Raw genomic sequence first — 56224 nt, forward strand, 5'->3', positions numbered from 1 at the left:
ATGGATCAGAGATCCATCTCCAGGATTGCCATGGAGAAATTGTAGGAGAGCTCGCCTTCGTCCTCATCCTTGTAAATGAGGCCGAGAAATTCTTCACCGATGTAAAGCTCGGCGGAATCGTCCTTGCGCGGGCGTGCCTTGACAGTTAGGTCCATGTTCCGGAACGTGCGCTTGAAATAGCTGTCGAGTTTTTTCAGTTCTTCGGGTTTCACTGGGGTCTCCTGTCGTATTTGCTTGAGCGCTTTTGGCACGCAGAAGTCAGCCGTGTAAAGGGCCGATTGCTGCCACGTGCCGCGTGGAGACCTGTGTTTCCGCTTAGTCGAAGTTTGTTATGAGCTGGTCCATGGCGCGTGAAGGCTCGGCGCAACCGGTCTCGCCGACAACGCGTGCGGGCACGCCTGCGACGGTGACATTATGCGGAACCGGCTTCAGAACCACGGAACCCGCGGCAACCTTTGAGCAGTGACCAATCTCGATATTGCCGAGAATCTTGGCGCCGGCGCCGATCAGCACGCCGTTGCGGATCTTCGGATGGCGGTCGCCCGACTCCTTGCCCGTACCGCCTAGCGTCACGTTTTGCAGGATGGAGACATTATCCTCGATCACAGCCGTCATGCCGACGACAATGCCGGTTGCATGATCGAAGAACACGCCCTGGCCCATCGGCACCATCGGATGAATATCGGTCTGAAACACCGATGACGAGCGGCTTTGCAGATAAAGGGCAAAATCGATGCGCCCTTCCTTCCACAGCCAATGGGCGAGGCGATGCGTCTGAATGGCCTGGAAGCCCTTGAAATAGAGCACAGGCTCAATGAAGCGTGTGCAAGCAGGGTCACGATCATAGACGGCCTGGATATCGACGCGCAGCACTTGCGACCATGCCGGATTGGCCTCCAGCATGGTGGTGAAGGTCTGGCGCAGCAGTTCGGATTCCATATCGGGATGGTCGAGGCGCTGCGATATACGGTGGATAACCGCTTCTTCGAGCGACTGGTGATTCAAGATCGTCGAATAGAGGAACGTGGAAAGCAACGGCTCGTTACGGACGGTCTCTTCCGCTTCCGCCCGGATTGCATGCCAGATCGGGTCCATCTGCTGTACTGAACCGGTCATCTTTATCGGACTGCTTGATGGCATTTCCTAACTCCAGCATTCGGCCAATTTTTATGCTCGTTGGTGAAGCATAAGGCAAAAGTGTTTCCTTGACACGCCAATTTCCAGACCCAGCGACCAAGAAAAATTGAAGCCTTGATCGATTTGACTGAACCGACAATCCTCAAAATGATGGCGTTCCCATACTCCATACGGGGCGCTCTCGCAAGAAACGATCAGTGATCCTGAGGGTTCCGGTTTGCAAGCCTGGAGATTACAGAGGATTCCGTTTGAGAAATTCGATGACCGCCTGCTTGAAGACCTTGTCGCCGACAGCGAGCATATGGTCGCGGTTCGGTATATCGATGGCTTCGCCCCGGGGCATGAGCGCCGCGAGGCGATGCGGGTCCCCGCCGATATCATCCTTGGTCCCGACACCCACGAGCGTCGGCTGCGTTATCCGCGCCATGTTCGCTTCGCTGATTTCCTCCTTGGAGGTGATCACGCAGGCAGCCAGCGCGACCTTGTCGCTCTGGGTCTTGTCGGCGAACATGCGGAACATTTTGCCGCGCGGATGGCTGACGGAATCTGGATCGTCGGCCAAAAGTGCTTCCGCAATGGGCGACCAGTCGCCCGCACCCTCGACCATGCCAATGCCAAGTCCCCCGAAGATCAGGTCATGGACGCGTTCCGGATGATTGAGCGCCAGAAAGGCGCTGATGCGCGCGCCCATCGAATAGCCCATGACATGGGCTTGCGGAATATCGAGATGGTCGAGCAGCGCTGCGGCGTCGCCTGCCATCAAGGTGGGGGTATAAAGCGACCGGTCGTGCGGCTTGTCGGAATTGCCGTGGCCGCGATTATCGATGGCAATCGCCCGGTAGCCCGCTGCAGTGAGGGTCTGGATCCAGCCGGGCTGCACCCAATTGTAGAAGGAGGATGAAGCAAAGCCATGAATAAGCAGGATCGGTTCACCCTCGCCCTCGTCCAGAAAAGCGAGCTTCAGTCCGTCATTTTCGAAGAATTGCATCGGCTGGGTCCGTCAATGACCTATGGCATTTATAGCGGGATGCCGCACCTTGTCCCCAATTGTCAAGCCGAGGCGCTTTACGGTACCGGCTTTCACCTCAACGACAAAGCGAACCGGGCCGCCCGAAGATATGATGTCACGCGAAAAAGGCACCGCATGTTCGCGGATTGCCGAGATACGACCATTGGCGTCGAGAAACAGCATGTCGAGCGCAGACGGCGTGTTTTCCATCCACATTGTAACGAGCTGGGATTCGTCGAAGACGAAGAGCATGGCGCTGTCGTCCTTAAGATCCGTGCGGAACATCAGGCCGCGCTCGCGCTCCTCGTCCGTATCGGCAACTTCGACACGAAACGGCACGTCACCGCGCGCCGTATTGATCGTCAGCGGCTTGGCGTCGATTGGAAGGCGCATCGACCCCTGATCGAGGGCAAGGGCCGGAAGGACTGCAAATACGAGAAAAAGCAGGCTGACGAGAAACGATGCCGGGCGCGACATGGCTGGCGTCAGTGGGAAGCAGGCAACTGCGTGCCGATATCCGGGTGAATCTCGGAAGCCATCAGGCCCTTCTCGCCATGGCCGAAGCGGATCAGAACCACCTGCCCCGGCCGCAGTTCGGTCAGGCCAAAGTGGCGCAGCGTTTCCATGTGAATGAAGATGTCTTCGGTTCCTTCGCCGCGGGTCAGGAATCCGAAGCCCTTGGTGCGGTTGAACCACTTGACGAGAACGCGCTCGAGCCCGCTCGATGGCGTCACCGTCACATGCGTGCGGACCGGCGGCAATTCCGTCGGGTGGACCGCGGTTGAGTTATCCATGGATTTGACGTGAAAGCACTGCATGCCGCGCTCGCCCTGCTTGACTTCGCAAACGACGCGGGCGCCTTCGAGCGCGGTCTGGAAACCGTCGCGACGCAGGCAGGTCACATGAAGGAGTATGTCTGGAAGCTCGCTATTATCGGGAACAATGAAGCCGTAGCCCTTGGCAACATCAAACCACTTTATCGCGCCCGAAACCTCGATAAGGTCCAATCCGTCACTCAAACTTTCACTATCTTGGGATTGCCGGGCTGATACTGGTCTGTCAGACATGAAGCGAGCCCCTCCTCTCCTGCAAGAAACCACTGATTCTCTTCTTCAAGAATAGCACCTGACCGCGGCCAGAGAGCAAGTATGATCTGCCTGTTTTTACTGAAAACCACAGGCAAAACTGTTGAGCATTATCTACAACCCTTGCTCGAACCGCCACAAATTTGTCGAGCTAAATAGTAAGTGTTACGAAACATCCCCGGCCCTCAACCAAAGTTACGAGTATGGTTGCAGCGCCCATCCGATCCACCTGAAAGAAAGTCCGAGGCTAAAGATGCGTTATCTTCACACCATGGTCCGTGTCCGCGATATCGATGAATCGCTGGATTTCTACTGCAACAAGTTCGGACTTGAGGAAGTTCGCCGCATGGAAAACGAGAAGGGACGCTATACCTTGATCTTTCTCGCCGCACCGGAAGACAAGGGACGATCGGCCGCCGAACGCGCGCCTGAACTCGAACTCACCTATAATTGGGACCCTGAGGAATACGCCGGCGGGCGCAATTTCGGCCACCTTGCCTACGTCGTCGACAATATCTACGAGACCTGCCAGAAGCTCGCCGACGAGGGTGTCGTGATCAACCGGCCGCCGCGCGACGGGCATATGGCATTCGTGCGCTCGCCCGACGGCATCTCGATCGAAATCATTCAGAAGGGCCCCGACCTTCCCAAGCAGGAGCCCTGGGCCTCTATGCCGAATACCGGCGTCTGGTAAGCCGGGACTTTCAAAGTCCTGAGCAGTCAATGCGTCAGGCCAATGGAGCGCACGATGTTCCGGGCGTTCCGCGGCGCGATAGTGCCGCAAATACAAACAGCTTCCAAGCACCCTCCTCACCTGATATCAGATCGAAGAAAGTGAGGAGGATGCCATGAAGGACGTGCTGATCGAGCTTGAACGCCGCAGGAAAATTGCCCGGGAGGGTGGCGGTGCGGCACGGATCGAAGCGCAGCACAAACGTGGCAAGCTGACGGCGCGCGAGCGCATCGACATCTTTCTTGACGAAGGGTCGTTCGAAGAATTCGACATGTTCGTCGAGCATCGCTCGACCGATTTCGGCATGGAAGAAACCAAATTTGCGGGTGATGGCGTCGTCACCGGTTGGGGAACCATCAACGGCCGGACGGTCTTCGTCTTTGCCAAGGACTTCACTGTATTCGGCGGTTCGCTTTCCGAGGCTCACGCGGAGAAAGTGCAGAAAATCCAGGATATGGCGCTGCGCACCCGCGCCCCTGTGGTCGGCCTTTATGATGCGGGCGGCGCGCGTATTCAGGAGGGCGTCGCGGCGCTCGGCGGCTATGCCGAGATTTTCCAGCGCAATGTGCTCGCGTCCGGCGTCATTCCCCAAATCTCGGTGATCATGGGCCCCTGCGCGGGCGGCGATGTCTATTCGCCGGCGATGACCGATTTCATCTTCATGGTGCGCGATACGTCCTACATGTTCGTGACGGGACCGGATGTGGTGAAGACCGTTACCAACGAGACCGTGACCGCCGAACAGCTTGGCGGCGCTTCGATCCATACGACGAAATCCTCCATCGCCGACGGCGCATACGACAACGATGTGGTAGCGCTTTTGCAAATGCGCCGGCTGATCGACTTCCTGCCTGCCTCGAACACGGCCACGCTTCCCGAGATCGAATGTTTCCAGTCAACCGACGAGCCGGACCACTCGCTCGACCGGCTGGTCCCGGACAATGCCAACAAGCCCTATGACATCAAGGAACTGATCCGAAAAACCGTCGATGAAGCCGATTTCTTCGAGATTCAGGAAAGCTTCGCCAAGAATATCGTCATCGGCTTTGGCCGCGTCGAGGGCCGGACTGTGGGAATTGTCGGCAATCAGCCCATGGTGCTTGCTGGCGTCCTCGACAGCGATGCCTCACGTAAGGCGGCCCGGTTCGTGCGCTTTTGCGACTGCTTCAATATCCCGATCGTCACATTCGTTGATGTGCCGGGGTTCCTGCCCGGCACCGCGCAGGAATATGGCGGCTTGATCAAGCACGGGGCGAAGCTGCTCTTCGCTTATGCCGAGGCGACTGTCCCGAAGATCACCATCATTACGCGCAAGGCCTATGGCGGCGCCTATGACGTGATGGCGTCGAAGCACCTGCGCGGCGACATCAACTACGCCTGGCCCTCAGCCCAGATCGCCGTCATGGGTGCCAAGGGCGCCGTCGAGATCATCTATCGCAAGGATATCGGCGACGCCGAGAAGATCGCCGCACATACGAAGCGTTATGAAGACAGGTTCCTGTCACCATTCGTTGCCGCGGAACGCGGTTATGTCGATGAAGTGATCATGCCCCATTCCACGCGAAAGCGGGTCGCAAGGGCGCTACGCATGCTGCGCAACAAGAATTTGGAAAATCCATGGAAGAAGCACGATAATATTCCGCTGTAATCGTGCTTCTTCCAATTATGCAAGCGCAGGAAACTTAACGGCGGAAGCTAAAACCGCCGCTGGACTCGCGCAATATCTGCGAAATCGTCCGGCTTTCGCCAGGCTGGCTCAACTTCTTGGTCGCCTTGATCATGGTCGGCTTGGCTTTTGCAATGTTTGCAATCTTCAGTACATTTGTATCTGGCAATGATGATGTGTCTTTAGTTATTGTTATCATTCCGCAACATCTCCACTTCGAACTACTCCGTCAAACAGAGTACTCTTCCCTCAGCAGACGCATTTGTCCGCTACATGCTATACAAATAGGGGATCTAAACCGATTTAACAAATCACTCTTTGTATCGAATTTTGACCTATATTTGAATAAAACCAGTAAATTGCGAATAGTTTCCCCGCCGATGAATAAGCGTTATGTTCATTGCGTAAAAGCGGCCCCACGCGTAATAAAATTGCGCTCACGGGATCGTAGGGGCCTGGAAATGCAGGGATAAGGCGGTCAGGATAAGATGCTGGCCGTTACAGACAAAGTCGTTCAGGACCGTTCAGCTTGCGGTAATTCCAACCTTCTTCTGAATTTCGTCAGTAGTTTCCTTGACGAAGAAGGTCAACCCGGCCGTGATCGTTACAATATGCGTTCCGGCACCATAGGGATTGAATGAAACAACGTGATTGAAATTTACGGTAACGTGGTCGCCATTAACGTCAGTCAGATTGATCCACATGGCCTGCCTCCCAGTTTGACTGAAACATCGCCCCGGGGTCAGGGAAGCAGGATTCTCGACCGGAGGCAACGACTTACCAGAGATTTCTCCCGTCAACCGTTTTGACCGGCAGCGAGGCGATATCGAAATCGTCGAACAGCCGAACATTGACGCTGGTGCGCGGATGTTCGAAATCCGGCTTTAAGTCGACCCAGGTCGGCAGTACCGAGAACGTGCCGCAACCGCATACGAGGCAATGATGGTGTTTGCTGAAGCCTCTGCGCGAGTAAACGGCATCCGCTTCGGGCGTTATCGAGAGCTTGACCTGATCCGGCGTGTAATAGGCCCACAGCGCCCCGCGCTTGGTACAGAAGGTACACGTGCAGGCGGTTACGGATGCCGGCTTTTCACTGACCTCGAATTTGATGGCGCCGCAATGGCAGCTTGCATGAATGGTCATGATTGCCTCCCTCAGGCGAAATAGTCATCATCAGAATTTCAGCTTATGCAGGTTTATGCAACTTGACCCGCCGCCCAGCCCGACGACCAGGCCCACTGGAAATTATAGCCGCCGAGCCAACCGGTTACATCGACAACCTCACCGATGAAATAAAGTCCCCTGTGCGACTTTGCCTCCATCGTTTTCTGGTCGAGATGGTCTGTGTCGACGCCCCCGAGCGTGACCTCCGCCGTGCGATAGCCTTCCGAGCCGGCCGGCTTGACCTGCCAATCGTTCACGGCCTTTTCGACGGCCAGGAGTTGCTTGTCCGAAAGGTCGGCAAGGTGCGTATCGATCTTGCTGTTTTCCGCAATAAGCTGCGCAAGTCGCTTCGGCAGAAGCTCCGCCAGCGCAGTCTGCAGGGCTTGTTTGCCATTGCGCGAGCGCGCGCCGCGCAAGGCCTCGAAGACCTTGGTGCCAGGCAGCATCGCCACAGAGATCGTATCGCCTTCCCGCCAAAAAGACGAAATCTGCAGGATCGCCGGGCCGCTGAGGCCGCGATGCGTAAAGAGCATCGCCTCGGCAAAACTGGTGCGTCCATGCGTAACCACCGCATCGACCGAAACGCCAGAGAGGGGCTTGATCGGTGCAAGCGTCTTCTCGTCGAAGGTCAGCGGCACCAGCGCCGGCCGGGTCTCCGTGACAGGGATACCGAACTGGCGGGCGATATCGTAGCCAAATCCAGTCGCACCCATTTTCGGAATGGATTTTCCGCCGCAAGCGACAACAAGCGATGCACACCTGACCTTCTGCCCATCGAGGTCGATACTGTAGCCTTCGGAGATCGGTTCGATTGAACTTGCCGTTGTGCGTAGACGCATTTCCACGCCCGCACGCTTCATTTCCGTGACGAGCAAGTCGATGATCTGCCTGGACGAGCCATCACAGAACAGCTGTCCCAGCGTCTTTTCATGCCAGGCAATGGCGTGACGATCGACGAGGGCGATAAAATCCCGCTGCGTGTACCGGCGCAGGGCCGATATGCAAAAGTGGCGGTTCTTGCTGATGTAATTCTGCGGCGCGGCATTGAGATTGGTGAAGTTGCAGCGCCCACCCCCCGATATCCGGATTTTCTCGCCGGGCGCAGCGGCGTGATCGATGATCAGCACTGAACGTCCACGTTTTCCCGCTTCAATGGCGCACATCATGCCGGCAGCCCCGGCGCCGATGATAAGGACGTCCACCTTCATGGCGAGGGAACCAGTTGGTCGATACGTCCGGTCAGCCGATAGACAGCGAGACCAATCCATTCGCGCAGCGCCATAGAGAGGTTCTGCAGCGAATCCTGGGCATTGTCCTGGGCGATGCCGAGGTGCTCCTTGCCCGAAGTCCGGTAATCGGACGGCCACGGCAGGACATTGAAGCCAGCTTTGCGAAAGAGGCCCATCGAACGGGGCATATGAAACGCCGATGTAACCAGTAGCCAGGTTTGGTCGGGCTTCGCGTCAACCATGGCTTTGGTGAACATTGCATTCTCGTAGGTGTTGCGCGACTTGGATTCGAGCAGAAGGCGCTCGGGCGCGACGCCAAGAGCAGTCAGCAAGCGCGGCGCGGTCACGCCGTCCGCTTCTCCGTCGAGGATCAGGTCACCCGCACCACCGGTGACGACCACCTTTGCCTCTGGAAAACGCCGCGCGAGAATGGCCGCCTCGATGAAGCGATCGCCGCTGCCGTTGAGCTCATAGCCGCCACGGACGAGATTAATTCCGGCCTCGAAGCCGCCGCCGAGGACGATGATGCCGTCGATCCTGTCCGGCATGGTCACAGGGCGCTGGAAGCGGTCTTCAAGCGGATGCATCATCAGTGCGCCGACCGATGTCCAGGCGCCGACGCCGAGAATAAGAAACGACAGGCCAGCCGTTGCCAGTGCGAGGCGCCTGCGAGACAGGAGAATTGCCAGAAACGCCAGTCCCGCCAGCAAGATCGAGAAGTGGAGCGGCTGCGCAAAGAACCAGAAGATTTTCGAGGCGGCAAAGAACATCAGCCAAGCTCCGCCAGCATGTGCACCTTCTCGATTTCGCGCTCAAGGCTGGTCGACCATTCAAGGCCCTGTTCGAAGATCGCGAAACCCTCGCGCCGGTAAAGCCGAATGGCGCCGGAATTGCGGGCATGCGTGCTGATGCGGGCTTTCGCATATCCAGCATCTGCTATCGCTATCTTGAGAACCCGCAGGAGTTGCGAACCAATGCCCTGCCCCTGAACGGCAGGTTCGACCCAAAGGTCGGAAATATAGTCATTATCCTTTTCGCGAGCACCCCATCCGACGATGGTTGTATCGACTTCGGCAACCGTCACGTGCTGATAGGAACTTTCGGCAAAAGACTGAAACGCCCGTTCGACATGCGAACGCATGCCCGGCAATTCAGGCTCGAACGAGAAGATATTGGATGCCCAGGCGCGGGAGCCGACTGCGGCAATTGCCGCGATGTCGGCTTCTGTTGCGCGCCTGATTACCACCATTTCGGAGCGGTGAATTTTCCGGCTGCCTGCTCGATGACGTAGCCCGCCTGAAACAGCGTTTCCTCATCGAACGGCCGCCCAATGAGCTGCAATCCAAGCGGCAGACCCTTGGCGTCGAGACCCGCGGGTATGGCGATGCCGGGCAGGCCGGCCATGTTCACCGTGACGGTGAAGATGTCGTTGAGGTACATTTTCACCGGATCGGCCGCCATGTCCTGATCGGCGATGCCAAATGCCGCCGATGGCGTAGCCGGCGTCAGGATCGCATGGACGCCCGCATGGAAGGCATCCTCGAAATCCTTCTTGATCAGCGTGCGCACCTTCTGCGCCTTCAGGTAATAGGCGTCGTAATAGCCGGCGGACAGCACGTAGGTGCCAATCATTACGCGGCGCTTCACCTCTTCACCGAAGCCGGTGGCGCGCGTCTTCTCATACATATCGACGATGTCCTTGCCCGGCACGCGCAGGCCGTAGCGTACGCCGTCATAACGGGCGAGGTTCGACGATGCCTCCGCCGGCGCAACGATGTAGTACGCCGGGAGCGCATATTTCGTGTGCGGCAAGGATATGTCGACGATCGAAGCGCCTGCATCCTTCAGCCAGGCAATGCCCTGTTGCCAGAGCTTTTCGATCTCCTCCGGCATACCCTCGACGCGGTATTCCTTCGGAATGCCGATCTTGATGCCGGCGAGCGGCTTGCCGATGGCGGCTTCGTAGTCCGGAACCGCGATATCGACCGAAGTCGTGTCCTTCGGATCGACCGAAGCCATGGACTTCAGCAGAATCGCAGCGTCGCGCACGTCCCGTGCGATCGGCCCGGCCTGGTCCAGCGACGAGGCGAAGGCAACGATGCCCCAGCGCGAGCAGCGGCCATAGGTCGGCTTAATGCCGACGGTGCCGGTGAAGGCCGCGGGCTGGCGGATGGAACCGCCGGTATCGGTCGCCGTCGCGCCGGCGCAGAGGTGAGCCGCAACGGCAGCAGCCGAACCGCCGGACGATCCACCGGGTACGAGGTCCATGTTCGAGCCATTGGCACGCCACGGGTTCTTTACGGGGCCGTAAAAGGAGGTCTCGTTCGACGAGCCCATGGCGAACTCGTCCATGTTAAGCTTGCCGAGCATGACGGCGCCGTCAGCCCAGAGATTCGCCGTGACGGTCGATTCATAGTGCGGCTTGAAGCCGTCGAGAATGTGCGAACCTGCCTGGGTGTGCACGCCTTCGGTGCCGAACAGGTCCTTGATACCGAGCGGAATGCCTTCAAGCGCCCCAGCCTGCCCGGTTGCGAGCCGCGCGTCCGATGTCTTGGCCATTTCCAGCGCCTTTTCCGGCGTCTGAGCGACATAGATGTTCAGGGCATCGTTCGCGTTCTCGATCGCCTGAATATAGGCGCCAGTGAGTTCCGTGGCGGTGATCGCCTTCGCCTTCAACTGGTCGCGCGCCTCGGCAATGGTGAGAGCGGTCAAATCGGTCATATCAGAGACTGGTCCTGTCTATTGGGCCGGCGTCAGCGCCAGCCGCTTCTCGTAAAATGCACTGTGTTCGGAATCCGGATAGTCGAGCACGACGCCGCAACGGGTAAACCCCGCGCGCTGGTAGAGCCGCCACGCCGCGTCGAAGCCCGGCCCGACGCCGGTCTCAAGCACGAGGTGCGTGACGCCCCTTTCCACCGCAACGGCCGTAATCGCCTCGAGCAAAGCCGATCCCACGCGCTGGCCGCGAACGGTTGGCCGCGTAAACATGCGCTTGATCTCGCCAAGCCCGTCTGCATGCTCTTTAAGCGCGCCGCACCCGATGGCAAAGCCCGATTCATCGCGCGCGACGAAAACGGTCGTATCGGCGCCCGCCATTTCCTCGACGGTCATCTTGAACTGGAACTCGACCGGAGAAAGCGGCAACAAATGCGCATTAAGATCGGCAACAAGCGACCTTACATCATCCTGCAATGGAGTTTCGATGGCTATGGAGATGGCCATTGGTCTTACTCCACGACCTTCGGAACGACGAAGAAATTTTCCTCGTGGATCGGCGCGTTGGCGACGATATCGGCAGCCTTGCCACCGTCATCGACCTCGTCACGACGCTTCTTCATCGCGATGGGCGTTACCGACGTCATCGGCTCGACACCTTCGACGTTAACCTCGTCAAGTTGTTCCACGAAGCCGAGAATGGCGTTCAGCTGACCGGTCATGCGCTCAACATCGGCTTCGCTCACGGCAATCCGGGCGAGATGCGCGACGCGCTTGACGGTGGATACGTCGACAGACATGGGACTTCCTAAAGTTCGGGTTTTTCTTCCAGAGCTATAGTGTCCGTCGCGCCCGAGCGCAACGGACAAGACGCAGTGAAACGGGCCTATTGCTTCGGAGCATCCGCGTCATCGCTATCGCTCCCGGCATCCGGATCGATAATATTGTCGTCGAGCGTCGTTCCATCCAGCGCGTCATCATCGTCGGGTGTTGCGACCGGATCGGGTCCCTTGACAGGATTGCCATTGACGCTGACCGACCCATCCGCCTGTTGATCGACAATCCACTGCATATGCCCGTTCGGCAGTTGCGTGCCGAAATCCTTCGCAAGCTTGGCAAAGACGACGTAATTCTTGACCTCGGGCTCATGCTCGGCGGCGTTGTTCAGCCGATCGAGCGCGGCATCGAATCCGGCCATTTCCCAGGTGGTGCGGCTTGTCGGCTTCATGCCGGCAAAGGATACTTCGCCCTCCACGGTGATTTCACTTTCGGCGGTCCGAACCATGCTCTTGTCGATAACCACCTTGGGCGGATTGGTCACAAAGGCCGCAGCGGCATTTGATTCAAATGCATCGGAAAACGGCTCGTCGCGGCGCAAATCCATATCCGCAACAGCGGCCTTCACCAGCGTGTCCAGATCAACGCTTTCCGCACCAAAGGCAAGTTCGACATCGGTTGGCAATAACGGCTTGGCCCAATCGGGTATGGGCAAGGGTGGATAGGTGAGGCCGTTGGTGCGAAGCGCAACGTGATAGCCACCGTCCTTGCCGACACCGTCGAAATCCACTTCCTGCACGATGTTCTTGGCTGTGAATTTGCCGAGCGGCGTATCGATATCGAGCCCAGCGAACCGATATGTCCCCGTCAATTTCTCCCAGATCGGCAATACCGCAAGGATCTTGCCCTTCAGTTCCGCCTGCTGCGGGTCGGTCAGCGTCTTCGTGTCGGAATGGGCGACAAAATAAGCCCATAGGTCCAGAATTTCGAGATTGCGTGCGCCCTTGGCATCCGCTGAGTACGTCACTTCCCCGCTGCTGAAAACCACCTTCGACGGCGGTGCGGGAAGGGTCGGCGCCGGCGTAACAGCGCCATCATCCGGTGCCGCTGGAAGCGGGGATTTCAGCGAGATCGTTTCGACGAAGTTACCTGTGGTTTGAGTATAACCCATATCGACGCCGCCGGCAGGATTTGCCATCCCGTTCAATTGGCCTTTCACCGGGCCGGCAGTCACGTCGGCGGCTTGGGTACCGGCCGCCACCCTCATCTTCATGCCATCGTAGGAAAAATCGGACTTGCTGAATGTACCGAGTTTCGGGTCAAAAACACCGTTCATTTGGGCATTCTTGACCGACCAATACGTCGACCCCGTAAACGTTGACGTGTCGATCCAATCAGGAGGGGTTGCAGTCGATATGTTCCACGTTCCGTCGGCCAGCGGCCGGGCGAGCAGGTCAGAGCTAATAAAATCGCCATTAATGCCGCGACTGGGCATTCCTTTGAAAAGCTCCGCCAGGCTCAAGGTGATACGGTAGTTATCCCCGGCGGGCGCAACGTTCACGATCTTGCCCTCGATCGCGGACCGGCCGAAATATTTCGCCAGCGTATCGGCGAGCGCCTTCGCGCCATCCGCATCGACGGTTTGAGCGAATGCCGGCCAGGCCGATGTCATCAAGAGGGAAGCAAAAAGCAGTCTGCGCACGTCATTTCTCCAGGCGTCGATACGAGCCAGCGTTGATCTAGCAACTTCAATTCAAATGGTAAATTGCTGATTCGTTGTCGGAACTACGACTTTAGTTTCACCACCTTCCATTCCGGCCACGAATTTCTCCGGGGTCTGGTCGATTATGGGAAACGAGCCGTAATGACAGGGAATGGCGTGCTCGAACTTGAAATAGCGCCGCGCAGCAAGGGCCGCCACCGCACCACCCATGGTGAAACGGTCGCCAACCGGCAGAATGCCGATCTGCGGATTGTGCAGTTCGTTGATCAGCGCCATGTCCGAGAAGATATCGGTATCGCCCATGTGATAGAGCGTCGGATCGGCATCGAAATGCAGCACCACGCCGTTCGCGCTGCCGAGGGAATGCGACACGCCGTCTTCGGTCAACTGCGCCGACGAATGCAATGCGTTGACATAGGTGACGGTGAAGCCGTCATAGGAAACGGTACCGCCCGTATTGGTAGGATCGACCCGGGCGACGCCTTTTGAAGAGAGCCAGGACACAAGGTCGGCATTGCCAGTGACGAGTGCACCGGTTTCCTTGGCCAGCGCGATCGTGTCGCCCACGTGATCGCCATGGCCATGCGTCAGGATGATGTGATCGACGCCCTTGGTCGCTTCCTTGATGTCCACGCCCTTGGCGCCGGGGTTCCCGTTCAGGAACGGATCGATCAGAATCGTGTTCTTTGTGGTTTCGAGCCGGAAAGCCGAATGGCCAAGCCAGGTAATTTTCATGTCTTTATCCCTTCATTCACTGGATGCTCGCCACGCTGCCGTAGAAGCGGTATGTGTCAGGTGTGCCGGATTAAAGCGATCGATCGATCCGCATTGCAAGTGCAGGAAGCAATCAAATTGACGGTATTGGCAATTGAAGAACTTGAGACGCGCGTGGCGGAGGGCAAGACGCTCGCCGGTCTTGACCTTGGGACCAAGACGATCGGCATCGCTATATCAGATCGCGGCTTCTCGTTTGCCAACCCACGCCCTGTATTGAGGCGCAGCAAGTTCTCGCACGATGCTCAGGATTTGCTGAAAGCGCTCAATGCCGACAATGTCGGCGCTATTATCATCGGGCTGCCGGTAAATATGGATGGCAGCGAGGGACCGCGGGCTCAGGCGACCCGCGCCTTCGTGCGCAATATGGAAAAGCTGACGGAACTTCCATTTGTCTATTGGGACGAGCGGCTGTCGACGGTTGCGGCCGAGCGCGTTCTGATCGGAATGGATGTATCGCGCCAGAAGCGGGCCGACCGCATCGATTCAGCCGCTGCATCCTTTATCTTGCAGGGCGCGTTGGACCGCCTGCGGGCGCTGCGTCAGGAAACCGATATTGACGGAAGTTCCTTCCCGTAGCCAGCCCGCGCTGCGCGCCATTCCTTTACCCAGGCAATGATCTTGCGGCGACGGCGGAAAGCGATGAGGCCAAGGACCAGGCCGGTGTCGATGATACAAGCACGCGCAACCAGAGGTGGAATGCTTTCCGGCGCTATGCCGAGCGCCTGCCCGTAAATCTGAAACACCAGGTCATGCATCTCACGGCTGAAAAAATACATGCCCATGCTGAGATCGTAATATGACAGGAAATACCATCCCCAAAGGAAAGTCAGCGGTCCCGCCCAGAAAATCAGGAAGCTGCGCATTCAGTAACTCCTCCAAGGGAAGCTCATAATCACTTTATCTTAACCCTACGAATTTGCAGTGCAATTTCGAACGACAGTGTTATCGTTTAAGAAGTGAACCGCAATGTAAACCGTTTGTTAAGGTTAATTTACAAAAATTTAATTCAAATTGAAGCTATTAGCGAGCCCCCGTGCGCGCTCGGGATGCGTTTTTGTGCGTCACTATCCGATTTTTCTGACAATGAAGACGCTGCACGCGGTGCGTGCACTGCGCGGTCCGGTTCTGCGGCTTCCCCTGAGAATCAGGAAGCGCCCGGATAAAGCGAATTCACGATGTTCTTTGCGTTGTGGCGCGCGTCGAGCATGCCGTAGGTCGTGCGCCACTGGCCGCCGAGCCGCGTTTCGATAAAGGCGTCAGCTATATCTTCCGAATGGAGATAGCGCAGTTCCGCACCGGCCGCCGCCAGTGCAAGCTGCTCGGTCAGAATACGGGCCGCACCTTCATCGTTCTCGGTGACGCGCATGGCTGCGCGCAACACTTCGACGGTGCCCTGCCCGCCCCGTCCGAGTTGGGCCCCGATCCAGTTCAGCACTTCATCGAAAAGCTGCGGACCACGTTTTAGAACGCGAACAACATCCAGTGCCATAACATTGCCCGAGCCCTCCCAGATCGCATTGACCGGGGCCTCGCGATAGTAGCGTGCGAGATTGCCTTCCTCGATGTAACCGTTGCCGCCGAGGCACTCCATCGTCTCATAGAGCATCGCAGGTGCGATCTTTGCCACCCAGTATTTTACCACAGGGGTCATGACGCGGGCAAAGGCGGCTTCGCTGCGATCCTTGGCAGCATTATCGAATGCCCGCGCCAGGCGCATTGCAAGCGCCGTGGCAGCCGCGACATCGAGGGCCATATCGGCGAGCACACGCAGCATGAGCGGCTTCTCGATGAGCGTCGTCTCGAACGCAACGCGGTGGCGCGCATGGTGCACCGCTTCCGCAAGTCCGGCACGCATCAGGCCTGCCGAAGCGACGGCGCAATCAAGCCGGGTGAGCGTCACCATGTCGATGATCGTTTTGACGCCCTCTCCCGGATTGCCGATCATCTGCCCAAGGGCACTTTCGAATTCTACTTCCGACGAGGCATTCGAGCGATTGCCGAGCTTGTCCTTCAGCCGTTGAAAGCGGAACCCGTTCGAACTTCCGTCCGGAAGAATGCGCGGCACGAGAAAGCATGAAAGTCCCTCGCGGACCTGCGCGAGAACGAGGAAGGCATCGGACATCGGCGCTGACATGAACCATTTATGGCCGGTGATCCGATAAAAGCCGCTCCCATCCGGCTCGGCGCGCGTTGTGTTGGCCTGAACGTCGGTGCCGCCCTGCTTCTCGGTCATCCCCATACCGAGGGTGAGACCGGCCTTCTTTGCCGGCGACTTGTTGCTGGAATCATATTTGCGAGGCAGGATCAGCGGCGACCACTCGCGATAGAGCGTGGGCGATGCCATCAGGGCCGCGAGCGAAGCGCTCGTCATTGTCAGCGGACATAGATGGCCACACTCGAGTTGGGCCGTAAGGTAGAAGCGCGAGGCGCGCGCTTGATGGCGTACGCCTGATTCCGTCTTTCCGTCTTCCCATATCGAGGAATGCAGGCCCTGCGACACCGACCGGCGCATCAAGGCATGATAGGCAGGATGGTAATCGACGACGTCGATGCGCCGGCCCTGTCGGTCATGGGTGCGCAGCTTTGGCGTTTCCGCATTCGCCAGCCTCGCCAAATCCTGTGCATCGCTTGAAAGTACGAAGCGCCCGTTCTGTTCCAGTTCCTTGCGCACCTCCTGTGGGAAACGCTTGGTGATCTGCATCAGCAAGGGATCGCCGAGGTAGGCGTTAAGGCCGCTCATCGGCGGTGTCTGGTTGAGGACATCATGGGTTTTCAAGTAGCGGGTCCTGACTTGCTTTGGTAGTCGCACGCTCGGGTTCAATCGGCATGCGGGTGCGCACAGACTCTTTATCGTGCCAAGAATCTGACAAGCGGTTAACTCACTCAATATATGATGTGTCCGGCGTTAGTCGATATCGGCCGCGTGCGAGAAAACCGTCGTCTCAACCGACCTTGTGCAAAAGCACGACGGCGACAAAGTGTTCATGCCGCCGCGGGTTCGACGCGAGGCTTGCTTCCATTCTGCCGTAAAGCTCATCGACCAGAGCTGCCCGGTTCGGTTTGGCGCTGAGTGAGGACGCCACGGTTGGCCCCGAAAAAGCCCGCATCATGCCGGTCCAGCCGCGCGCAAGCGGTAGTGGATCGCCGGTGCGCTCGAACGCATCCCAATGCAAGTCCGGCCCGGGCAATATTTCCGAGTGCTCGATCCGCAGGCCGGCAAACGCCCCATCTCCCGTTGCAAAGGGCGCCCGGATATCTGCAAGTTTGCGCGGGGCCGTCGGAATGTTGATATGCAGAAGATCGTCTTCCGAAAGAAGTCCATCGTGCTTCATGGAGAGCAAGGCGTGCCACAACTCGCTGGTCAGCCACTCCCAGCCAACCCTGTCTTCCGGCCGCCCCGGGAAAAGGCATAGAAGCCTGCCATCATGGCGCAATTCGCTCGCCCGGCGCTGCAGGAACAGTCGCCAGTCGCGGGCTTGTTGAAGGAGTAGTGCCTTGTGAACGTCCTCAGATTTGCTGTGGAGGGCAAAAATGTGGTCGGGAATGTCGACGGGGTGCTGGCTCATCCACTGCATGGTCCAGGAATTCCACCCAAGGTGCACCCGCCCCGGAGTAAAGAGGGGTTCATAGTAGCTGCGCCCGATCGCGGAGGGGAATATTCCCGTCGATCCCGTCATGTAGCTCTGCGGATCGCTTTCGAGGGCATTGAACAGCGATGTGAAGTCATTCGAGGGCAAATCCGTGTGGATCACCTCGATGGATCGCTCCTCACCTGCGCGTGCCCGCAGCGCCTGGATCGCGATCGCTACAGGATCCATCGAGTTCTTGCCCTGAGAAGAGCCGTAATCGACAATGACGAGCGGTTCGTCGCCGAAGGCGACCGAATTCGCCGCCGATTGCCACAGTGCCAGGGCCGCCGCATTGCCGGCAGCCTGCATCGCCGAATGGCGATTATAGTATCCGCCGCCTTCCATGGCGGCGCGTGTCGGGATAATGCCATCTGACATGCTGCCCCCATTGTATTCGCGTCGTCACTGGCAGAGGTGATTGTACGCCTCTTCGACAACAGCAGCAATTGACGCCCGTTGCCGACCCCGCCACCTTATGCTCCATTGTTCACAGCCATGTTGGCGATCATAAAGGATATGCGCGCTCCGATGCTTGCAGCAGCGGGGCATCGGGCCTATAGGGGGGACTTGCTATGACATCAAGTTGCCAATTGTTATTTTTCAATTAGTTAGCTCTTCGAAATCCGAAGTTGGGTACAAAATTGGGTACAGGCGCGAATCCTGTCCGCAAAAGCCCCTTCATACCACCCTGCCCTCGAATCGCGCTGTACGGCCCGCTGTGGCCAAATGCTGCGGCATTGAGCGGGTGGCGGTTTGCTCGCGTAGCCAAACCGGCAACCTCAGTGGTGCAGATGCACCACCCTTGCCGTTGACCAGCGAGCGCGCTCTAAACACTGGGTGCGGCAAAAGCCGCACAGTCCGCTGAAAAGATCAAGGATGGCAAGGCGCCAGAAAGCCCCAGTGCGGCAAATGCCGCATCGCGACGAGTCCACGCAAAGGAGGGGGCCGGACGCGCCTCAATACGTCAGCACCTCGCCCGACCCTGTGCAGAACGACAGCATTTAGCCATCGCGCATGAGCATAGCAGACTGCGACATTTGTCGCATTAGGTGGAAACCGGCCATTTGAAAAGACTGGCGTTTTTTGAAGCCGGTGCGACGTTTGTCGCAGTCGAGGTTTCAGTGTGACTGCGGATTTTTCCGCATTGCTGAAATTGGCCATTTGAAAAGTCTGGCTTTTTCGAAGCCGATGCGGATTTTTCCGCATTGGCCACAAGTGCCAAGCGGTCCACTTGGACCACCAGCAATTGCTAAGTCTTTGATTGGCCTGTTGGCACAAAAGTGCCAGCGGTCCATTTGGACCATTTACCGCCGCCGCGCGGTCCGTAGCGACCCACTTGGGTCATCAATCGCCAAGAAAGCCCCAGAAACCGCAGCACCAGAGGTGCAAAATTACCCAAATGGGTTTTTGGCACATACGTGCCAGTGGGGCGTTTGCCCCAGCAGCAGGATTTTCAGGGTTGTTACCTTTGACATTTTCCTGCGGGAGTGGGGCGTGTGCCCCAGTGCGGGATTTCCCGCATTTGCTGAAATTGGCCATTTGAGAAGACTGGCGTTTTTCGAAGCCGGTGCGGGATTTCCCGCAGTGGCACAAAAGTGCCAGCGTTCCATTTCGAACACCAGCAATCGCTAAGCCTTTGATTGGCTTGTGGCACAAATGTGCCAAGCGTTCCACTTGGAACATTTCACCGCCGCCCTGGCCCAGTACCGGCCAGCAGCCCGCCGCTGCGATAGGTTGTGTAAGAGCGGCGCTGACTCTAGCGTTATTTTCGATTCAACATAGGCTAAGGCGAAACGACACGCTGTGAGGTTCTGATGCCCGCCTTACCCACAAACCTGCGACGGCTACGCGCGCAGGAGTACCTTATCCGCAAGCAGTCACTCGATTACATCCGGGAAAATCACCGGCTCTTGCTTCATTTGGAGGTTATAGAACAGGCGATGGACGTCGCCGAGACCTTTCGCCAGTTCGGCTCGTCCAGTCAATCAATGTACTGGAAAAGGCTGATGGGCCTGCGCTTGTTCAATGGCTTTGCCGCTGCCTTAAATCTAACGCTCATTGGGTATCATCAAAAGAGCGCGCTAGTCATCCGCGATATACTTGATACCTGTTGGTTGATCGATTTGTTTCGACTGGACGAAAACGAGTTAGAGGCGTGGCAGACTTTAGAAGGTGGCAAATGGTATAACGCTTTCAAGCCTTCGGAGGTGCGCAACAAGCTTGACAAGTGCTATGGCGTCAAGACCAGTCTTCGCCACAAAGTGTACAGGGAGTTCAGCGAGTTTGCGGCCCATCCAACGCGAAAGTCAGGGGCAATGTTATCTAGAGATGGAGCCTTCGCAGAGAGCGGACCGTTCTTCCATGCGAAATCACTAGAAACTCTTTGTTTCCAAATGGGCAGGGTGGCACTTGAGACGAGCAACGTCTTGTCAGACCTTTTAAACCATGACGATCAGATGCCCCATGCTTGGGCTGGTGTTTACGCCCTCGTATTGGCCAAGCGGCAAGAATGGTTGGCCTTAAACCAATCAGACTTATGATGCCGCCATCCATGAGCCATGTCCTTACATGGCGGCGCACCCAGATCGGCGGCGTCGAACTGCGCTATGATTTTTGCGCCTATGTCGACGGCAACGTGAACATCGCCCGCATATACCGCGATAGGAGCGCCGAAAACCATACCATCTGGTCATGCAACATGGCGGCATGGTGATGACGCGACGCGAAGCCATTGCATGGGTAGAAAAAAGCTTCGAGCGCTTTGCTGCCGAAAATCCCGATATCGATCCGCAAGCATGGCCAGCGGACGCGTGCAGCGGCCAGCTAAGGCGTTTGCAGCAGTCCGATCTAGATGCCTACGCGCAAATGATCAAGGATTTGCCCAGCGGCAAGACTCAGCGCGTGCAACTGCGGCGCTCATGAGGCCGCCACGGTAGCGCGCCAGGCCAAGAGTTTGGCGGCCAAACACAAGATTTTCCCTGTGCATCATGCTAATGCTATTTGACGTTCGATAGAGCCGTTCCCGGACGGGCGGTTCAGTTGCCAACATTTTTGCAAGATGCGGGGTCGTTATGCTCAAGCGCACTGTCGCCGGGATTGCTGTTGCCGCCATTTTGGCTGGTTCGGCAATTCCTGGGCCGCTAGAGGACGGCTACGCGGCAGACAAGAGTGGCGACTACGCTAAAGCGGTGGAGATGTATCGCCTCGCTGCCGATCGTGGCAATGCCGCCGCCCAGTTCAACCTCGGCAATATGTACTCTAACGGACGCGGCGTGAAACGGAACGACGCCGAGGCGCTGAAGTGGTTTCGCCTTGCTGCCGATCAGGGTTTGCCGAACGCCCAACACAACATCGGCATCGCTTACGCTAACGGACGCGGCGTGAAACGGAACGACGCCGAGGCGCTGAAGTGGTTTCGCCTTGCTGCCGATCAGGGCCATGCCAAAGCGCAGTTCAGCCTCGGCCTCGTGTACCTTAAAGGCAAGGGCGTCCCGCAAAACTCGTCAGAAAGTGTGAAATGGTTTCGCCTCGCTGCCGACCAAGGCTTTGCCCAGGCGCAGAGCAACCTCGGCGCCCTGTACGCCCAGGGCGTAGGTGTCCCGCAGGACTATGTACTCGCGCATATGTGGTTTAACCTTTCTGCCTCGCATGGCGATGAAAAAGCCGCTAAACTTCGCGATACTACAGCCGGTTTCATGACCAGCGACCAAATTGGTGAGGCACAGCTCCTGGCACGGGATTGGAAACCGTCGCGGAACTGAGAACATCATCCGTCCTTCGACAGGTTGGCCAGTTCTTCGCGCATGTCTAGCCGAAGTTCAGGCAGCGACAGCCGCAGGCGGTTTTGCTGGTCTTCGTAATGCGCCATCCATCATTTCTATTTCGATGAAGAAACCGCCCACTACAGCGTCTATTGTTTTTCGAGCCGCGAGAATGCCGAGGTATTTCAAGCTGCTTGGTGCGCTGAATGGCTCACGACCGCAAAAAGAGCCGTTGGCGTCCCCGAAGTCCCGTTTCTTTAACGGCTAGACCACGGCTTAATCCGCTGTACGGCCGCCTATCGTCAAATTGCGATTAAGGCCCTTTGGTTTTAGATCCAAGGTGTAGGCTTGCTCGCGTTTTTGGGCCTTGTTACGAATGGCGATGCACATCACTTGGAAACGCACGGTCATCGGTGGGGATGAGCTTCCTTACGACTTCTGCGCCTACGTCGAGAACATCACGATCGCGCGCATCTTTCGCAACAAGGATTCGGACCACCTCAGCGTGTGGTCTGTAAACATGCAGATCGGAAATGCAGCCACCGATTCATGCCTGACCAGGCGTAAGGCTATAGAGTGGGTAGAGCACAGGTTCGCGCACTTCTCGACCACTGAGGCCGGCAAACGTGATCCGCAGGAATGGCCGTACGATCAGCGCACCATGGAGCTCCGATCGTTGAGACAGAACAATCCGGAGCAATATGCCGTCCTCGTTGAGGATCTTCGCAGAGGTAGGGTGGAGCGCATTCGCAGGAAGACATGAGCAAAAGTGACGAAGAAAAGGCTGCCCTTCGCAAAGCCAAGAATGCCGAGAAGATGAGGCAGTGGCGCGCTAACAATCCTCATTCCGCGGAGAAGAAAGCAAAGGAGGCCGAGCGAGCAAAACAATGGCGGCTTGCAAATCCGGATAAATATCGGGAGCAGCAAAACGCATGGTATGCTAAAAATCGCGAGCGGATATTGGCCCAAGACCGTGCAAGAAAACGTCGTACCGTGGCAGATAATGGGAGTGCTTCACATGGCGATCGAAAGACCACGCAAGCCATCCGGCCACAAAGACCGACTGAGCGACTGCCAGAGAGCGATCGAGGATAAATTGCTTGAACTCTTCGGAGAGGCCGTGGCAGCCGGATGGGGTGAGGATGAGGTGTTTGCGGCTATCGTCGCTGTTGCGGATACGACCCAGCTCGCGATGCACCGTGACCAATTCCTGTCGATCGAGACAGAATTGCGAAGGGTAATGACGAAGCGGAATACCTGACCACCTCCCTGTCCTACCCGCCAACTTTCATCTTGAGCACTGCACCCTTATAAGCATCGGGAATACCAGCCTTGTGGTGAGCTATAGCGAGCTTCTCGAGCCACGCCGAAATATCTGCGGGGATCAGCTCGAGCCCGTTTCCCCATGCGTTCGTGGGAAAAATGTCGCATTCCAATGCGGCCGCAAGATCGATCTGAGACCAGCGCAATAAGGAGAGGCATTCTTTAAATCGCTCGGGCGTCAAAATCGCTCCTTGTTGCTGTCGAATACGTGGGCTTCAGATAATGCACGTGGCCTTCATAACCGTCACTAACCCGTCGGATCAGCCTTTCGTGGTATTTGAGCACAGGCTGAAGAGCTGAATTGACGCTCGAGAGCCGCCTCAATAAGTTGCTGTTCGGGTATTGGGGAATTTTGTAAAATGAAATGGGTACGAGTTGGCGGGCATCTGCAAACGATGCTGCTCGCATTGGGTGTGGTGGGCGCTGGAACCTCAGTCGCAACGGCGCTGACATTCAAGTCAGGGGAACTCACGAACGGTATAAAATATATTGCAGTTCAGGGTGAGTTCGAATTCGATGAAAACCTTGCGCCGTTTGCTCAGCTGGTAAAGCAGACTGACCCCATATTTGTCTCGTTCAACTCGCCCGGAGGAAACCCGGTCAAGGCAATGGAGCTCGGCCGACTGATACGAATACTGAACCTGGCGACCTATCAGCCGCGAGGGAGCGTGGAGTGCGCATCGGCCTGCGCGCTGGCGTTTCTCGGCGGCGTCGTGCGCATGGCAGAGCCGGGGGCGATCGGCGTTCATAAATCCTCGTTCTCGGGGAGTGCCAACCTCAATCTTGATGCCGCTGTATCGCAAATACAGCACGTTACCGCTGAAACGATTTCCTACATGACGGAGATGGGCGTCGACCCGGCATTGCTTGAGCTGTCGCTGAAATACGAGAAGGACGATATTCGTTATTTGTCCAAGAGCGAGATGACAGCATATCGCGTTACGACACCGATGCCGTCGGGGGATCAGAACGTCGCCAGCGACCAGAATATCGCGCCGCCCGCCCCGACACAGCTTCCAGCCCCGAGAACCACGGCCGCACTGCCCGACAGTTCAATTCCCGCCATAGACGCACGGTTCGAAATTCCGCTGGCACGCACAGGAAAGGTGCGACACCCGGAGGGATCAGAGTTCCTTCGCGCATCAACTGACCAGGCAAGTCAGAAATTGGGGATGGTAAAGAACGGCGATCCGGTCAGCATCCTGAATGTCTACGACCGCTGGTATTACGTGAATGTTAGGGGCCAGACCGGCTATCTCCACCACAATTGGGTGAAGGTCGACCAGTTTGTCAGCATGCCATTCAACAACCGATATATTCAGATCGCCAGTTTCGACAATTATCTTGAGACGCAGGCCTATATGGCGAAGTCTTCAATGCGCCTGACCGCTTATTATGCGACCAATCATTGGTTCGCAGTGACCCTGTCGGGGACATATCCGGCAAAGCGAGCCGCCGAAGCGCTGAAGGTGATGAAGTCCAATGGCAGTATCCCGGACGACGCATTCATGACGGTCGGGAACACTTACGTCGGAAAAGCGTGCTGTGAGTAGGGCCGTGGGGATCATTTGGCGAATGGCGTTCGCGGCTTCGTTCCTGATCTTGGCAAGCGCAGCGGGCTCAGCCAATACGCCGTGCAGTGGCAGTAAAGGCGGTATTTCACGGTGCCAAGGCGACACGTTTATTTGCAATGACGGATCGGTCAGCGGGAGCAAGAAATCTTGCCAAGCCGAGCGAGGGTTGGCGGATAACGATGATGGTCAAGACGACATGACCCCCACGCCCGCGGGCGAGTGCTCTTGTCGTGCCGGCTTGTTTTGCATCGGCCCTCGAGGCGGTCACTACTGCGTTAGCGACACTGGCCGCAAGAGTTACCTTCCGAGGTAACATGCAACCACTGCGGATGAAAACAATAGCTTTAGCAACGACCGTGCTTCTAGGATGCCTCTACGGCGCCCCTGCCTCGGCGATGGACATATGTTCGGGCGGATTTCGGGCGGCCAGAAAAGTAACGTGTCTGGTCGATGGCGACACCGGATGGGAAAACGGCAAGAAATGGCGGCTGCTTGATATTGATACGCCCGAAATTTCCAAGCCGGGATGCGCCGACGAATTGGCAAAAGGCAAGGAGGCGATGATCCGCCTTCAGGACCTGATGACGCATAACGAGTACGGCTTCGTTTACGATGGACGTGAAGATCGCAGCAAACGACTGTTGGTTCGGGTGATCCTCTCGGACGGCAGGGACGCAGGCGAAGTTCTCTTGGCCGAAAAGCTCGCTCAACCCTGGCCGAACAGAGGTAATGTGTGGTGTGCGCCGTAATTTGCCGCCAGCCTAAGCTGAAGTGGCGCGCACTGGACAATGGGCCGTCGATAGTAAGAACATGCGGCAATCGCATTATCTTAAACATTTTCTGGACCCAATGACGGAATGGCGAAACGTCGATCCACACGCAGGCTCGAAACAATCGGTCTCCTTTCGGACCTCAATGCACCGTTAATCGTCCCGGCGCCGAAACCGCGCGACAAACGCCAGCCCCGCTTGCAGTTCGACCCGATGCCCGAGCGCATCGAGCCGTGCATGGCATTGCTCAAATCAAAGCCGCCCAGCGGGCCGGACTGGCTGTTCGAAGTCAAATGGGACGGGTATCGTTTGGCGGTTCATGTCGAGGCGAATGGCGGCGTGCGGATCATTACGCGTGGCGGGCATGATTGGACAAGCTATTTCCCCTCGATCGCGACAGCCGCCAAGGAACTTGGCCCCGCCACCATGATCCTCGATGGGGAAGCGGTTGTGCTCGATGAAAAGGGTGTGCCCAATTTTGGTTTGCTCCAGCGGGCGCTCGGGGGCCGCAAGGCAACGCGTGCCGCACACGAGGCCGTGCTCTATGCCTTCGATCTGCTTTATTTCGACGGACACGATCTGACTGGCCTTGAACTATCGTCGCGTCGTCATCTGCTTGGCAACTTGCTCGACGGCGAAACCGGGGCGATCCGCCTATCTGAGGAAGTCCACGACGACGGTGAAGCCTTGCTGCGCCATGCCTGCGCCCATGGACTTGAGGGCATCATCGCCAAGAACAAGAATGCGCCATACCGCTCCGGCCGTACCGGTGACTGGCTAAAGATCAAGTGCGTGAACAGCGAGAGCTTTGCGGTAATTGGGTATGAGCCGAGCCAGAAGGTTCGCGGCTCGATCGCCAGCCTGCTTTTGGCGGCACGCAACGGCGATAAGCTTGTCTATGCCGGCAACGTGGGAACTGGATTTTCCGCAAAGCTTGCGCGTGACCTACGTTTTCAGCTCGACAGCATGCGGATCGATAAACCGGCCGTTCCCATCAAGGGCAAAAACCTCGTCTTTGTCGAGCCCACGCTAGTCGCAGAAGTGAATTTCAGCGCCTGGACGCACGACGGGCGTTTGCGGCACGCATCGTTCAAGGGTTTGCGCGACGCCGCTGACCATGCCGAAATCCTTCAACTTGACTGAAAAATTGGGCGCCGGCTTTTTTCGGGCCATGACGCCCATCGCCGCGCCCGATTGTCACTCACTGGCGTCGGGGATTTTCATAAATTCGACGCCGGCGGAATAAAAACGTCGCGCTTGCAGCGGCGAGCGACAAGCATTGAGACCCACTCGACAGTTTCGCTCACGGACAATTCCGTTGCCTTGCCGCCCCCGACCAACAGGGCGTTCCGCTCAGCGGAAGGTGATCAGCGCCAATACTTCGTTTTGACCCGGCTCCAGCTTCATCGAATACTTCGCAGCATCGTAATGGCGGTATCGACCGGGACGACATCTTTGCCTAAATTGCCGCAGCAGGTGGTTTCCGCCCTTCTCGAGGCGGCACTTCAGCCACGAAGGCACGAGCTTCAGAAATTGCTCTAAGGCAGCCCTCTTCACCGCTCCAACTACGACTCCGTACATACGACTACAGATGCTAGACCGGGCTGCGACCGTATTGTCCCAACTTCGCGCAGGTAACCATCTCGAATTCCTTGCGTTCCCAAAAACGAAACGGCCGTCTTCCAGCGTGACCGGATATTGAGAGGCCGCGGACAAGCGGCCTCTTTTCCGCTTCTCAGTGGCCCACGCTAGGCGACGGCCGCGCGGCTTGCACGGTGGTGAGAAGCTCGACAAGCGCCTGCGCTCCCGCGGTGGAAGATGCCGGGTTCTGGCCGGTGATCAACTTGCCGTCGGTGATAGCGAAGCTTTCCCAGTTCGCCTTCTTCTCATAGATACCGCCGAGACGTTTGAGCTCGTCCTCAACCAAGAAAGGAACGACCTTCGTCAGTTGCACTTCTTCCTCCTCGTCGTTGGTAAAGCCTGTCACCCGCTTCCCTTTGACGATCGGCGCGCCTTTATACGTGACGCGGTGAAGCACGGCCGGCGCGTGGCAGACTGCCGCCACCGGCTTGCCGGAGTTGTAGAAGGACTCGATCAGCTTGATGGAGTCCGGATTGTCGACGAGGTCCCACATGGGTCCATGACCGCCCGGATAGAAGACGGCGTCGAAATCTTTGGAACGGACTTCGCTCAGCTTCCTGGTGCTCGCAAATACCTTCTGCGCAGCCTCGTCGGCCTTGAAACGCGTCATGGCCGGCGTCTGATTTTCCGGCAGATCGCTCTTCGGATCGATCGGAGGTTGACCGCCTTTGGGGGACGCGAGCGTCAAGTCGACGCCTGCGTCACGGAAGACGTAGTACGGTGCGGCGCCTTCCTCCAGCCAGAAGCCAGTCTTGCGTCCCGTGCTTCCGAGGATGTCATGCGAGGTGAATACCATGAGGATCTTCATGTTTAGGCTCCTTCCACTTGCCTGGATTCGCAACCGGTCGGCTGCACGACCGGAAGCATGTCGCGGATCGGCTGTCTTTGCATGTGCACCTTAGTATCGCCGATACCTTGGTGTTGGTGAATCAGACCAGAGCGTCTGTGCCTATCGGAGCTCGCCTGTCAGGAACTGAGCGTTACCCATGCCGAACGACCAATCTTCATCCGAGTTGATATGCAAAGAGACCATCACGTCGGATGGCGGTACGTTGCAGCGAGCCTGAAGCGCGCTCGTTAGGCTTAAATAGAATGCAACCTTGGCATCTCGTGGCCTCGGACGGCTGGTGATTTCAAGCAGCAGGAATTTCTCGGTCCTAGTGATATCGAGCCCGGTGTCGAGCGCGCGAATATGCGATCCCTCGTGCTCTTGAAGTATCTGGTACCGATCTCTCAGGGGAACCCCGAAAGACGCCACGACGACGTCGTGGATGGTGTCAAGCAAGACGGCGACCTCCTGCGGAGAACGACCTTTCAGGACATGGATTTTGACGAGGGGCATTGGCGTCTCCAAAGTTACCGAACACGGCTCCCGAGAACTATCGTCCTTGAACAATCAAAGCTATTGCACGATGGTATCCGCCGCACAGTCGCGGAAATGATAGCCGAAGCACATTGGGATCGGTCGGTGCCGAAAAACACAAGCCGCCGGTGATCACTGGCGGCCTGCATTCTCCCGGGGAGTCACTTGAGGGTCAGGCTTTTCCTTCGGCCTTCTTCTTTCGGTATTGGACGGTTGGAAGGCCGCCCCAGCCCCAGTTGTCCAGGTCGACTTCCTCGATCACCACGTAAGTCGATTCCAGCGGCTTGTTGAGGACGTCGAGCATGACCTGGCTGACGCCGGCGATGATTGCGGCTTTCTCCTCGGGAGTTACCGAGGTGCGATCAGGGGTCGTGCCTTCACGGGTTACTTGTACGGTGACTATGGGCATTTCCTATTCTCCTTGTTCGATAGCCTCATTGATTGGCTAGGCGGCCATTGCAGCGAGGTGCTTCTCAAGTTCGTCGACATGAGCATACCCAGCGCCGACTTTGCTGAGAGTTCCACCCTTGTTCAAGAACAAGGTCGGAAAGCTTGAAACACCCATTGCCCGCACCGTTGCGAAGTCCGTCGCGGCTTCTTCGATCGTACTGCGCTTATTCCATTCTGCCAGGAATTCCTCCGAGCTGACGGGATGACCGAGTTCGGCGAGCGCGCGAGAACCGGTCTCAGCCAGTACGGCTCCATCCGTCGTGTCGAGGGCGTCGACGTAGAAGGCATGCTGGAATGCTCGAAAAACGCCGAGAAGGTCAGCTTCGGACCTGAGAACGCGGGCGGTTACCACCGCACGGCACACGGGCTCGGTGTCATAGACAAAGCCTCTCCTGGCGAGAAGGCCTTCCCGGTTGAAGGGTACGCCGCTGGCCTCCTCGACCTTTCCCCAGTGGTGCAGTCTGAACTGCTTTCCGGCGTCGTCGAGAACGTCGGTCGCGCCAGCGCGTAGTCCGCCGAGGATGATCTTCAGGGATAGGTCCGGACGCCGCTCAAGCAGCAGCCCCATCTGTTTGCCGAATCCATAGCACCACGAGCACATCGGATCGGCGGCTAGTACAAGTTCCATTGTCTTTCCTTTCACTCGCCTGCGGTCTCGCGGCGTATCCACGCCACGAGACCGCGTGATGCGTGCGACCTACCAGCGGCCGGCGTTCTGGCCACCGTCAACATGGAGGATTTCACCAGTGACGAAGCTAGCGCCCTCAAGGTAGATCACGGCGTCGACGATGTCGCTGATCTCGCCCATGTGGCCGACGGGATGCAGCCCGGAGAGGAACTCGTGGGTCTCGGGAGCATGCATCGGGGTCTTGATGATGCCAGGTGACACGGCGTTCACCCGGACGCCCGTCTTGGCGAACTCGATCGCCAGTTCCTTAGTGACGGCGTTCAGGCCGCCCTTCGTAAGCGAAGCAAGGGCCGTGGGGACGGTCGACACCGGCTGGTTCACAAGGCTGGTCGTGATGCTGACGATATGGCCGGAACCCTGCTTGAGCATCTCCCTCGCAGCCCGCTGCGTGATGTGGAAGAAGCCCGAAACGTTCACACTGAAGTTCAGGTCGTAATCTTCCTGAGTGAAGTCGACGAACGGCTTGGCAGTGAACACGCCCGCGTTGTTCACCAACGTGTCGATCCGACCGAAACGGTCGATCGCCTCGCGGACGACGCGCTCTGCGGTCTCGGCGTTGGAGATGTCGCCCGCCACGGCATGTACGCCGTCGTCGGACCCTTGCTTGATTGAACGCGAGGTGGCGACGACTCGGTAGTTCCGCGCGCGGTAGGCGCGTACCAGACCTTCACCAATGCCCTGCGATGCACCGGTGACGACGGCGACCTTCTGCTGATTGCTCATGATATTACATCCTTTCAATTGCAGCGGTCCTTATCCGGGCCGCCCTACGCCCTCGGCGTCGGTGCTACTGATTTAGATGCTCTCGATCATCGGGAGAATTGCTGGGCAGCGGCATTCAGTCCGCCGTTTTTCGGGATAATCGTGGGTTTTGGCTGACGTTGTCTCCGACGAGCCCGCATTCAGCTCGGACGTACGATACTAAAGTGTTGGGCACACCTTCGGACAATATCGGTCCGAGATCGACGCGGTAGTCTACGGTAACAACAACAGGAGCCGACCATGACCGACGCCACGCTGCATTCGAAACCTCCGGCTAGTACAACAGCCACAAGCCCGACCAGCATGAATCTCGAACTCCTCGTGATCCCGGTCTCCGACGTGGATCGTGCTAGAAGATTTTACGAAAGCCTCGGCTGGCACCTCGACATAGACCACGCTACGGGCGACGACTATCGCATCGTTCAGTTGACCCCGGCTGGCTCCGGAGGCTCGGTGATGTTCGGTCAGAACATCACGACGGCGTCGCCGGGCTCCGCGCAGGGCATGCACCTCGTGGTGTCCGACGTTGTTGCCGCGCGCGACGACCTCGTACGACGCGGCGTGAAGGTCAGCGAACCCTTTCACGACGTCGGCGGGATCTTCCATCACTCCAGCGGCGAGGGAATTGCCAAGGGACCGAATCCCGAAAGGAAGAGCTACGCCTCATATGTCACGTTCGAAGATCCCGATGGCAACGGATGGACGTTGCAGGAGGTGACGGCGCGTCTACCTGGTAGCCGTACCGACAGGAGCTTCACGACGCAGCTTCACGAGGCGGTATGGGGATCTGCCAGGTGAATGGTCCGCATCCGGCTCGGCATGCCGTCACCCACCACAGATCGGGCAGGTCTGAAAGCGGTTTAAGCGGATCCACCGTTCTTTCCGGTGGACGCTTGACTGCACTTGGTTCGTCGTCTCCACTACACTTCCAAGAGACGACGAAGTGGAGATAGTTAGTTTTGCGTCGATAACCCTCTATCGATCGATCAGTCGCGATCGTCGTAACTCGGGTGACCACGTTTCGCATGAACGGCCTTGCGATGAACGCCGAGAGATGAAACAGCTCTCCTGGGGTGCGCGGGGTCACCACGTCGACGCTGGAATGCCTTACTTGCGCGGAATGGAAGTCACTGTCTGAGAGGTGCCAGCATGAGATCTTCCCACAAAACAGGCGACTATCCCGATCTCCTCGCAGGCGCGTTGATGATCGGGCTGGGAGGACTTGGGCTCTGGGCGGCTCGCGACTTGACGTTCGGCACTGCTGCCCGGATGGGAGCTGGCTATCTGCCCGACGTTACGTGCGGTTTTCTGATCCTGATCGGGGCGGTCGTGGTTGGAAAGGCACTGTCGAAGAACTTGCTGACAACTGGCCATTGGAACGTCAAACCACTTCTCGTCCTCTCCATCGCCGTCGTTGGGTTCGCCATCCTGGCCGAGAACTTCGGCTTCGTGATTTCGTCGGCGTGGCTCCTCGTGACCGCCAGCCTTGCCGATCGGGAGTCACGATGGAGGGAAGTCGTAACCTCGACGTTGATCCTCACCGTTGCGGGCGCCCTTGTCTTCGTCTGGGGCCTCGGCGTGAAGTTGTCGATCTTACCGTTTTAACTCGACCGCGGGGATCTCGCACGTGGATGTTTTTCATTTCCTGATATTCGGCTTTTCCGAGGCGTTGTCCCCTTCGAACCTGCTATTCTGTTTTGTGGGAGCCATGCTTGGAACGATCATCGGGATTCTGCCCGGCATCGGGCCGACGGCGACGATGGCGATCCTCCTGCCGCTCACGACCTCCCTGCCCCCACTCGCCGCCATCGTAATGCTCTCTGCGATTTACTACGGCTCTCAATATAGCGGATCGACGACGGCAATTCTGATCAACCTCCCTGGCGAGCCGTCTTCGGCGGCAACAACTATCGAAGGATACCAGATGGCCCGCCAGGGACGCGCCGGCGCGGCGCTCGCGATCTCGGCGTTGGGATCCTTCTTCGCGGGAACGACGTCAGCTCTCGCACTGGCGGTAGCAGCGCCCGCGCTTTCTACCGTCGCTCTCTCGTTCGGCCCCCCGGCATATGTGTGGTTGTGTGTCCTCGGCTTGCTGGCCGCAATGGTGCTGGCTCGCGGCTCGCTCCTCAAGGCCAGTGGCATGGTCTGCGTCGGCCTCCTGCTGGCAATGGTCGGCACCGTTGCAGATGGCGGCGCGCGCCTGACCTTGGGGATTCCTTCCCTCGCGAATGGCATCGACTTTGTGGTGGTGACCGTCGGCCTCTTCGGCGTCGCGGAGATAGCCAGCAATCTGGGCGGCAGATCCGAAGTCAAAGTCGCGCGAGCCGTCGTTGGTCCCCTCTGGCCGACAAGGCAAGAACTCCAGGATAGCTTGGGGGCAATGGTCCGGGGCACCGTGCTGGGAACGGTGCTAGGCGTCCTACCCGGCGGAGGAGCGACGCTCGGTGCCTTCAGCTCTTATTCGGTCGAAAAAAAGATTTCGAAAACTCCTGAGCAATTTGGGCAGGGGGCGATCGCCGGGGTGGCAGGTCCAGAATCCGCGAACAATGCTGCCTCGCAGTCCGCATTCATCCCGCTCCTGACGCTCGGCATCCCGTCCAATTCTGTGATGGCTATGATACTCGCCGCGATGACGATGCATGGCGTTTCGCCCGAACCATCTATCATAGAGGCCCAACCGGATATCTTCTGGGGACTGGTGGCATCCATGTGGGTCGGCAACATCTTGCTGCTTGTGATCAACCTGCCGCTCGTCGGTCTCTGGGTCCGGTTGTTCAAGATGCCCTACAGACTGCTCTATCCGGCGATCCTGCTGTTCTGCTGCATCGGGGTCTATAGCCTCAATAGTCGGGCATCCGACGTCGTCATGGTGATGGTCTTCGCTGCGATCGGGTACGTCCTGAAGATGGCGCGATGCGAGACGGGACCCTTGCTTCTCGGTCTCGTTCTCGGGCCCCTCTTCGAGCGTAGCCTACGGCAGGCCCTGCAATCCTCCAATGGAAATCCAATGGTGTTCGTGGAGCGCCCCATCAGCGTGGCCCTTTTGGTCATTACGGCTGCAATTCTGCTCGCGATCTCAGTTCCGGCCGCAGTCAGTATGCGTAGACGGCCGAAGGCCACAAGTGCGGACTGGCATGCCGGCGGTGGGGACCCGACACCTTAGTATACTCGACCTACCGGACCAATATGACGCAATCTCACGGCATTTAGTTCTGGGCGTCCGACGAGGGAGATTTTGGGATGCTTGCGCTCGTTTCTAATTTTGATGCTAGAACACTCTCCATGCCGCTAACCACGCCAACAGTGTTCATCGTGGACGACGACCCTTCGGTGCGAGAGTCGCTGGAAGCACTGGTGGAGTATGCAGGCTGGCGTTGCGAGACGTTCGAGACCGCCCATGAGTTTCTATCGACGCCGCCAGCCGCCGGACCTAGCTGCCTTTTGCTCGACGTCGGGCTCCCCGATCTGAACGGACTGGAGCTGCAGCAAAGGATCGGGGCTATTCGCTCCGACATGCCGATAATCTTCATCACCGGGAATGGCGACATTCCGGTGACGGTGAAGGCGATGAAAGCAGGTGCGGTCGAGTTCCTCGTCAAGCCATTGAGCCAGGAGGCTCTTCTCACCGCAATGCGAAGCGCGCTCGACCGTAGTCAGGAACAGCGCGAACTCGATGCTGCCGACGCTATCCTTAAGACCCGTTATAAAACGCTCACCCCGCGAGAGAGAGAGGTCATGGCGCTGGTCTCGGCGGGGATGCTGAACAAACAGGTGGGGTTGCAACTCGGCATAACGGAAATCACCGTAAAAGCGCATCGCGGACGCGTGATGCAGAAAATGCATGCGCGTTCGCTGGCCGATCTCGTGACGATGACCTGGTCCCTCAACCTTTCGCCAACGGAGCGACAGGGCGACGATGAACAACAGTTCTAGGGGAAAACGCACGATATTTCCGCAGAAGTCGAAAGTCTCCATCGCCATCATCGATGATGATGAATCTATCCGGGAAGGTCTGGCTGGGCTGATGCAGTGGCTGGAGTTTGACGTCGCGACATTCACGGCCGCGTCCGAGTTTCTCATATCGCCGAACTTCGCAAATTTTGCGTGCATCGTGTCGGACGTACAAATGCCAGGAATGACAGGCTTCGAGCTTCACCTCCGCCTGCTCGCCATGGGTCACCATGTTCCGACCATTCTCATCACCGCCTACCCGAACGACGAAGCGAAGGCGCGCGCGTTGTCGGCGGGCATCATCTGCTACCTCCGCAAGCCATTCGACACCAAAGTCCTCATCGAATGCATACGATCGGCGATCGCTCCCGAAACGGCGTGAGGTGTTCCCTTTGGACGAATTGACCCGCCCGGAGAGGAGGAACATAGTCGCCTGCTTCTCGCTATCGCGAAGTTGGGCGGGCACAAGCCGCTCCCCTTGTGGAGGTTCGAAGGAAGGCAGGAGAGATGGAGCTAAACGTGGCCGGACGTGCTGCCGATATAACCCTGCAGCAGGTGCTGTGGGAGGATGGACAGCGCGTCGTATTCAGGGGTTCTCGCAACCAACCGGATGGCGCAAATCGTCCAGTTATCGTCGTGACGCCTGCTCGCGAGGAACCGTCCGCTGCAAGTCTCGACCGCCTCACCAACGAGTTCGACCTGAGGAACCATCTTGACGCTCCCTGGGCGGTCAGGCCGCTTGAACTTATACGAGAAAATGGTCGCACCATGCTTGTTCTCGCCGATCCAGGCGCGGAACCACTTCACCGTGTCGTCAGCGGCCCGATGGACCTCCAGAGGTTTCTTCGACTCGCCATTGCCATGACGCAATCTGTCGCGGCGCTTCATGCTACCGGGTTAATTCACAAGGACCTTAATCCGGCGAACTTCCTAATCGACCAAGCATCGGACGAGACCTGGTTAACCGGGTTCGGGATCGCAGCGCGGACGTCCCGCGAACGCAATGTCAACCTACCGCCGGAAGCCATCGTCGGCACCCTTCCTTATATTGCACCCGAACAGACAGGCCGGATGAACCGGTCGATCGACTCGCGGAGCGACCTCTACTCCCTCGGCGTAACATTCTACGAAATGCTGACCGCGTCCCTTCCGTTCACTGCATCCGACCCCGTCGAATGGGTCCATTGCCATATAGCACGAAGGCCGACGCCGCCGCACGAACGCCTCGGTGCGGTTCCGGAGGCCGTTTCAAGGTTGGTCATGAAGCTTCTCGCGAAGACTGCCGAGGAACGGTACCAGACCGCGACGGGCGTCGAGCATGATCTTCGACTTTGCCTTTCCGAATTGCAGGCGCATGGGCGCATTGGTATCTTCCCTCTTGCCCGCCACGATGTTCCGGACCGTTTGGTAGTTCCCGAGAAGCTGTACGGCCGGGCCCGCGAGATGACCACCCTGCTGGGGGCTTTCAATCGCGTAGTCGATACCGGCGTGACGGAACTGGCGCTTGTCTCGGGATACTCCGGCATCGGCAAATCGTCCGCGGTGAACGAGCTTCACAAATTGGCGGTGCCGTCCAGATCGATATTCGTCACCGGCAAATTCGACCAGTTCATGCGCGACATACCTTATGCGACGCTCGCACAGGCTTTTCGGAGTCCAATTCGGCAGATACTGGGCAAGAGCGAGACGGAGCTTCAGGAATGGCGAGATTTGCTCCTTGATGCTCTGGGGGCGAACGGCTCGCTCATCGTCGAGCTCATTCCGGAATTGCGGCTCGTTGTTGGAGCCCAGCCGCCATTGGCGGAACTGGGTCCGGCGGACGCTCGGCGGAGGTTTCAAAACGTGCTCCGGCGTTTTATCGGCGCGTTTGCAAGACCGGGGCATCCTCTGGTGATGTTCCTCGACGATCTTCAATGGATCGACGCCGCCTCGCTCGATCTCGTAGAAGATCTAATCCTCCGGTCCGAGATACGGCATCTGCTTTTGATCGGCACCTTCAGAGACAACGAAGTCGACACCTCTCACCCCCTGGCGCGTAAGCTCGGATCGATCCGGGATAAGGGCTCCGTGGTAACCGAAATCGAGCTTCAGCCGCTTTCGCCCGAAGACCTGGGCCAGCTAGTTTCCGACACTCTGCACTGCGACATTCAACGCGCCCACTCTCTCGCGCGATTGGTTCACGAGAAGACGGCAGGAAACCCCTTCTTCTCCATTCAGTTTCTGCAGGCCCTCGCGGACGAGCACCTCCTGAGTTTCGATCATGTCAACTTGGGATGGTCGTGGAACATCGAACGCATCCACGCGAAAGGATACAGCGACAACGTCGTCGACCTGATGGTCTTGAAGCTCAATCGTCTGGGAGACGCCTGCCTCGCGGCGCTGCGCCAGCTTGCCTGTGTGGGTGCGAGTGCGGATATCTCGCTGCTGGCGACGATCTGCGAGATCACTCAGGGGAAACTGCAAGAGAACCTGCGCGAGGCGGTTGAGACCGGGCTAATCCTCCGGCTGGGAAACTCCTACGCCTTCCAGCATGACCGGGTCCAGGAGGCCGTATATTCCTTGATCCCTGAAGATGAGCAGGCCTCCGCTCATCTCCGCATCGGACGGGTGCTTCTGGCGGTGACCCCGCGCGAAAGGCTCGAAGAACGGGTCTTCGACATCGTAGCTCAATTCAACGGAAACATCGATTCGCTAGGATCGACGGACGAGCGTGATCAGATAGCAGAACTCAATCTGATCGCAGGAAGGCGCGCTAAGAATGCCGCCGCCTATCCGTCGGCATTGAAGTACTTCTCGGCGGGGCGAGCACTGCTGGTCCAGGATTGCTGGACACGACGCTACCGCCTCGCCTTCGAACTGGAGCTTCATATCGCCGAGTGCGAATACCTCACCGGTGAGCTGGCGTCGGCGGAGAAACGGCTATCTGCGCTGTCGCAGAGAGCGGCAGGGCTTGCCGACCAAGCCGCCGTCACCTGCCAGACAGTCGACCTCTATACGATCCTCGTCAGGCCCGAGAGGGCGGTGGAGGTCGGCCTCGAATTTCTCCGGAATATCGGACAAGTCTGGCCCCAGGTCCCGACTGACGAGGACGTTCGCGGTGAATTCGCGTTGATCTGGCAGGAGCTCGGGGGCAGAGAGATCGAGGAGCTGATAAGCCTCCCCTTGATGACGGACGATGCTACTCGGGCGACGCTCGACGTACTCACCAGACTTGTCCCTACGGCGGTGAACGTGGATCCAAAGCTCCATCGTCTGATGATCGCGCGGATGGTGGTGCTGAGCCTCGAGCAGGGCAATAGTGGCGCGTCATGCTGCGGCTACGTCTGGCTGGGTCTCGTTCTCACCTCTTATTTCGGCGACTACGCTACGGCGCTACGGTTCGGGCAGCTCAGTCTCGCCCTGTTGGAGGAGCTGGGAGCGAGCGAATTCGGCGCCCGCGTCTTTCTAAACTTCGGCACCCGTATCAGCCCGTGGTCGCAGCACGTCCGCTTTGGTCGGCCCTTCATCCGGCAGGCTTTCGACGAGGCCCTGAAGATCGGCGACCTCGCTTTCGCCGGATATTGCTGCAATCACTCGGTCATCTATTCGCTTTTCTGCGGCGACACGTTGCAGGAGGCTGAAACGGTCGCTGTCGAAGGAGTGGATTTTGCAAGCAAGTCCGAGTTCGGCGCGGTCGTGGAGAGCCTTAGGGGGCAACGATCTCTCGTTCGGTCGCTTAGGGGTTTGGAGTCCGACTACACGGACGCCAACGGCACGCTGTTCGATCAAAAGACTTTCGAGGAGCGCCTCGACGCTGATCGTAGCCTAGTCCTAGCCGCATGCCGCTACTGGATACGGAAGGTTCAGCTCTGCGTTCTGAACGAAGACTTTTCAATGGCGCTGGAATCCGCCGCGAAAGCAAAGTCCCTGCTCTGGACCACGTCGGCCTTCATCGAGCAGGCCGACTACCATTTCTACTCCGCCATCGCACATCTTGGAGCGATCGAGGCGGACGTGACGTCCGAGCGGAAGACGACCCATCTCGAGGAGCTCGCGGTACACAGAAAGCAGCTTGCGGTCTGGAGCGAAAACTGCCCGCAGAATTTTGAGAACCGACTTGCGCTTGTCGACGCAGGGCTCGCGCACCTCGATGGACGTCACCTCGATTCTGAGCGTTTCTACGAGCTGTCGATCCAGTCGTCACGCGACAACGGATTTATTCAGAACGAGGCGCTGGCTCTTGAACGTGCCTCCAAGTTCTATCTTGCCCGCGGCTTCGAAGACATCGCCGACTTGTATCTGCTAAAAGCTCGCGAAGGCTATCTGCGGTGGGGCGCCGAGGGGAAGGTTCGACGCCTCGAGGCACGCCATTCGAAGCTCGGCATTGCCAGCCCTCTCGGCACCAAGATCAACTCTCCTCCCGGCAGACAACTGGATATCGCAGCGATCGTCGGCGCTTCTCAGGCTCTTTCAAGCGAGATCCTCCTGCCGCGGCTGATCGAGCGCCTGATGACGATCGCGTTACAGAACGCCGGCGCGGATCGGGGTCTGCTGATCCTGGCGGAGGATACTGACTACCGTATAGAGGTGGAGGCGCGAACCGATGGGGACGACATCGTCCTGCACTACGCGAACGCGAAGACTGCAGCTCCTGAAACCCTCGTTCGCTATGTCATGAGAACGCAGGAGAGCGTGATCCTCGACGATGCCAGGGAGCACCACCTCTTCACGGGAGACTCCTACTTCAATTTTCGGACCCCCCGCTCCGCCCTAGCCCTTCCGCTCGTCCGACAGGGGCTTCTCAGCGGAATCCTCTACCTCGAGAACACGCTGGCGTCGCATGTGTTCACGTCGGATCGGGCCGTGGTCCTGGAACTTCTCGCCTCGCAGGCGGCCATCTCCCTCGAGAACACCCGGCTCTATAGCGATCTGCAAGAACGGGAAGCACGGGTACGACGACTGTTCAACGCAAACGTCATCGGGATTTTCACCTGGGACATCGATGGACGCATCACGGACGCTAACGAAGCCTTTCTCGAGATCGTCGGATATTCGGTCGAGGATTTCCATTCCGGCAAGGTGCGCTGGAAAACGCTGATGCCGAGGGATTGGAACCACGATGACGACCGCATCCTAGAAGACATGATGGAGACCGGGGTCGCCACGCCGTTCGAAGGGGAATACGTCCGTAAGGATGGCACGCTTGTTCCTGTCCTGGTCGGAGCGGCAGTTTTCGAAGGGCAGCGGACGGAGGGCGTCGCGTTTATCGTAGACCTCACGGACCGAAAGCGCGCAGAGCAAGTCGCCCGCGAAAGCGAGCGCCAGTTTCATGAAATCCAGTTGCAGTTGGCGCACGCCAACCGTGTGGCCACAATGGGTCATCTCGCCGCCTCGATCGCCCATGAACTGAATCAGCCCTTGTCAGGTGTGGTCGTAAGCGCCGAAACCGCAATGCTTTGGTTGTCCGAGCAGCCCCCGCGCATATCCGAAGCGCAGAAGGCGCTCATCCGCGTCGTGAGCGATGGTCGTCGTGCAGGCGACGTCTTCGATCGGATCCGGTCTCTTATCAAGAACGCTCCGCCGCAGATGACCGGTCTGGATATCAACGAAGTCGTATTGGACATTATCGGCCTGGCGCGCGGGGCCGCTTTGAAGAGCGGCGTGCAGATTGAAAGTCATCTGGCGCAGAACCTGCCACTGGTGGTGGGCGACCGTGTTCAGTTGCAGCAGGTGGTGCTGAACCTCATCATGAACGCTATCGACGCGATTAAAGATGCGGAGGTCGAGCGGACCGAAATAACTGTCACCACTGCCCTCAGTTCGCCGGGCAAAGTCCATGTTGCCGTTCGGGATTCCGGACCTGGCGTCGATAAGGCGAGTTTGGAACGAATCTTCGCTCCCTTCTACACGACCAAGACCGAAGGGCTGGGAATGGGACTCTCAATCTGCCGCTCGATCATCGAAGGACACGGTGGAAAGCTGTGGGTGACCGAGGCGCTCCCACAGGGTGCCATCTTCCAGTTCACGGTTTCCGCCGGTGCGCGAGGGCACGCGACGCGCGGTCACGTCGAGGGAGAGCCGGAGATTTCCGCCGAGCCACGGAGTTAGCCCTGACGCAGCTCGTTCTCAAACGTGCCACGAATGACGACTCCGTCTGCCGGGATCGAAAACGCGAACGTCGCTCCGTGGGCTTGGTTCGGCTCCGCCCATAGACGTCCGTTGTGGCTCTCGACGATTGCGCGGCTGACAGAAAGTCCAACCCCCATTCCATTCGCCTTGGTCGTGAAAAACGGGCTGAACAGCTTCTCGGAAATCCCCCGATCGAAACCTACTCCGGCATCCTTGACTGCCAGGCGTACGTGACTGGGCCCTTCCCGCATTGTGGAGATTTCAAGATCCTTCGAACGACCGACAACCCCGTTCATCGCCTCCGTGCTGTTTTTGATGAAGTTGAAGATGACCTGCTGCAACTGGATGCGGTCGCCTCTAACCGCCGGTAGATCTGCCGAGAGATGCATTCGCAGGCTGACGCCATTCTTGCGCAGGTCGCCGTGCGCAAACCCGATGACTTCTTGAGCGATGGCATTGAGGTCCACCAACTCCACCACGGGATCCTTTTTGCTGTACATCGCCCGAAGCCGCTCGGTAACGTCCGAAGCGCGGTTTGCATCTCTGAGCGTCCGCCTGACGGTCTCCTTCGCGCCGTGGATGTTCGGCGGTTCGGTGCTCAACATCTCCATACCCGCGCTGGCGTTGGTCACGATCCCGAAAAGTGGCTGGGCGAGTTCGTGGGCTATGGCGGCCGTGAGCTGCCCCATGCCCATCACGCGGGTCATGTGGGAGAGCTCCGCCTGCGCCTCGCGCAGCTCGTCCTGTGCGAGTTTCCAGTCGTGTATGTCGACGTTGATCCCGAACCATTTCACGTCGCCGGCCGCATCGACGAGTGGGCTGCCACGGCACAGGAACCATCGGTACTCGCCGTCGAAACGGCGCAATCTCGCCTCGACTTCTCCTGCCTCGACGCGTTCCGCCATGATCCGCCACGCCTCCATCATGTCAGGGAGATCCTCGGGATGGACCGCCGTCGCCCATCCCCAGTTCCGAGCGTCGTCCATTGACAGGCCGAGGTATGTCCGGAAATGACGATTGGCGAATTCACCTCCTCCGTCGGAGAGGGCTGACCAGACCATGCCGGGTATCGTGTCGATAATAAGCTGCAGCCTGTTCTCGCTGGCGGCCATGTCTTCCTGCGCCGTTTTACGATCATGGATGTCGATGAGACTGCCGTACCACATCAGAATCGTGCCGTTTTCGTCGCGCATCGGCAACGCCCTTACGTCGGCCCATCGATAGTCGTTGCTGGCGGGAGGCCTATATAGAACCTCTACCTGATAAGGCTCACCAGTGGCGATCGAGCGGAGCCACGTTCCAATTGTCGCCTCAACTTGATCGGGATGAAGGCCATCGGCCCACCAGGTTCCTTCCGTAAGATCTTTCGTTTCCACCCCCATGAATGTCAGACCCTTTTTGTTAAGATATCCGATGACTCCGTCAGGGGTGGCGCTCCATAGCGCCTGCGGGATGGTTTCGGTAAGCTGCCGCAGATGGAACTCGTTAGCCATTAAGGCGTCCGCCGCTCGCTTTCTGTCCTCGATATCGATGTTCAGTCCGTACCAGCGAACCAACGCACCAGAACTGTCGAGCAATGGGTTCGTACGGAAAAGGAACCAGCGGTATTCGCCATCGAAGCGACGCATCCGAGCCTCTGCCTCGCCTCCCCGCAGCTCGGACAACATCTGCCGGAATTCCGCAGCCAGTCCATCGATGTCATCAGGATGCACCGTCGCCCTCCAACCGACGCCGCGAAGCTGATCGGCGCTCATGCCGACGTAGCTCAGAAATTGACCGTTGAAGTATTCGGCAGAACCGTCCGGAGCTGACGACCAGGCGAGGCCCGGAAGGGAATCCACCACTTCCTCAAGATCGGCTTTGTATAAGGATTGCGAGGTGACGCCCTGGTCCTTCCGTGCGTGCTGCAGACCGATCGAGGCCTGTAGAAGCGCGTGGGAAAGTACTCGACTTTCGTCGTCCGTCGGGAATTCCTGCCGTCGGCATCCGACAACCAGCGTCCGGGAAACGTGCCCCTCGATCAAGGTTGCATGGAGGAAGATCGTCGTGCCGGCAATGATCGTAGTTTTCGGAAGCATGCCCGTCTGGGGAATATGCAGACGACCGATGCCCGCCTCCAGGGCGTCCGCAGATAACTCCGGTGAACTGCGCATCAATTCGAAGGATTGGTCGCGAACTCCTTCGTTGCGAAGAACGCCGACGAGATCGACGCTTAACCCGCTTAGAAGTGTGTCGAGCAAGGTCTCAAGAACCAGGATCTCGTAGCTTACCATCTCCGATGAAGTCCCCCACGCGATATCCTGCGCAGCCGCGCGCTCGTTCGTTAAAAGTACATTCCGAACGGCCGTAAATCCATAGCGTGCTTAAGTTGGCGACGCGGACCGTAAAGCACCCACAGGTAGTCGTCGCCGAGCCCTTCGTTCTCGACGAGTAGACACGCTTAATGACGGGCGATACCAAAGTCCACTTATGCCGGTGAGTGGGCGGGACTAGCCTCTGGTCGTCGCCTCCGCCTCCCAGTAGGCGACACGCTGCAAAACAGCGAACGCTCCTGCGCCCTCCCCTCCGCCGGAGCGCGCGGATCAAGCAATGATCCGCCTCGGGCCGTCTCCTTCCGCCAGGGGACGGCCCCTTCCAGAACCTGGAGACGCCGGCGTGCAATGGTCTCCCCAAAATTTATCGTGAGATGGTCGTCAGGCGGGAATCTGCCGCTTAAGTCGAAAGCCAATTTAAGGAGTCTCCAATGAACAAGCCCCGCCCCAAAGGTATTGCCCGCTATGACCACCCCGCGGGTGGCTGGGACGCACTGAAAGCGGTTGCCAAGACGCTCGCCCACCAGCAGATCGTCGCGCAGGGCAGCAGAACCCTGCTGAAGGCAAACCAGCCTGAGGGCTTCGACTGTCCGGGATGCGCGTGGCCTGACCCCAAGCATACCTCGTCGTTCGAGTTCTGCGAGAACGGTGCCAAGGCGATCACGTGGGAAACCACTGCGAAGAGAACCGATGCAAGCTTCTTTGCGCAACACACTGTGTCAGAACTCTGGACTTGGACGGATCACCAGCTTGAGGATGCCGGGCGCCTGACGCTCCCCCTACGATACGACCCGGCCAGCGATCGCTTTGAACCGATCGACTGGAACGCTGCTTTCGAGTTGATCGCGAGTGGACTGAACAAGCTCGGATCTCCCGACCAGGCAGAATTCTACACGTCCGGACGGGCGTCGAATGAAGCTGCGTTTCTCTATCAGCTTTTCGTGCGCGCCTACGGCACCAACAACTTCCCCGACTGCTCGAACATGTGTCATGAAGCCACCAGTGTCGGCCTTCCCAAGTCCATTGGTGTCGGCAAGGGCACCGTGACGCTTGAAGACTTCGATCATGCCGACGCGATCTTCAGTTTCGGGCACAATCCGGGCACCAACCACCCGCGAATGATGACGACCCTGCACGATGCGGCCCGCCGCAACGTTCCAATCATCGTCTTCAATCCTTTGAAGGAGCGAGCGCTGGAGCGGTTCGCTGCGCCTCAAGATCCGATCGAGATGGTCACGATGTCCTCGACGCCAATCGCCTCGGCTTATCATCAGATCCGTGTCGGCGGGGATCTGGCCGCCCTCAAGGGTCTGATGAAGGCAGTGTTGGAACTGGATACGGCGAGCCTTGCCGGAGGCGGCGACGGAGTACTCGACCGGCATTTCATCGACGAGCACACGTCGGGATTCGACGGGCTTCGCGCCGATGTCGAAGCGACCAGTTGGGACGAAATCGTCGCGGTATCCGGCTTGACGAAGGAGGCTATCCGGAGCGCTGCTGGCATCTACGCGAACGCCGAAAGGGTGATCCTGTGCTATGGGATGGGCATCACGCAGCATGCACGGGGGACCCACAACGTGCAGCAGATCGCAAACCTGCTGATGCTACGAGGAAACATCGGCCGCCAGGGCGCAGGCATCGCGCCGATCCGTGGCCACTCGAACGTTCAGGGCGACCGGACGGTTGGCATAACCGAGGTTCCGAACAAGACGCTTCTCGACGGTATGGAACGCGTCTTCGGCTTTCGGCCGCGGAGCGAAAAAGGCCACAATGCGATCGAGGCGGTGGAAGCCGCCATCGACGGCCGGGCGAAGGCGCTGATCTGCCTGGGCGGCAATCTCGCCGTGGCCATGTCCGATCCCCAGGCCACATTCGCAGGCATGCGCAAGCTCGATCTGTCTGTCCATATAGCGACGAAGCTCAACCGTTCCCACCTGCTTACGGCGAAGACAACGCTCGTTTTGCCGTGTCTGGCACGGACCGATCTCGACACGCAGGCATCCGGTCCACAGTCGGTCACCGTCGAAGATTCAATGTCCATGGTGCACGCGTCTCGAGGATTTCTGAATCCACCGGGCGAACTTCTTCGATCCGAGCCGGCGATCATTGCACGGATCGCCAGAGCCACTCTGGGCGACCGACATGACATCGACTGGGAGGGCATGATCGCCAACTACGACCGAATCCGCGACAAGATCGAGGAGGTCTTCCCCGACTTTTCCGACTTTAACAAACGCGTGCGCAAACCCGGCGGGTTCAGGCTGGACGTCGCCGCGTCATTTCGTCGGTGGAACACGCCGGACGGCAAGGCGAACTTCCTTGTGTCTCCAGGTCTGTCGGAGGACTCGCCCCGCGGAATTCAGGATGCGCTGATGCTGACCACGATCCGAAGCCACGACCAATACAATACGACCGTCTATGGACTGGACGATCGATACCGGGGAGTTTTCGGTCGGCGCGACGTCGTCTTTATGAATTCCGAGGATCTCGCGGGCCGGGGGCTGAAGGACGGAGACCGCATCGACATCAAAGGATTAATTGGGGGAGACGACCAGCATCTGGTCAGACGGTTCACAGCAGTCGCCTATGACATTCCTCGAGGCTCGATAGCGGGCTACTATCCGGAGATGAACGCGGTCATGTCCCTGCATCACTACGATCGACTGTCGGGAACACCCTCCTATAAGGGCGTCCCCGTGCGAGTCGCGGCCACGTCGGCTTGAAGATTGACTCAGCTCGCAACATCCGGGCGTTCAGGTCGGCGGTAGAAGGCGACGTAGGTTGTCGCGGTCAGTCATCCCGTTTTGAAACCACCACAGAAGGTGTCGGGCGGCATCCTCGGCCTCCGTACCCTGCCTCTCGCATCGTCGAATGGCGCAATGGTCCTGGAGCAAGCCGCGTATCATGACCACGTCTCTAGGCCACAGCGGCGTCCCGCAACTGTTGTAGTTCCGATACATGGGTTTCCGCCCTCTGTACACGATTAGACTTGGTCCGGACGGCTGCATCCAGCCGATATGGGAGAACAATTCCCCGCCGACCCGCGGGCAGTGCCTGACTGGACTTTGCCGGCACCCAGACGCGGACTGAAGCTGTGGCCCGTTTGATGTTGACCTGGACTGCGACAAGACCCGCCATCGCGAGAAGGATCACGACGCCGGGAAATATCGAGGCGGACTCTTCGGGGTAGCTCATCGTCTTCTTCTCCTGAAAACTGCCGGCCGAACGCCATGGTCAGGAGATCAGTACGTCGACCGACGAAAATGGTGCCTGTTGGACACAGGCATCGTCGACACCTTCGTATGCCCGACACCTTCGTCCACTAGCGGGGCGACCCCACGTGTCCGAAACTCCGCAGGCGAGCGCCCACGACCACAGGGTCGTGGGCTGCGTTCACCGCCATATCGGAGAAGCACTTATGAGCGATTACGAGACAGGAAACCTCACACGCCGTTCTTTCGGCGGGTTTGCAATCGGCCTGACGGCAGCGGGTCTCCTTTCGGGACGAGCCGCGAATGCCGCCCAAAATAAGAAGTTTGCGCTACCATCCGGGCAAGAACTGGTTGCCGACCGACAGATCGACGCCGGGGACCTTAGTATCGGATACGCCGAGCTCGGCCCTACGAACGGCCCCCCAGTCGTTCTTTTTCACGGCTGGCCCTACGACATCAACGCGTTCGCGGAGGTTGCGCCGCTGCTTGCTGACCAGGGTCACAGGGTGATCGTTCCGCATCTGCGTGGGTATGGAAGCACGAAGTTCCTGTCGGAAAACACCATGCGTAACGGCCAGCAGTCGGCGCTTGCCGTGGACGCGATCAAGCTGATGGATGCTTTGAGGATCGACAACGCGACCGTGGCCGGGTTCGACTGGGGTGCGCGGACGGCCGACATCGTGGCCGCGCTCTGGCCGGAACGATGCAAGGGTCTGGTTTCCGTCAGCGGGTACCTGATCGGCAACCAGATGGCCGGCAAGGCGCCGCTGCCGCCGTCCGCCGAGCTCCAATGGTGGTATCAATTCTACTTCGCGACGGATCGCGGCCTGGAAGGCTATGGAAAATATACTGACGACTTTGCCAAACTGATCTGGCAGCTCGCCTCCCCAAAGTGGAAGTTCGACGACGCCACGTTCGAACGAAGCGCCAGGGCATTCGCCAATTCGGACCACGTCGCAATCGTTGTCCACAATTACCGCTGGCGGCTGGGTCTCACCGATGGCGAGAAACGGTTCGACGAGTTCGAAACGAAGCTCGCGGCCGGACCTGAAATTCACATCCCTTCGATCACGATGGAGGGCGACGCCAACGGCGCGCCTCACCCGGATTCGAAGACCTACGCGGGTAAATTCAAGGCTAAATACGAGCACCGGCTCGTCACCGGCGGGATCGGCCACAATCTCCCGCAGGAGGCCCCGGAAGCGTTCGCCAAGGCGGTCGCTGAAGTCGGTTCCTGGACGTAAGGGAAATCGATGCGTCGAAACTGCGGGATGACTATCGAATATTTCGATGTTTCCTATCATAAAAAGACGGCTAGCGCGGAGCTCCCCGTCCGTGTGATGAAGCCGCGATTACGTCGGCGCGTCCGCATTGACGCTGGCGACCGCGAGGTCACATGGAAAGGATCCACCTTTGGAAATCGGTATCGACAGCTTCGCCATGCTTCTGCCCGACTCTGAGACGGGAATGCTCCAGTCCGCCGTCGACCGCATGGAGGCCGTACTGGCCGAGGTCGAACTTGCGGATCAGGTCGGACTGGACGTCTTCGGCATGGGCGAGCACCACCGCGAAAACGCGCTCGACTCCGCACCGGCGGTTATCCTCGCCGCGGCGGCGGCACGCACGAAGACGATCAGGTTAACAAGCGCCGTCGCCGTCCTGAGCGCCGCCGATCCCGTACGGGTCTTTCAAGAGTTCGCTACTCTGGATCTGATTTCGCGCGGCCGCACGGAGATCGTGGTGGGGCGCGGGTCGTCAGTTGACGCATACCCGCTCTTCGGGTTCGATCTGCGCGATTACGATGCTCTCTTCTTGGAGAAGCTGGAACTGCTGCTCAAGATCAGAGAGGAGCCCAAGATCAAATGGCAAGGCCGTTTCCGTCCTCCGCTCAATGGCGAAGGCGTCTTCCCTCGCCCGCACCAGAGCACTCTTCCAGTGTGGCTCGGCGTCGGCGGCACTCCCGAATCCTTCATCCGCGCCGGCACACTTGGCCTGCCGTTGATGGTCGCCATCATCGGTGGGAGCTTCGAGCGTTTCAGGCCGTTGGTCGAGCTCTATCGTCGGGCGTGGGACGCCGCCGGGCATCCGCCCGAAGGCAAGAGGGTCGGCGTGCACGCGCTCGGCTTCGTAGGAGACACCGACGAAGCCGCCAGGAATGCGTTCTTTCCCGGCTGGTTTCAGATGTTTACGGATGCAGGAAAGGAACGAGGCTGGGCGCCGCCGACGCGAGCGCAGTTTGAACAGATGTGCGGTCCGCAGGGCGCGTTCGCGGTCGGCAGCCCGGCAACCGTCGCCGCCAAGGTCCTGCATGCAGACAGGGCTTTGGGCGGAGTTTCTCGCTTCACGTTCCAAATGAGCACCGCGGCACTCGAGACGGAGGCGATGCGCGGTTCGATCGAGCTGCTTGGCACGGATGTCGCTCCGCTCGTTCGCGGACGCGATCTGGATTAAGGTCCTCAGGGCGCCGGAAATCCTCGGCGCCCCGGAACTCCTATCCAAAGATCAGTCTTTGATAATCGGCCAGCATCTTCGGATCCTCGACGGACCCGTGATGATGGAGCTGTCGCCAGGCGCCCTCCTTTCGGATGAACCAGCGTGTAGTCCGAAAGGCGACGTCTAGCGTCTCGCCCACCGTCCGGCATATCCCGCGTTCACGGCCGACGAAGAGATGCCAGTTGTCTCCGCCCTGGCTCGTGAAATCATGGAAGGTCACGTGGACCTCCGCCCGTCCCTCGAAAAGCTTAGCGTAGCCTTCGGCGATTTGATCCCAACCTCGGCGAATGCCACCGATGGGATTGTCCATGCTGGGGGTCGTGTCGTTGAACCAGACCGCTTCCAGCCCCTGCAGATCCGCGGCGTTAAAAGCCCGATAGAATTCGATCAACACATCGATCGGGCTACCGTCTCCTCGTTTCGTTTCGTCGCCGTTGATTTCCATGAGATGCCAGTTCATCGGGGTCTTCCTCTCTACCTACTACAGCAACGTCAGGAGCTGGGCTCCCGCGGTCGACGAGGCCGGGTTCTGTCCCGTGATCAGGCGGCCGTCGATAATTGAAAAACTTGCCCAGTCCTCGGACTTAACTGGCTTCCAAGCGCCTTGAGATCGCCGTCGACGAGGAACGGAACTTCCTCTTCCAAGTTGGCGAACCCTGTGACCCGCTTGCCCCTGACCATGGGATATCCCTGGTAGGTCATGTGATGGAAGACAGCAGGTCCATGGCACACGGCGGCCACAGGCTTGCCCGCACCGTAGAAGTACTCGATCAGCGTGATCGATTTGCACTCCTCGACCAGATCCCACATCGGGCCGTGGCCGCCAGAATTAAACACGGTATCGAAGTCCTTCGCATCGACGTTGGCGGGACGCACCGTGTTGGCAAGCACCGACTGGGCGTCCTTGTCCACCTTGAAGCGGGTCATCGAGGGCGTCTGGTCTTCGGGCTCGTCGCTTTTCGGGTCGATCGGCGGTTGTCCGCCGCGCGAGGTGACGGTTATCGCCACCCCGCCGTCCTTAAAGGCGTAGTACAGTGCCACGAATTCCTCCAGCCAGAAGCGGTTCTTTCTTCCCGTGTTTCCGAGACGATCATGCAAGGTCAGCACTGTCAGGATCCTACTCATCGCTCTCTCCGTTGATTGCGGGCGCGGAGCCCTGTTGCGGTCGGACATGAGCCGCGGGTATTCCTCCATCGACAGAAACAGGATGCTTAAAGAAGTCTCGGGGTTCCATTGTACGATGGTGTCACAATCGGGTTTCCGCCGCCCGGAATAAGCCGGCCGCCCGATACCATCGTCCAATGGAAATCGAAATTGTAAGATGCGACGTCTTTTTTTGGCCGGCGACGCGCGGGATCGCCGATGCCGTGGACCGTCGAACATGCTATGTTCCGGCTGACGAGGGGGAAAGACTTTGCATTTGTTGGTGGGAAATCAAACGCAAGGGATGACGACGAGGATGACTGACGCAGTAGCTTCATCAATCGACGCGGTCGCACCACCTATCGTCTTCGTCGTAGACGACGACCTGTCCGTCCGTGAGTCTCTCGAGATGCTGATTACGGCCGCGGGCTGGCAGCCAGCACTGTTTAGTTCCGCGCGGTCGTTTCTGGAGGCCGCTCAGACGGCGGCCCCGAGCTGCCTACTGCTCGACGTGAACATGCCGGATCTGAATGGTCTCGACCTGCAGGGCATGGTTGCTCAGAGCGGAAACAAGATGCCGATCATCTTCATCTCGGGATACAAAGACGTTCCAGCAACCGTCCAGGCGTTGAAGGCCGGCGCCATGGATTTCCTTACAAAGCCTATCGACTCGGCGGAACTGCTCGGCGCCGTTCGATCCGCGTTAGCGCGCAGCGAGGCGCTTAAGCACGAGAACGCGGCGCTCTCCCAGCTGCAGCAGCTATACGACGCGCTGACACCTAGGGAACGCGAGATCATGGTTCGCATTATCAAAGGGCTTTTGAACAAGCAGATCGCCTATGAACTGGGGATTAGTGAGATCACGGTGAAGGCGCATCGCGGCCGGCTCATGAAGAAGACGGGCGCCCGTTCGCTGCCTGAACTCATGGCAATGGCCGCCCGCTTGAACATGGACGACGGCGTCGGCCACTGACGTCCTAAGGGTGCCGGGCGACCTTCACGACCTTCGTAGAGCTTCGCTCGCCCGGAAACATCTGGATCATGACGACGTAAACCCCAGCCCCCACCACCAGTGCGATGCTGGCGATGGCGAGCGCGAGATTGAATCCTGCGTCGACGTCCGCCACCCGAGCCATGATCGCTCCGACGGCAGGCGGCCCCACGATCTGCCCTATCGCGAAGACGGCCGTCAAAAGTCCCATGTACCGCGCGTGATGCGTCGATCGTATCCTTCTGACCTCGTTCATCGCGAAGAAGCTGATGGCGGTGAAAGGCAAGCCGACAAGAATGCTGCTGAACGCAAGACCCGGGGCGCCGTGCCAGACCACCGACAGCGCCACCCCGACCGCCTGCAGAAGATAGGCGACGACGAGATGGAGCCTGACGTCGGCGGTGTGCCGCACGCGCGCGGCGAGCAATGATCCGGCGACTGCGGCAAGTCCGAAAAGCGGCCAGAAGACGGTGAGAAGCGGCGAGCCGGGGATGGTATTCTTCGCGATGACCGGAAGATAGGTCGCCGTGATGATGTAGCCAAACCCGGCCAGCCCGTAGGCGATCGCAAAGAGTGGCATTTCCGATTTTGGCACCCTGCCAGACGCCCGCGTTGAGGTCCCGACCGAGTAGGCGTCGGACGGGCTCGAATTATTCCCAAAGGTTTTCCAGATAATGGCGCTGATGATTGCAGAGAGGGCGGAAAACACAAGCCAGGCCGTGCTGCCCGATAGCCCGAGCAAGGTCATTCCACTTGCGGCCAACCCGGACGCTGCGATGCCCGCCCCCGGACCGGTGAATATGGCGCTTCCGATCGAGCTACCAGTTCCCGAAAGCTGGGCAAGACACCATCCGGAGGTGAAGACGAATCCGACTGCGGAAGCCACGCCCGCGAGAAACCGAAGAGCAACCCAGGCATCGGCGTAGGGCGCAGACATCAAAGCGGTAAGCAGGACCGTGGCCACCAGTGTCAGGCGGATGACGAAGGTATGATCCCACCTCCTGGGCACTGCCATCGCCGCCAACGCGCCGACCAGATAGCCCACGTAGTTTGCGGTGGCGAGGCCTCCGGCTCGCGAGAGGTCCAAGACGCCGTCGTGCAGCATCATCGGCAGGATCGGAGTAAAGGCGAACCGTCCGACGCCCATGGCGATGGCGAGAGACGCCGATCCAGCGAGGACGACCACATATGGACTAGGGCTGTGTTTCGACATGACGCTGTCCTTCGTTCGATTTGAGACATGTCCCACGATCAAGAGATGCTCGCGCCACCCTCAGGTAGGATGGCCCACGTTTGTGTGAACCGTCACTCTGCGGCAGATTGTTTGCCGCGATCCGGAAGGATCGACGGAATGCCGTCAGGTCGGACTGCGGCGTGCGATGACGTCGAATGCGGACTGGTAGAGCGCGCGGGTCAATTCCTCAGCCCCGACTCTCAAAGCAAGACTGGCCGATTGACCGGACCAAAGGTTCGTAAAATCGTTTCGCATCTCCGCCTCGGCCATCGCTCTGATGGGAACGAGAGCTCCTCCGGCAGTCGGAAATGCCGGCACGGTATCCGAGATTGGACCCAGATCGCGCATTAGACGGTTTACAACGCCTCTCGCTGGACGGCCGGTAAAAACATTCGTTATCGCGGTGCTGTCGTCTCGGACGGAAGCCAGCGCCTCAGCGTGAACTGCGGGAATCCTCGCCTCGGGGCAGAATAAGTATGCGGTCCCGACCTGGACGGCGGAAGCGCCTAGCATTAGGGCGGCGGCGACACCTCTCCCGTCGGCGATGCCGCCGGCAGCGATTACTGGCACCCGCACCGCGTCGACCACCTGGGGCAGGAGCGCCATGATTCCAACCTGGGTCGTCATGTCCTGGCTCAAAAAGTTCCCACGATGTCCGCCGGCTTCGAAACCCATGGCAATGACTGCGTCGACGCCATTTTTTTCGAGCCAGACGGCCTCGGCCACGGTCGTCGCGGATGATATAATCTTCGCACCTGTCGCCTTCACACGCTGGACTAGTGACTTTTCGGGCAGCCCAAAATGAAAGCTCACGACCTCCGGTTTCAACTCCTCGACAACCTTGCAGAACGAACTGTCGAATGGTGCGCGGCCCGCCGCGGCGATCGGCGCGGCAGGGTCAAGTCCTGCGTCTACGAAGTAGGGCGCGAGCAGAGCTCGCCATCGCATCTGCGCCGCCAGATCTTCGGCGGGAGAAACGTGTGAGAAGAAATTCACGTTCACAGGTGCGTGGCTAGCGCCGCGAATCTCATGGAGTGCCTGGCGCAACCCCTCGACGTTTAACAGAGCGCTCGGGAGGGAACCCAGACCGCCGGCCTTGGCCGCGGCGACGACCATTTCGACCGTCGAAGCGCCGGCCATCGGCGCCTGGATGATGGGAAGCTCGATTCCAAAAAGGTTGAGAATTCGGCGATCCGGCCAGCGGGTCATGTGGACTCCTTGTCATGCGTCACGTTGCAACGCTGATACCCCCGGCCACCAGCCACGTCTATTGGACCTTGGTGTGCTGAACAACGACCCAATCCGAAGGTATCGGGAACACCTTCGTACAATATCGGGTCCCGATTTTCGGCGCGATGGTTGTAGCGGAGCGGACGACGGCGACTGCCGGGCAGCTCCCGGCCGATGGCTGGATCAACGTATCACACGAGGAACAAAGCGACCGACCGCCACCTGGCGGCCGAAGGAATCCGCGTCGCCAGAACGGAGGTAGGCATGAGCGTGCATAAGACTGTTATCATCACCGGCGCGTCGCAAGGGATCGGCGCCGGACTCGTCAAGACGTTCTTGGACAAGGGTTGGAATGTCGTCGGAACCTCTCGGAATATCAGCGAGAGCACGCTATTCGACCGAGAAGGCCGGCTGGAGATGATCAGCGGCGACGTCGCAGATCCCGAAACGGCCGAGCGGGTGGCGACAGCGGCGGTGGAGCAATTCGGTTCGATCGATGCGCTCGTTAACAATGCCGGGGTCTTCTTCACCAAGCCGTTCCTCGAATACACAATTGAAGACTTCCGACGCCTGTGCGCGACGAACGTCGAAGGGTTCATCCATTTCACGAAACACACCATCGGTCAGATGCTACGTCAGAAGTCTGGCGGGAGTATCGTGACGATCACGTCGTCCCTGACGGACCATCCGATCGCCGGCGTGACAGCGTCGCTGCCTATGATCACCAAGGGCGGACTCAACGCGATCACGAAGAGCCTCGCGCTGGAGTTCGCCAAGAACAACATCCGTGTGAATGCGCTTTCGCCAGGCGTCGTCGACACCCCCCTCCACGCGAAAAACCCGCGAACATTCCTCGAATCCTTGTCGCCGATGGGCACTATCACGGCCGTACAGGAAATTGTCGACGGCGTCGTCTATCTTACGGAATCCTCCAATATCACAGGCGAGGTGCTGCACGTCGACAACGGCGCACATCTAGGAAAATGGTAGTCGCGAGCGCTGAGGCGCGCATCAAGGAACTAGCCATAGGCCTCCCGAAGGCGCCCACGCCATTCGGCGCGTACGTCGAAGCGTTCCAAAGCGGATCGCTGCTTTTCCTAAGCGGCATGCTGCCGGTCGCCGGACATGTGCCACTCTATACGGGCATCGTCGGGCGCGAGCTGTCCGTCTCGGAAGGCTACGACGCGGCGCGAGCGGCCTGCCTTAGTGGTCTAGCCGCCGCGCGGTCGCAGCTAGGAACGCTGGACAGAATCCAATCGGTCGCCAAGTTGGGCGTCTATATCGCCTGCCCTGCCGATTTTCGTGAACACCCCAAAGTTGCTGACGGAGCGTCAGAGGTGTTGCTTGACGTGTTCGGCTCCGCCCGGCTCCCTCCCCGTGTCGTCCTCGGCGTTTCCAGCATACCGCTTGGAATGCCTGTCGAGATCGAACTGGTTTTCGAGATCGGGCCAGCGTTCGTCTCACAAACTTAAGAAAGGAGCCAGCCATGAAGGTCAGACAACCAACACTTACAAGCGCCATCGCGATGTCGTCGAAAACCCTTACCGCCGCGGCGCTGCTGCTGCTTCCGACGCTTGCCCTTTCCGGTCAGACGAAGGTCGCCGAGAAGGTGGATCGTACGGCAGAGGCCAAGGCCGACGCAGTTCAGGAACATGTGCAGATCAAGGTAGACAAGCGGACGCCCGCCTATTGGCGCGTCACCTTCGACAACCCGCCCTTCAACATCTTCGGACCGGAGACGATCCCCCAGATGGAGAAAGTTGTGGCCGCAATCGAGAGCGATTCTAATCTTAGAGTTGTCGTCTTCGAAAGCGATGTACCGGGGTTCTTCCTCACCCACTACAATTTTACGCCGCCTCTCGCCGAATCCACTGGCCTCCCCTCTGGCCCGACCGGCTTGCACCCGCTGCCCGACATGCTGGTCCGTATCAGCAAGTCACCAGTCGTCTCTATCGCGCTCATCCGCGGCCGCGCGACGGGGGTCGGAAGCGAGCTTGCTCTCGCCTGCGACATGCGCTTCGCGAGCCGTCAGAAGGCAATTCTTTCTCAGTGGGAGGTCGGCGCGGGGCTCGTCCCCGGGGGCGGCCCGATGGCAAGACTACCGCGGCTGATGGGGCGCGGTCGAGCGCTTGAAGTCCTTCTCGGGTCCGATGACATCAACGGTGAACTCGCTGAGGAGTACGGCTACGTCAACCGATCCTTCGACGATGACAAGCTCGATCCGTTCGTCGAGGCCCTGGCGACGCGGATCTCTGGCTTCGACCGACAGGCGATTGCAGACACCAAGCGTCTGGTCGATTTCGCGAGCCTTCCGAGCGATCCCGAGATCGCCGCTGGCTGGGACGCCTTCATAACTTCTGTCCAACGGCCGGCGGCGCAGAAGAAAGTCGGACGCCTGATGGAAATGGGCCTGCAGAAGGACCCGGACGTCGAAGCCCGGCTCGGACACTACACGCAAACTCTGGCCGACGAGTAGGCCGAGGCGGTGCCCGCGCCAGGACTCGGCAGGTCGCACGGGCATCCGACATCCTTCAACGCACTCAACGACAAAGGAGAAGTCTCATGCACAGTCTTGAAAACCAGATCGTCGATTCCAGCTTTTCGGCCATCATCAACGCCCCGATCGAGAAGATCGATATTCCGACATGGTGCTTTAACCTACCCGAAAAGGAATACCAGGGATGCTCGCCCGCCCACATCGCAGCGGGCTTCACGACGGCGGACGACGGCACGCGGATGTCGATTAACGTCGAGACGATCGGCGGCAGTCTGATGGTCCAGCATTACCATGAGACACTCGGCGAAAAGCATCATCTCATCCTCGACTCCGATTCGGACGTCTTCACGCCGAACGGCCGGGTCACCATCCACGTCACATGGGAACTGAGCGTGAAGAAGCTCGATGCGAACCGCTGCGAATTCACCAACCGCGTTCAATCCTACGCGACGGACGAAATGATGGCCTTCCTTGATCGCCAAGGCATCCCGTTCGAACTGTTCCGTACACAGCGACAGCCGATGTCCATCGCCCATAACAAGGGTGAGACGCCGCTGTTCGCGGCGAGCATCGAGCGCGCGGCCCTGAGGAACTCCGCGACGAAGGCGGCCTGAACCGGCGAAGGAGAACATCATGACTGAACTATCCTTCGATAGGAGCAATACCGGACTCCTGGTGGTCGATCCGTACAACGACTTCATTTCCGAGGGTGGCAAAATCTGGCCGCGGATCAAGGCGGTCGCCGAGGCGAACAACTGCGTACCGCACATGCTCGAAGTGCTTACTGCCGCCCGCGAAGCCAAGCTCCGCGTGTTTTTCGCGATGCACCATCGCTATCGGGCCGGAGACTACGAGAACTGGAAGTACGTGGCGCCGATTCAGCGTGCGGCCTGGCACCGCAAGAGCTTCGAGTTCGGCACTTGGGGCGGGGAGTTTAGAGCCGAGTTCGCGCCCGTGGCTGGCGAGGTCGTCGCATCCGAGCACTGGTGCTCAAGCGGCTTCGCCAATACCGATCTCGATCTCGAGCTGAAGCGGCATGGCATCCAGCGTGTCATCGTGATCGGATTGGTGGCCCAT

General features: G+C 58.7%; 56 protein-coding genes and 1 pseudogene (1 of these 57 running past the window's edge). 28 read left to right on the plus strand and 29 right to left on the minus strand.

Translation table 11 applies throughout. From position 1 onward, the window contains the following. Window positions 1–5: 5 nt before the first annotated feature. The 5 genes from HQ945_RS00520 to HQ945_RS00540 all read right to left on the minus strand — a co-directional run bounded on the left by HQ945_RS00520 (window position 6) and on the right by HQ945_RS00540 (window position 3213). A complete protein-coding gene (locus tag HQ945_RS00520; RefSeq protein WP_027232526.1) occupies window positions 6–212 on the minus strand; it encodes a DUF3126 family protein in 207 nt (68 codons plus the stop codon). Window positions 213–315: 103 nt separating this feature from the next. Beyond that, the gene (gene cysE / locus HQ945_RS00525) at window positions 316–1140 is read right to left on the minus strand and encodes a serine O-acetyltransferase (RefSeq protein WP_027232525.1); all 825 of its coding nucleotides are present in this window, start codon (window positions 1138–1140) and stop codon (window positions 316–318) included. Between the two features lie 229 nt (window positions 1141–1369). Beyond that, window positions 1370–2125: an alpha/beta fold hydrolase gene (locus HQ945_RS00530; RefSeq protein ID WP_027232524.1), complete on the minus strand. Its 756-nt coding sequence runs from the start codon at window positions 2123–2125 to the stop codon at window positions 1370–1372. Between the two features lie 12 nt (window positions 2126–2137). Next, on the minus strand, window positions 2138–2623 hold the full coding sequence (locus tag HQ945_RS00535; RefSeq protein ID WP_113280077.1) for a DUF192 domain-containing protein: 486 nt from the start codon (window positions 2621–2623) through the stop codon (window positions 2138–2140). 8 nt (window positions 2624–2631) lie between these two features. Next, window positions 2632–3213 carry a cold-shock protein gene (locus HQ945_RS00540; RefSeq protein ID WP_027232523.1) on the minus strand — a complete coding sequence of 194 codons (582 nt, stop codon included), beginning with the start codon at window positions 3211–3213 and terminating at the stop codon, window positions 2632–2634. Window positions 3214–3484: 271 nt separating this feature from the next. Between HQ945_RS00540 and HQ945_RS00545 the strand changes: the two genes are divergently transcribed. Together HQ945_RS00545 and HQ945_RS00550 are read left to right on the plus strand one after the other, a co-directional pair. Next, the gene (locus tag HQ945_RS00545) at window positions 3485–3925 is read left to right on the plus strand and encodes a VOC family protein (protein WP_027232522.1); all 441 of its coding nucleotides are present in this window, start codon (window positions 3485–3487) and stop codon (window positions 3923–3925) included. 154 nt (window positions 3926–4079) lie between these two features. Continuing rightward, on the plus strand, window positions 4080–5612 hold the full coding sequence (locus HQ945_RS00550) for an acyl-CoA carboxylase subunit beta (RefSeq protein WP_027232521.1): 1533 nt from the start codon (window positions 4080–4082) through the stop codon (window positions 5610–5612). A gap of 34 nt (window positions 5613–5646) precedes the next feature. On the opposite strand, the gene HQ945_RS00555 is transcribed toward HQ945_RS00550, so the two are convergent. The 11 genes from HQ945_RS00555 to HQ945_RS00605 form a co-directional block, all read right to left on the minus strand. Then, entirely contained in the window at window positions 5647–5829 is a 183-nt protein-coding gene (locus tag HQ945_RS00555) for a hypothetical protein (protein WP_155810917.1), read from the minus strand. A 325-nt stretch (window positions 5830–6154) separates the two neighbouring features. Then, window positions 6155–6334, minus strand: coding sequence for a hypothetical protein (locus HQ945_RS00560; RefSeq protein WP_113280078.1), 180 nt, complete (start codon window positions 6332–6334; stop codon window positions 6155–6157). Between the two features lie 73 nt (window positions 6335–6407). Further along, window positions 6408–6773 (minus strand): GFA family protein, encoded by a 366-nt coding sequence (locus HQ945_RS00565; protein WP_027232519.1) that lies wholly within the window; start codon window positions 6771–6773, stop codon window positions 6408–6410. A 53-nt stretch (window positions 6774–6826) separates the two neighbouring features. Next, entirely contained in the window at window positions 6827–8002 is a 1176-nt protein-coding gene (locus tag HQ945_RS00570) for a BaiN/RdsA family NAD(P)/FAD-dependent oxidoreductase (protein WP_027232518.1), read from the minus strand. Beyond that, the gene (locus HQ945_RS00575; protein ID WP_113280079.1) at window positions 7999–8793 is read right to left on the minus strand and encodes a YdcF family protein; all 795 of its coding nucleotides are present in this window, start codon (window positions 8791–8793) and stop codon (window positions 7999–8001) included. Before HQ945_RS00575 ends, HQ945_RS00570 begins: the two co-directional genes overlap by 4 nt. Next, the gene (locus tag HQ945_RS00580; protein ID WP_113280080.1) at window positions 8793–9272 is read right to left on the minus strand and encodes a GNAT family N-acetyltransferase; all 480 of its coding nucleotides are present in this window, start codon (window positions 9270–9272) and stop codon (window positions 8793–8795) included. The genes HQ945_RS00575 and HQ945_RS00580 overlap by 1 nt, the downstream gene beginning before the upstream one ends. Next, window positions 9263–10744 carry an Asp-tRNA(Asn)/Glu-tRNA(Gln) amidotransferase subunit GatA gene (gene gatA, locus HQ945_RS00585; protein WP_113280081.1) on the minus strand — a complete coding sequence of 494 codons (1482 nt, stop codon included), beginning with the start codon at window positions 10742–10744 and terminating at the stop codon, window positions 9263–9265. The genes HQ945_RS00580 and gatA overlap by 10 nt, the downstream gene beginning before the upstream one ends. A gap of 18 nt (window positions 10745–10762) precedes the next feature. Beyond that, the gene (locus HQ945_RS00590) at window positions 10763–11245 is read right to left on the minus strand and encodes a GNAT family N-acetyltransferase (RefSeq protein WP_027232514.1); all 483 of its coding nucleotides are present in this window, start codon (window positions 11243–11245) and stop codon (window positions 10763–10765) included. A gap of 5 nt (window positions 11246–11250) precedes the next feature. After that, window positions 11251–11538, minus strand: a complete 288-nt coding sequence (gene gatC, locus HQ945_RS00595) for an Asp-tRNA(Asn)/Glu-tRNA(Gln) amidotransferase subunit GatC (protein WP_027232513.1) — start codon at window positions 11536–11538, stop codon at window positions 11251–11253. An 86-nt stretch (window positions 11539–11624) separates the two neighbouring features. Beyond that, window positions 11625–13217: a hypothetical protein gene (locus tag HQ945_RS00600; protein ID WP_113280082.1), complete on the minus strand. Its 1593-nt coding sequence runs from the start codon at window positions 13215–13217 to the stop codon at window positions 11625–11627. Window positions 13218–13268: 51 nt separating this feature from the next. Continuing rightward, entirely contained in the window at window positions 13269–13973 is a 705-nt protein-coding gene (locus HQ945_RS00605) for a metal-dependent hydrolase (RefSeq protein ID WP_027232511.1), read from the minus strand. 117 nt (window positions 13974–14090) lie between these two features. On the opposite strand from HQ945_RS00605, the gene ruvX reads away from it, so the two are divergent. Then, on the plus strand, window positions 14091–14591 hold the full coding sequence (gene ruvX / locus HQ945_RS00610) for a Holliday junction resolvase RuvX (protein ID WP_113280200.1): 501 nt from the start codon (window positions 14091–14093) through the stop codon (window positions 14589–14591). Here ruvX and HQ945_RS00615 read toward each other — a convergent pair. The 3 genes from HQ945_RS00615 to HQ945_RS00625 form a co-directional block, all read right to left on the minus strand. Further along, window positions 14555–14878, minus strand: a complete 324-nt coding sequence (locus HQ945_RS00615) for a DUF6105 family protein (RefSeq protein WP_027232509.1) — start codon at window positions 14876–14878, stop codon at window positions 14555–14557. The two genes, ruvX and HQ945_RS00615, sit on opposite strands and share 37 nt — an antisense overlap. 281 nt (window positions 14879–15159) lie before the next feature. Continuing rightward, complete coding sequence (locus tag HQ945_RS00620; protein ID WP_113280083.1) at window positions 15160–16791, minus strand: acyl-CoA dehydrogenase family protein; 1632 nt, start codon at window positions 16789–16791, stop codon at window positions 15160–15162. A 166-nt stretch (window positions 16792–16957) separates the two neighbouring features. Continuing rightward, a complete protein-coding gene (locus tag HQ945_RS00625) occupies window positions 16958–18022 on the minus strand; it encodes a class I SAM-dependent methyltransferase (RefSeq protein ID WP_113280084.1) in 1065 nt (354 codons plus the stop codon). Window positions 18023–19458: 1436 nt separating this feature from the next. Between HQ945_RS00625 and HQ945_RS00630 the strand changes: the two genes are divergently transcribed. The 10 genes from HQ945_RS00630 to ligD all read left to right on the plus strand — a co-directional run bounded on the left by HQ945_RS00630 (window position 19459) and on the right by ligD (window position 26215). After that, window positions 19459–20184, plus strand: a complete 726-nt coding sequence (locus HQ945_RS00630; protein WP_174207528.1) for a hypothetical protein — start codon at window positions 19459–19461, stop codon at window positions 20182–20184. An 11-nt stretch (window positions 20185–20195) separates the two neighbouring features. After that, complete coding sequence (locus HQ945_RS00635) at window positions 20196–20357, plus strand: hypothetical protein (protein ID WP_174207529.1); 162 nt, start codon at window positions 20196–20198, stop codon at window positions 20355–20357. Further along, on the plus strand, window positions 20336–20566 hold the full coding sequence (locus HQ945_RS00640; protein ID WP_207719696.1) for a hypothetical protein: 231 nt from the start codon (window positions 20336–20338) through the stop codon (window positions 20564–20566). Before HQ945_RS00635 ends, HQ945_RS00640 begins: the two co-directional genes overlap by 22 nt. Window positions 20567–20715: 149 nt before the next feature. Then, window positions 20716–21405, plus strand: a complete 690-nt coding sequence (locus tag HQ945_RS00645) for a tetratricopeptide repeat protein (RefSeq protein ID WP_174207531.1) — start codon at window positions 20716–20718, stop codon at window positions 21403–21405. Between the two features lie 382 nt (window positions 21406–21787). Continuing rightward, the gene (locus HQ945_RS00650; RefSeq protein ID WP_174207532.1) at window positions 21788–22168 is read left to right on the plus strand and encodes a hypothetical protein; all 381 of its coding nucleotides are present in this window, start codon (window positions 21788–21790) and stop codon (window positions 22166–22168) included. After that, on the plus strand, window positions 22165–22500 hold the full coding sequence (locus HQ945_RS00655; RefSeq protein ID WP_174207533.1) for a hypothetical protein: 336 nt from the start codon (window positions 22165–22167) through the stop codon (window positions 22498–22500). Before HQ945_RS00650 ends, HQ945_RS00655 begins: the two co-directional genes overlap by 4 nt. A gap of 25 nt (window positions 22501–22525) precedes the next feature. Further along, complete coding sequence (locus HQ945_RS00660; RefSeq protein ID WP_174207534.1) at window positions 22526–22666, plus strand: hypothetical protein; 141 nt, start codon at window positions 22526–22528, stop codon at window positions 22664–22666. 421 nt (window positions 22667–23087) lie between these two features. Beyond that, entirely contained in the window at window positions 23088–24281 is a 1194-nt protein-coding gene (locus HQ945_RS00665; protein WP_174207535.1) for an SH3 domain-containing protein, read from the plus strand. A 335-nt stretch (window positions 24282–24616) separates the two neighbouring features. Further along, window positions 24617–25051, plus strand: a complete 435-nt coding sequence (locus HQ945_RS00670; RefSeq protein WP_174207536.1) for a thermonuclease family protein — start codon at window positions 24617–24619, stop codon at window positions 25049–25051. 108 nt (window positions 25052–25159) lie between these two features. After that, entirely contained in the window at window positions 25160–26215 is a 1056-nt protein-coding gene (ligD, locus tag HQ945_RS00675; RefSeq protein WP_174207537.1) for a non-homologous end-joining DNA ligase, read from the plus strand. A gap of 592 nt (window positions 26216–26807) precedes the next feature. Here ligD and HQ945_RS00680 read toward each other — a convergent pair. The 5 genes from HQ945_RS00680 to HQ945_RS00700 all read right to left on the minus strand — a co-directional run bounded on the left by HQ945_RS00680 (window position 26808) and on the right by HQ945_RS00700 (window position 29937). Then, window positions 26808–27521: a type 1 glutamine amidotransferase domain-containing protein gene (locus HQ945_RS00680; RefSeq protein WP_174207538.1), complete on the minus strand. Its 714-nt coding sequence runs from the start codon at window positions 27519–27521 to the stop codon at window positions 26808–26810. A 141-nt stretch (window positions 27522–27662) separates the two neighbouring features. Then, window positions 27663–28055 (minus strand): tautomerase family protein, encoded by a 393-nt coding sequence (locus HQ945_RS00685; RefSeq protein WP_174207539.1) that lies wholly within the window; start codon window positions 28053–28055, stop codon window positions 27663–27665. Between the two features lie 193 nt (window positions 28056–28248). Further along, window positions 28249–28485 (minus strand): tautomerase family protein, encoded by a 237-nt coding sequence (locus HQ945_RS00690; RefSeq protein ID WP_174207540.1) that lies wholly within the window; start codon window positions 28483–28485, stop codon window positions 28249–28251. 36 nt (window positions 28486–28521) lie between these two features. Next, entirely contained in the window at window positions 28522–29154 is a 633-nt protein-coding gene (locus HQ945_RS00695; RefSeq protein WP_174207541.1) for a DsbA family protein, read from the minus strand. Between the two features lie 69 nt (window positions 29155–29223). Continuing rightward, window positions 29224–29937, minus strand: coding sequence for an SDR family NAD(P)-dependent oxidoreductase (locus tag HQ945_RS00700; protein ID WP_153667431.1), 714 nt, complete (start codon window positions 29935–29937; stop codon window positions 29224–29226). Between the two features lie 342 nt (window positions 29938–30279). On the opposite strand from HQ945_RS00700, the gene HQ945_RS00705 reads away from it, so the two are divergent. The 6 genes from HQ945_RS00705 to HQ945_RS00730 all read left to right on the plus strand — a co-directional run bounded on the left by HQ945_RS00705 (window position 30280) and on the right by HQ945_RS00730 (window position 40014). Then, on the plus strand, window positions 30280–30774 hold the full coding sequence (locus HQ945_RS00705; RefSeq protein ID WP_246272417.1) for a VOC family protein: 495 nt from the start codon (window positions 30280–30282) through the stop codon (window positions 30772–30774). Between the two features lie 351 nt (window positions 30775–31125). Continuing rightward, window positions 31126–31581 carry a tripartite tricarboxylate transporter TctB family protein gene (locus HQ945_RS00710; RefSeq protein ID WP_153667429.1) on the plus strand — a complete coding sequence of 152 codons (456 nt, stop codon included), beginning with the start codon at window positions 31126–31128 and terminating at the stop codon, window positions 31579–31581. A 22-nt stretch (window positions 31582–31603) separates the two neighbouring features. Then, complete coding sequence (locus HQ945_RS00715; protein WP_174207542.1) at window positions 31604–33139, plus strand: tripartite tricarboxylate transporter permease; 1536 nt, start codon at window positions 31604–31606, stop codon at window positions 33137–33139. A gap of 77 nt (window positions 33140–33216) precedes the next feature. After that, entirely contained in the window at window positions 33217–33909 is a 693-nt protein-coding gene (locus HQ945_RS00720) for a response regulator transcription factor (RefSeq protein WP_246272424.1), read from the plus strand. Then, window positions 33893–34309 carry a response regulator transcription factor gene (locus HQ945_RS00725; protein WP_174207543.1) on the plus strand — a complete coding sequence of 139 codons (417 nt, stop codon included), beginning with the start codon at window positions 33893–33895 and terminating at the stop codon, window positions 34307–34309. Before HQ945_RS00720 ends, HQ945_RS00725 begins: the two co-directional genes overlap by 17 nt. 137 nt (window positions 34310–34446) lie before the next feature. Continuing rightward, window positions 34447–40014 carry a trifunctional serine/threonine-protein kinase/ATP-binding protein/sensor histidine kinase gene (locus tag HQ945_RS00730; protein WP_343051162.1) on the plus strand — a complete coding sequence of 1856 codons (5568 nt, stop codon included), beginning with the start codon at window positions 34447–34449 and terminating at the stop codon, window positions 40012–40014. Here the strand turns inward: HQ945_RS00730 and HQ945_RS00735 are convergent. Next, window positions 40011–42308, minus strand: a complete 2298-nt coding sequence (locus tag HQ945_RS00735; protein ID WP_174207545.1) for a PAS domain-containing sensor histidine kinase — start codon at window positions 42306–42308, stop codon at window positions 40011–40013. The genes HQ945_RS00730 and HQ945_RS00735 overlap by 4 nt on opposite strands. A 470-nt stretch (window positions 42309–42778) precedes the next feature. On the opposite strand from HQ945_RS00735, the gene HQ945_RS00740 reads away from it, so the two are divergent. The 3 genes from HQ945_RS00740 to HQ945_RS00750 all read left to right on the plus strand — a co-directional run bounded on the left by HQ945_RS00740 (window position 42779) and on the right by HQ945_RS00750 (window position 48010). Next, window positions 42779–45070: an FdhF/YdeP family oxidoreductase gene (locus HQ945_RS00740; RefSeq protein ID WP_174207546.1), complete on the plus strand. Its 2292-nt coding sequence runs from the start codon at window positions 42779–42781 to the stop codon at window positions 45068–45070. 695 nt (window positions 45071–45765) lie between these two features. Continuing rightward, on the plus strand, window positions 45766–46803 hold the full coding sequence (locus tag HQ945_RS00745) for an alpha/beta hydrolase (protein ID WP_174207547.1): 1038 nt from the start codon (window positions 45766–45768) through the stop codon (window positions 46801–46803). 169 nt (window positions 46804–46972) lie between these two features. Further along, window positions 46973–48010, plus strand: a complete 1038-nt coding sequence (locus HQ945_RS00750) for an Atu2307/SP_0267 family LLM class monooxygenase (protein ID WP_153668202.1) — start codon at window positions 46973–46975, stop codon at window positions 48008–48010. 40 nt (window positions 48011–48050) lie between these two features. Here the strand turns inward: HQ945_RS00750 and HQ945_RS00755 are convergent, their stop codons facing one another. Further along, a complete protein-coding gene (locus tag HQ945_RS00755) occupies window positions 48051–48512 on the minus strand; it encodes a YybH family protein (RefSeq protein ID WP_153667423.1) in 462 nt (153 codons plus the stop codon). A 21-nt stretch (window positions 48513–48533) separates the two neighbouring features. Further along, window positions 48534–49177: pseudogene (locus HQ945_RS00760) on the minus strand (type 1 glutamine amidotransferase domain-containing protein). 334 nt (window positions 49178–49511) lie between these two features. Between HQ945_RS00760 and HQ945_RS00765 the strand changes: the two are divergent. Beyond that, on the plus strand, window positions 49512–50168 hold the full coding sequence (locus HQ945_RS00765; RefSeq protein ID WP_246272427.1) for a response regulator transcription factor: 657 nt from the start codon (window positions 49512–49514) through the stop codon (window positions 50166–50168). A gap of 4 nt (window positions 50169–50172) precedes the next feature. Here the strand turns inward: HQ945_RS00765 and HQ945_RS00770 are convergent, their stop codons facing one another. Together HQ945_RS00770 and HQ945_RS00775 are read right to left on the minus strand one after the other, a co-directional pair. Continuing rightward, complete coding sequence (locus HQ945_RS00770; RefSeq protein WP_174207549.1) at window positions 50173–51399, minus strand: YbfB/YjiJ family MFS transporter; 1227 nt, start codon at window positions 51397–51399, stop codon at window positions 50173–50175. A gap of 144 nt (window positions 51400–51543) precedes the next feature. Further along, window positions 51544–52629 carry an NAD(P)H-dependent flavin oxidoreductase gene (locus HQ945_RS00775; RefSeq protein ID WP_174207550.1) on the minus strand — a complete coding sequence of 362 codons (1086 nt, stop codon included), beginning with the start codon at window positions 52627–52629 and terminating at the stop codon, window positions 51544–51546. Window positions 52630–52914: 285 nt separating this feature from the next. On the opposite strand from HQ945_RS00775, the gene HQ945_RS00780 reads away from it, so the two are divergent. From HQ945_RS00780 to HQ945_RS00800, 5 genes are all read left to right on the plus strand, one after another. Continuing rightward, window positions 52915–53640, plus strand: coding sequence for an SDR family NAD(P)-dependent oxidoreductase (locus HQ945_RS00780; RefSeq protein WP_153667419.1), 726 nt, complete (start codon window positions 52915–52917; stop codon window positions 53638–53640). After that, window positions 53634–54122, plus strand: a complete 489-nt coding sequence (locus HQ945_RS00785) for a RidA family protein (RefSeq protein WP_174207551.1) — start codon at window positions 53634–53636, stop codon at window positions 54120–54122. The genes HQ945_RS00780 and HQ945_RS00785 overlap by 7 nt, the downstream gene beginning before the upstream one ends. Window positions 54123–54136: 14 nt before the next feature. Then, window positions 54137–55126 (plus strand): enoyl-CoA hydratase/isomerase family protein, encoded by a 990-nt coding sequence (locus tag HQ945_RS00790; protein WP_174207552.1) that lies wholly within the window; start codon window positions 54137–54139, stop codon window positions 55124–55126. An 86-nt stretch (window positions 55127–55212) separates the two neighbouring features. Continuing rightward, the gene (locus tag HQ945_RS00795) at window positions 55213–55761 is read left to right on the plus strand and encodes a hypothetical protein (protein WP_153667417.1); all 549 of its coding nucleotides are present in this window, start codon (window positions 55213–55215) and stop codon (window positions 55759–55761) included. A 19-nt stretch (window positions 55762–55780) separates the two neighbouring features. Next, window positions 55781–56224, plus strand: partial view of a cysteine hydrolase family protein gene (locus tag HQ945_RS00800; protein ID WP_174207553.1) — the 5' portion only. It continues 192 nt past the right edge of the window; the window shows 444 of its 636 coding nt (coding positions 1–444); it begins with the start codon at window positions 55781–55783; its stop codon lies off the right edge, out of view.

Source organism: Phyllobacterium pellucidum (genome assembly GCF_013327855.1).
In the GTDB taxonomy this organism is placed as follows: domain Bacteria; phylum Pseudomonadota; class Alphaproteobacteria; order Rhizobiales; family Rhizobiaceae; genus Phyllobacterium; species Phyllobacterium pellucidum.

What these genes read in the sequence shown, in the direction of transcription:
- cysE (WP_027232525.1), bottom strand. Translation starts at nt 1,140, where the DNA reads ATGCCATCAAGCAGTCCGATAAAGATGACCGGTTCAGTACAGCAGATG.
- HQ945_RS00530 (WP_027232524.1), bottom strand. Translation starts at nt 2,125, where the DNA reads ATGCAATTCTTCGAAAATGACGGACTGAAGCTCGCTTTTCTGGACGAG.
- HQ945_RS00535 (WP_113280077.1), bottom strand. Translation starts at nt 2,623, where the DNA reads ATGTCGCGCCCGGCATCGTTTCTCGTCAGCCTGCTTTTTCTCGTATTT.
- HQ945_RS00540 (WP_027232523.1), bottom strand. Translation starts at nt 3,213, where the DNA reads ATGTCTGACAGACCAGTATCAGCCCGGCAATCCCAAGATAGTGAAAGT.
- HQ945_RS00545 (WP_027232522.1), top strand. Translation starts at nt 3,485, where the DNA reads ATGCGTTATCTTCACACCATGGTCCGTGTCCGCGATATCGATGAATCG.
- HQ945_RS00550 (WP_027232521.1), top strand. Translation starts at nt 4,080, where the DNA reads ATGAAGGACGTGCTGATCGAGCTTGAACGCCGCAGGAAAATTGCCCGG.
- HQ945_RS00555 (WP_155810917.1), bottom strand. Translation starts at nt 5,829, where the DNA reads ATGATAACAATAACTAAAGACACATCATCATTGCCAGATACAAATGTA.
- HQ945_RS00560 (WP_113280078.1), bottom strand. Translation starts at nt 6,334, where the DNA reads ATGTGGATCAATCTGACTGACGTTAATGGCGACCACGTTACCGTAAAT.
- HQ945_RS00565 (WP_027232519.1), bottom strand. Translation starts at nt 6,773, where the DNA reads ATGACCATTCATGCAAGCTGCCATTGCGGCGCCATCAAATTCGAGGTC.
- HQ945_RS00570 (WP_027232518.1), bottom strand. Translation starts at nt 8,002, where the DNA reads ATGAAGGTGGACGTCCTTATCATCGGCGCCGGGGCTGCCGGCATGATG.
- HQ945_RS00575 (WP_113280079.1), bottom strand. Translation starts at nt 8,793, where the DNA reads ATGTTCTTTGCCGCCTCGAAAATCTTCTGGTTCTTTGCGCAGCCGCTC.
- HQ945_RS00580 (WP_113280080.1), bottom strand. Translation starts at nt 9,272, where the DNA reads ATGGTGGTAATCAGGCGCGCAACAGAAGCCGACATCGCGGCAATTGCC.
- gatA (WP_113280081.1), bottom strand. Translation starts at nt 10,744, where the DNA reads ATGACCGATTTGACCGCTCTCACCATTGCCGAGGCGCGCGACCAGTTG.
- HQ945_RS00590 (WP_027232514.1), bottom strand. Translation starts at nt 11,245, where the DNA reads ATGGCCATCTCCATAGCCATCGAAACTCCATTGCAGGATGATGTAAGG.
- gatC (WP_027232513.1), bottom strand. Translation starts at nt 11,538, where the DNA reads ATGTCTGTCGACGTATCCACCGTCAAGCGCGTCGCGCATCTCGCCCGG.
- HQ945_RS00605 (WP_027232511.1), bottom strand. Translation starts at nt 13,973, where the DNA reads ATGAAAATTACCTGGCTTGGCCATTCGGCTTTCCGGCTCGAAACCACA.
- HQ945_RS00615 (WP_027232509.1), bottom strand. Translation starts at nt 14,878, where the DNA reads ATGCGCAGCTTCCTGATTTTCTGGGCGGGACCGCTGACTTTCCTTTGG.
- HQ945_RS00625 (WP_113280084.1), bottom strand. Translation starts at nt 18,022, where the DNA reads ATGTCAGATGGCATTATCCCGACACGCGCCGCCATGGAAGGCGGCGGA.
- HQ945_RS00630 (WP_174207528.1), top strand. Translation starts at nt 19,459, where the DNA reads ATGCCCGCCTTACCCACAAACCTGCGACGGCTACGCGCGCAGGAGTAC.
- HQ945_RS00635 (WP_174207529.1), top strand. Translation starts at nt 20,196, where the DNA reads ATGAGCCATGTCCTTACATGGCGGCGCACCCAGATCGGCGGCGTCGAA.
- HQ945_RS00640 (WP_207719696.1), top strand. Translation starts at nt 20,336, where the DNA reads ATGCAACATGGCGGCATGGTGATGACGCGACGCGAAGCCATTGCATGG.
- HQ945_RS00645 (WP_174207531.1), top strand. Translation starts at nt 20,716, where the DNA reads ATGCTCAAGCGCACTGTCGCCGGGATTGCTGTTGCCGCCATTTTGGCT.
- HQ945_RS00650 (WP_174207532.1), top strand. Translation starts at nt 21,788, where the DNA reads ATGCACATCACTTGGAAACGCACGGTCATCGGTGGGGATGAGCTTCCT.
- HQ945_RS00655 (WP_174207533.1), top strand. Translation starts at nt 22,165, where the DNA reads ATGAGCAAAAGTGACGAAGAAAAGGCTGCCCTTCGCAAAGCCAAGAAT.
- HQ945_RS00665 (WP_174207535.1), top strand. Translation starts at nt 23,088, where the DNA reads ATGAAATGGGTACGAGTTGGCGGGCATCTGCAAACGATGCTGCTCGCA.
- HQ945_RS00670 (WP_174207536.1), top strand. Translation starts at nt 24,617, where the DNA reads ATGCAACCACTGCGGATGAAAACAATAGCTTTAGCAACGACCGTGCTT.
- ligD (WP_174207537.1), top strand. Translation starts at nt 25,160, where the DNA reads ATGGCGAAACGTCGATCCACACGCAGGCTCGAAACAATCGGTCTCCTT.
- HQ945_RS00680 (WP_174207538.1), bottom strand. Translation starts at nt 27,521, where the DNA reads ATGAAGATCCTCATGGTATTCACCTCGCATGACATCCTCGGAAGCACG.
- HQ945_RS00685 (WP_174207539.1), bottom strand. Translation starts at nt 28,055, where the DNA reads ATGCCCCTCGTCAAAATCCATGTCCTGAAAGGTCGTTCTCCGCAGGAG.
- HQ945_RS00690 (WP_174207540.1), bottom strand. Translation starts at nt 28,485, where the DNA reads ATGCCCATAGTCACCGTACAAGTAACCCGTGAAGGCACGACCCCTGAT.
- HQ945_RS00695 (WP_174207541.1), bottom strand. Translation starts at nt 29,154, where the DNA reads ATGGAACTTGTACTAGCCGCCGATCCGATGTGCTCGTGGTGCTATGGA.
- HQ945_RS00700 (WP_153667431.1), bottom strand. Translation starts at nt 29,937, where the DNA reads ATGAGCAATCAGCAGAAGGTCGCCGTCGTCACCGGTGCATCGCAGGGC.
- HQ945_RS00705 (WP_246272417.1), top strand. Translation starts at nt 30,280, where the DNA reads ATGAATCTCGAACTCCTCGTGATCCCGGTCTCCGACGTGGATCGTGCT.
- HQ945_RS00710 (WP_153667429.1), top strand. Translation starts at nt 31,126, where the DNA reads ATGAGATCTTCCCACAAAACAGGCGACTATCCCGATCTCCTCGCAGGC.
- HQ945_RS00720 (WP_246272424.1), top strand. Translation starts at nt 33,217, where the DNA reads ATGCTTGCGCTCGTTTCTAATTTTGATGCTAGAACACTCTCCATGCCG.
- HQ945_RS00725 (WP_174207543.1), top strand. Translation starts at nt 33,893, where the DNA reads ATGAACAACAGTTCTAGGGGAAAACGCACGATATTTCCGCAGAAGTCG.
- HQ945_RS00735 (WP_174207545.1), bottom strand. Translation starts at nt 42,308, where the DNA reads ATGGTAAGCTACGAGATCCTGGTTCTTGAGACCTTGCTCGACACACTT.
- HQ945_RS00740 (WP_174207546.1), top strand. Translation starts at nt 42,779, where the DNA reads ATGAACAAGCCCCGCCCCAAAGGTATTGCCCGCTATGACCACCCCGCG.
- HQ945_RS00745 (WP_174207547.1), top strand. Translation starts at nt 45,766, where the DNA reads ATGAGCGATTACGAGACAGGAAACCTCACACGCCGTTCTTTCGGCGGG.
- HQ945_RS00755 (WP_153667423.1), bottom strand. Translation starts at nt 48,512, where the DNA reads ATGAACTGGCATCTCATGGAAATCAACGGCGACGAAACGAAACGAGGA.
- HQ945_RS00765 (WP_246272427.1), top strand. Translation starts at nt 49,512, where the DNA reads ATGACTGACGCAGTAGCTTCATCAATCGACGCGGTCGCACCACCTATC.
- HQ945_RS00770 (WP_174207549.1), bottom strand. Translation starts at nt 51,399, where the DNA reads ATGTCGAAACACAGCCCTAGTCCATATGTGGTCGTCCTCGCTGGATCG.
- HQ945_RS00775 (WP_174207550.1), bottom strand. Translation starts at nt 52,629, where the DNA reads ATGACCCGCTGGCCGGATCGCCGAATTCTCAACCTTTTTGGAATCGAG.
- HQ945_RS00780 (WP_153667419.1), top strand. Translation starts at nt 52,915, where the DNA reads ATGAGCGTGCATAAGACTGTTATCATCACCGGCGCGTCGCAAGGGATC.
- HQ945_RS00785 (WP_174207551.1), top strand. Translation starts at nt 53,634, where the DNA reads ATGGTAGTCGCGAGCGCTGAGGCGCGCATCAAGGAACTAGCCATAGGC.
- HQ945_RS00790 (WP_174207552.1), top strand. Translation starts at nt 54,137, where the DNA reads ATGAAGGTCAGACAACCAACACTTACAAGCGCCATCGCGATGTCGTCG.
- HQ945_RS00795 (WP_153667417.1), top strand. Translation starts at nt 55,213, where the DNA reads ATGCACAGTCTTGAAAACCAGATCGTCGATTCCAGCTTTTCGGCCATC.